A 53,781-nucleotide genomic window follows, 5' to 3' on the forward strand; every position below is an offset into this window, starting at 1 on the left:
CCCTTGCCCCGGGGGCGGATGACAGCCAGCGCAATACTCTGCGTAGAGCTTGCCTCCATCCTGGGCCAAAGCCATCCCTAACAACGCTAACGTCAAGATCATCCACTTGTGCCTCATCCTCTTTCCGCAAGGGGGCGCTTGCCCTTCAGGTCCAACCACGCCGGCGGCACATAGGCGCAGCGGGGGTCAGCAGCCAGGTAGTCCCCCGTTTCCGCCCAGGCCCGAGCCCGGCTCCCTCCACAGACGTAGCGGTACTCGCAAACTCCGCACTTCCCCTTAAGGAGGTTTTTGTCACGGAGTTCGCGGAAAAGCAGGCTTTCTCGGTAAATCTCCAGAAGAGACTTTTCTCGCACGTTGCCTGCATACACCGGCAAAAAGCCCGAAGGGGCCACATGCCCAGTGGCCGACACGAAAACAAATCCGTTGCCGTCCGTGACTCCCAAGCGGGAGTGTTCCATGCCGTCTTGAAAATATTCCCGGTGCAGGCTTTCACCAGCCGCCAAAGCTCGGTCCTTTCCCCCTTCCGCCTGCCGCCTTTGTAAAACCACCCGACGGAAGTGGTGGGCCTCGGTGGTCTTGACGTGGAAGGGATAAGCCTTGGAAACCTCGTAAAGCCAGTGGAGGATCTCCTCAAACTCCTTAGCGGAAAGCTGCTTGAGAAACGTTCCCCGTCCCACGGGGACCAGAAAGAAGAGGCTCCAAAGGATCACGCCTTTTTCCGCCAAGAGTTCGGGTATCGCCTTAAGTTCGGGCCAGTTATCCCGGGTTACCGTAGTGTTCACCTGTGTGGGAAGCCCCGCTTCCCGGGCCCAGTCCAAAGCCACCAAGGTCCGGGCGAAAGTACCCTTTTCCCCCCTGAAGGCATCGTGGCTCTCCGGGCTTGCCCCGTCCAGGGAAAGGGCAAGCCGAGTTACCCCAGCCTCCTTCAAACGGAATACCGTATCCCTGGTGAGTAAGGGAGTCGCAGCAGGGGTCAAGCCCACCTTCAAGCCCCGGTCTCGAGCATGCTCAACGAGATGAAAAAGGTCTCGCCGGGCCAAGGGATCCCCACCGGTGAGAAGGAGGAGGGGCTTAGGGGTGTAGGTGGCCACCTCCTCTATAAGGCGCAAGCCCTCGTCTGTGGAGAGCTCCCCCGGCAGGGGATGAGGCATGGCCGAGGCCCGGCAATGCCGGCACGCTAACATGCAGGCGTTCGTCACCTCCCAGGCAACTAGGTAGGGGTATTGGGCAAAGTCTGGGCGTTCCATGTTCCTAGCCTTTGGGAAAAGATCCTTAGCCTCCATGATCCGGGTCATGGGGGAGGAAACATTCCTCCCCCAACCCTGCTAGTAGATGTCGTAGGCGGTGTTGTATACGTTGAACTTGCCCGTAGGAGTGCGGACCCAGTCCCCGGTGATCCGGGCCTTCTCCCTCAGGGTCAAGGCATCGTAAATCACGATGAAGGTAGGTGTATCCTTCGCTCCCCAGGCAGAAACCCAGATCTCCGTTCCTCCCTTGTTGAACTCCGGATGCACCATACGGGCCCTACGCTCCTGAGCCCCAGGCACCTCCCAGCACTTCGCGACCTCCAGCTTACGCTTGTCTATCGCGCACAGGCTTGCCGCTGCTTGAGGGCTTGGGCTCATGGGGAAGTCCACGATCACCCAAGGGCTATTGGGATGGGTCTTGATGAAGAGGGTACCCGTGTAAGGAAGCTGGATCCGCTTCACCACCTTCCAGGCGTGCTGGGGGTGCTTTTCCGGATCTACCCCCACCACCGTCACCTCAGGGCTGCCGATGTTGCCCGTGGCCCACACGGGTCCGAAGGTAGGGTGGGTCCAGTTGGAACCCCGGCCCGGGTGGGGCCTTACCCCCGCTTCCACCTCGGCCACAAACGCCCGGGTCTTGGTGTCGATGACGATGAGTTTATTCACCGCATTGGCCGCTACGATAAAGTACCGCTTAAGGGCCCACCCGCCGTCGTGCAGGAAACGTTCGGTGTCGATCATGGTAATGGGGAGGGGGCGGCCTGGCTTGTTCAGCTGCGAGTAGTCCACCAGCCAAGTTTGACCGGACTCCTTAAGGTTTACGATCCACTCAGGGTTGTACTGGCTGGCCACGATGGCCGCCACCCGGGCCTCCTGAACGAACTCCCCTGCTCCCTTGGCATAGGACATGGTGGAAACCATCTTCAGAGGCTCCAGGGTCAGCCCATCCAATATCACCATAGTGGGCGGCCAGTAGCACCCCACCACAGCGTACTCGTCCTCATAGCCTTTAAACTTGCTGGACTCAATGGAGCGGGCGTCTACGCAGGGCTTGGATTCGGCCACCACCTGGGGCGGGTTCATGAAAAGGTCAATCAGGCTGGCCTTGCCATCGCGACCAATGGCTAGGAAGTACCGCCCGGTGGCGGAGGAACGTAGGATGTGGGTTGCGAACCCCGTGGGCACGATGGTCACCAGTTCCTTTTTGTCCCCATCAACGATGGCCACCTGGCCCGTATCCCTAAGTACCTGGCCGAAGAAGTTCTGCCAGTTCCGTCCATGCTGCGGCCGGTTTGGACGCTTGTCTACCGGAACGTAGACCTTCCAGGTCTTCCTGATCTCCTCAAAGCTCGGGATAGGAGGGGCTGGGGGCTCCTCCAGGAGAAACCGGGCCATGAGCTCGGTGTCCACGTCGCTTAAAATTCCCTGGCGCCCCCAATCGGGCATCCCCCCAGGAAGCCCCCCAAAGATCACCGCCTTCAGGTACTCTATCCCCCGCTCGGCCATCTTCTTGGGCTCCAGGGAAGGCCCCGTGGCCCCCTTGCGCAATACCCCGTGGCAACCAGCACAGCGGTCAAAGTAGATTTGGGAAGCCCGCTCCCGCTCCGCCGGACCCAAGGCTCCTGGGGCCTGACCTAGGGCCAAAGCCGCTACCAATACCGCACCCCAAAAACCTAGTGCCCTTTTCATGTTGGACACCTCCGCAAATTAGGATAGCAATATCCGAGTAGTACGGATGTCCTAAGCCAAATGTCCCTATCCCTATCCTCACCCCTCGCCATTCGGTTGGGGCAAGTCCGGCAGCAAGGAAAGGTCCCCGGAGCCATCCCCCGGGGACCTTACCCGAGCCCTAGTGCGTGTGAGAGTGGGCTATTTGCTCGGTAGGTGCATACACCCGGATCACGCCCTTCATGTAGGGGTGGATGCTGCAGATGTAGGTGTACTCCCCGGGCTGGGTAAAGGTGATGCGGTACCGCTCCCCGTGACCCAGCTTAGGGGTCACAAAGGGCTCTGGCCCTTGGACGTTGATGACCACGGCGTCGTGCCGTCCCGTGCGTTCCCCTTCCAAGAGGTCAAAAACGTCCTCGTTGATGAACTCCACCGTGGTCCCCACAGGGATTTCTAAGATCTTGGGATAGAAGGAGTTGCCCACCATCTGCACCCGCACGGGCAAGGGCTCCAGGGTCTTGGCTCCCACAGCCACGGGCTGGGCCAAAGCGGGGTCCAGGGGTACGCGGACCGTGTGCTCGTGGTCAGGGGTTCCCAGGCCATAGGGATCCAGCACCCGCTTAGCGTCCGCAGGGATGGCGGTGAGAGCCCTGGGCCCTTCCGCCCGCACCTCCCCTATCCGAGGGGCGTCTTTCTTGGCCCGAAGTATCCCTAAGGCTCCCTTGATGGCGGTATTGAACACGTGGGTTACCAGGGCGTAGTCCCCCTCCACCGGGGGCACCCGCCACTCAATTACCCAGGAATCCGAAGGGCCTGCCAACACGGTCTGGCTGCCCTTCATAACGTTATCTGGATTGCCTTGGTAGTAGATGTACTCCCAAATGCCCCCCACCACGTGGAAGGTGCTGGTGAGGCTGGGACCGGCGTTAAGGAAATAGATGCGCACGTAGTCGCCCGGCCGCACGGGAATGGGCTCATTAACGTAGCGGAAGTTGTACCCGTTAAAAACCACGTAGGTGGCTTTACCATCAAAGAAATCCCTTCCCGAAGCGTACCACTCGCTTTGAACGATGTAGAGTTTGAGGTCGGGTGGGCGCTTGAGTTCAGCCTCGAGGCGGTACTTCTTCTTCGGCTCTACCACGATCATGCCGTGCTGTCCCCCCATGGTATGGGCCATAATCCCGTGCCCCCCGGGGGCGCAGTGGTACATGAAGACGCCCGGAAAATCGGCGGTGAAACGGAAGACACGCTCCTCCCCAGGCTGGACGTTGCCCAGGAACTTGGACGTCTGGGTATTGGCCGCGTGGATGGAAAGACCGTGGGTTACGCTATCTCCGTTCCTAAGAACGATCTCTACCGTGTCACCTTCCTCCACCACCAGCATGGGGCCCGGGCTCATGCCGTCAAAGGAGAACCCCTTTACGTAAACCCCCTCATCTACAGGAAACACGCTGCTTTGCGCCGTGAGCTCAAAACGCTTGACCGCCGCCAGGGCCGGCACCCCCAGGGCCACCGCCGCCATCAGTAGGAACCTTGCGCCTCTCATCGCTCACCTCCGGCAGGTCCTAACTCGGACCTATCCATCCATGTTTTAGCGCTTACCCCCAAGGACAGGTGTCCTTGTGACAAATGTACCAAGCCACGCCACAGCCCTGGGATAGGGCAACGCCTTGATGCAACCCAAGTCAAAACCCAGGGGCTAGGCTGGACGCTTTTTCCAGGTGCGGGAGGTGCTGGAGCGACTTTCCCGTTAGGGACCCATCGGAAAGAGGGTTCGGCAGCGGCATGCCTCTCGTGCACAGACCCTTACACAAATCCTTCACACGACAAGGGCTCCCCGGATGATTCCGGGAAGCCCTTGTGCCGAAGCTCAATGGGTGTACTCCCGTTCGTGGAAGGTGGTCACCACCCACCACATCCCTTGAGGCACGAACAGGTAGACCAGGGAACTAAAGGCGATGAGGTACTTCCAAAAAGGATCCAGGTGGGGCGGGACAATCATGCCCAAGGCACCCATGGCTTGCAACCCGGCAAAAATGTAGGAAAAGGCCACCAGCGAGGGCCTTCCCAGCATCCGCCCCAGGGCGTAGAACATGGCGTAGAACCCTGCAGCCGACACCATGAGCATCCCGGAGAGCATGAGGTCCCGTACCGCCTCGCTAGTCATGGGCCCCCACCTCCTTAGCTTGGGTATCCCGTCCCTTTCCAATGGTGGCGAGGTCCCAAAGGAGGACCAGGTAGCTCACCAAGAAGAAAACCCCGAAAACAAAGCGCCAAACCATGCCGTTTTGGAACCAGGGATGGGTCTGGGCTTCAATGTAGGCTTGCCAAGTGCTCCCACCAATAGCCCGTTCCACCATGGTCTGGGTGAACCCCGCCACGGTCATGGCTGCGGACATGCCAAAGATGCCCACCACCATTAGCACAAAAGCCCACTTCCAAAGCTTGGAGTCAAAACGAGGCCAGTCGGCTTGGCGCACCTGGTGGAGAGCCATGTAGATCACGGTCAAGATGGCTGTCACATAGGCGCCGAAGAAGGCCAGGTGGCCGTGGGCCGGGGCCAGCTGGGTGCCATGGGAGTAGAGATTGATCTGGGGAAGCGTCTGCATGAAACCCCAGACCCCCGCCCCGATAAAGTTTCCGAAGGCTTGAGCGATGGCCCAGAAGAGGGCGGGCTGGTTTACTGTTTGCATGCGGTGCATCCCGGCATCGTAAACGGCGTGGACCACCATAGCCACCAAAGGTATGGGCTCGAGGGCGCTGAAGAAGCCCCCTAGGCCCAACCAGTACTCGGGCGTGCCGATCCAAAAGTAGTGGTGGCCGAGGCCGAGGATACCAGTGCCGAAGACAAGGGCCACCTCCAGATAGAGCCAGGTTTCCACAATGCGCCGGGGTGTCCCCAAGAGATGCATCAGGGCCATGGCCATGATAGAGCCCACCAAGACCTCCCAGGTAGCCTCCACCCAAAGGTGCACCACCCACCACCAGAAGTACTGGTCCATGGAAATGTTTGGGGTATAGTGCATGCCGGCCGTGTAAAGCCCCGCCAAGGCCACTAGGTCAAACATCAGGACCGCCACTACACCCGTGATCCGCTTCGCTTTCAGCGCCGTGGCCACCACGTTGTAGAGGAAGATGACCATCACCGCCACGATGCCAAGGTCGGCCCAGCGCGGGGCTTCTATGTATTCCCGCCCCTCGGTGATGAACCACAGGGTAAAGGCATTGCCCGGCCCGTACTGCACCAGGAGGTAGACCAGGACCACCACGCCCACCGCGGCCACGAGGGTAAAGAAGGCAAAGCGGGCCAGCCGGATACCTACCACTTCCCGGCCCAGCTCCAGGGGCAAGAACCAATAGACCCCGCCCATAAAGCCTAGAAGAAGCCAGACAATCATGGCGTTGATGTGGAGCATCCGGTTGGTCATGAAGTTGAGTTTCCCGTAAAGGAAACCGGGGTCTAAATACTGCCACGCAGCCAAAAGGCCAAAAAGGATCTGGGCTCCGAAAAGGGCCAGGGCTACCCAGAAGTACAAGAGGGCCAGCTTTTGCGACTCGTAAAGCTTACCCTTGGGCATAACCTCCGTCATCGCCCTCCTCCTCCCTTACTGCACCCCCGCGAAACGGTCGGGGAAGCCATTGGTGTCTATCGCCGACATCCACTTCAGGAAGGCCACCAAAGCCCGCGTCTCCTCTTCACTGAGGTGGAGGTTAGGCATCCGCCGAGCAAAGGTGGGGTAGCGGTCCGGATGCTGCAACCACTCGGCCATGGCCTCCTCCTTGGTAGCCTTACCGGTCATGGACATAACCATGGTCTCCCATTTGGGATCAAGCCACGCTCGGGTCAAGTCCGGAGCGAAGTAGGCCCCATTGCCGAGAAGGGTATGGCAGTCCATGCAGTTGCGGCTCTGCAGGGTCAGCTTGCCCCTGTTCACCAGGACGTAGGCCTCCTCCTCGCTCCACGTCCTTCCAAAAAACCCCACCCCCTCGCCGATCACTGGGATGTCCCGGTGCTTTTCGTAGTCCCGCTTGAGCCCGATCGCCTTGTTTATCACCGTATAAGCGGGGACTCTGGCTGAGCCCTCCCGGATCTGGTTTAGGGAATCCATCGTGAGGTAAACGAGAATCCCCGTCATAACTAAGGAGCTGACCCAGGCCGCATTCCGCCAGAAACGTGGCTCCAGCCATCCCGAACCCCGGGAAAGCCAAAGAGTGAGGATCACTGTGGCGAAGAGGGCCCCGATAGTGGTCTCTACCCAGCCGATCTCCATACCCTAACCCTCCTTTCACCTCCGACCCCTAAACTCGGACTTGAGAGGCTGGCTTTCCATGACTTAGGTCAAGGGCAAAAGTCCCGGAAAAACGCCGCATTCCAGGACCCGCACTTACTTTGGACCCCTTAAGGGAACCCCTTCTCATCAGGGTTAAGCTGGTGCGGCGTACCATACGTGCATGTCCGTGCGCAGCCTTCTTCGGCGGGAAGAGTCCTATGCCCTCCACGCTCTTCTCCTTGTAGCGGAGGAGCCGGGCCTCTCCGCATTGAAAATCGCCCATAAACTCAAAGCCCCACCTGCCTTTATGGCCAAGGTGCTTTCCAAGCTGGCCAAGGCGGGACTAGTGGAAAGCCGGATGGGACGAGCAGGAGGGGTATGGCTCAAGGGCACCCCTGAAGAAATCAGCCTCCTTAAAGTCATGGAAACCCTGTCCGGCCCAGTAGCCTTGGACCTCTGCACCACCCTAAAACGCTGTCCCACGGAGGAACGGCGGGGGGTCTGCTACCTCAAGCCCAACCTGGTGCGCATAAACCTGGAGATCCGGAAAGCCCTAGGGAGCCTCACCCTTAAAGATCTCCTTCCGGAAAAGGCTTGACCCAGGTCATGGCCTCTCCCCCCTTAGCCCCCCAGGCTAAAGGCATGGAAGGGATCGCCCTCATGACCCCGGTCAACGAGATCTTGCGGCGTTACCCAGAAGCCGTGCGGCTTCTGAACGGGCTCGGTCTGGACACCTGCTGCGGCGGGGCTGAGCCCTTGGAAGAAGCGGCTAAGCAAGCCGGACGGGACCCTAAAGAGGTCCTGCAAGCCCTGGAAGCCTTCCTGGAAGAGGTCCAGCGGTGAACCTCTTGGAAAGGGCGCGTTACGGAGCGGTGCGGGGTGTGGAACTCTTGGTTGACCATCCCGAAGTGCGGCTCGTGCTCTTCAGCTTGAAGGCTGGCCAGGAGGTAAAGGGGATGGGGGAGCCCCGGGTCCACCTCCTCTGTTTGGAAGGCGAAGGGATCCTGTGGGCTGGGGAAGAAGAGGTTCATGCCACTCCAGGGGTCCTTCTTGCCGCAGCCCCCGGTGAGCCCCATGGGGCGCGGGCTGGCCAGGGGCAGTTTTTGGTACTCGGCATCATCACCCCAAGGCCATGATCCTAGCGAGCCGACTGGCCCTTACGAGTGCCCTCTTGTGGCTTGTGGCCGGCACCTGGGTGGGGCTTTGGTTGGGGCTTGGCCTCTTGCCCTACACTTGGCGGCCCGCCCACGCCCACATGCAGCTTTTGGGCTTTGTGGGGCTCATGATCTACGGCGTAGCCTACCACGCTCTGCCCCGGTTCCGGGGAGTGGTTTTCCGGCGGCCTGGGCTCGCCCTCCTCCAGGTGGGCCTTGCCAATCTTGGGCTCGGGGGCATGACCCTTTCCTGGGGGTTCGCCTGGGGCATAGGGATCTGGGGCTTCTTCGCCGGGATTGCCGCCTTGGCCGGGCTCCTTTTCGCCCTGTTGATGCTGGAGGTGCTTTGGGGCTAAGGGACCTTTGCCCCTCCGCCCTTCCCCTACCCTGGAGGCAAGGATGCGCGCCACGAACCTTCCCCTAAAGTCGGTAGCCCTGCCTGCGGAGCACGGGGGCTGGGGCTTCACCCTGGAACCGGTTCTCCTGGGCCTCCTCCTCTCCCCGGGGGCCCACACCCTGGGGCTTCTCCTCCTAGGCCTTTTCGGCTTTTTGGCCCGGCACCCCTTCAAGCTCGCCTATCAGGACCTGCGGAAAGGCAAGCGCTACCCCCGCACGGAGCTGGCCCTAAGGGTGGGGAGCGCCTACCTCCTCCTGGCCCTTGCGGGCCTCCTCCTCACCGCCCTCACCGCCCAGGGGCCTTTCCTCCTTCCCCTCCTCCTCGCCCTTCCCCTGGGGGCCTTTATGGCCTGGGCCGATGCGCAAAATCGCACCCGGGAGCTCTTCCCGGAGATCAGCGCAGCCCTCTTCATGGCCACCCTTGCCCCGGCGGGGGCGCTGGCGGGAGGCCTTGGGGCCCAGGTGGCCTGGGGAAGCTTTCTGGCCCTGGCCTTACGAGACGTGGCCTCCCTCTACTACGCCCGCACCCAGGTGCTCCGGGCTCGAGGCCTCGCTCCCAAGCGTTACCCCGCCTTCCTAGTTCTCTTCCTCACCCCAGGGCTGGCTCTTTTCCTAGGGAAGGTAGGCCTTCTCCCCATGGCTGTCTTCCTGGGCCTTTTCGCCCTCGCCCTCTACGGCGGCATCTCCCTCCTCCTGCCCCCTGTGCCCGCCCGGGTCATCGGCTGGACGCAGATGGGCTTTGGCCTCCTCCTGGTCCTCCTCGCTGCCTGGGGATACACCCAGATGGAGCTTCCCACCGCCCTTCTCTGGGTGCCGAGCCTCCACCGCCTCCTGGGATGGGCCCTGGTGGGGTTCGCCTTTGCCCTTGGCCTTTGGCTTCTTCTCCGCAAGGAGATACCCCGGGCGGCCCGCCTCGCCCTGGGCCTTTACGACCTCAACGCCCTTTTGGGCCTCCTGTACCTGGCCCTGGGGGGCCGGCTTTCCCCGCACCCTTTCCTGGCCCTCCTCGGGGTGGCCCTGGCCCACGCCCTGCTCCGCCGGCCCCACCCTTGGCCAGGGGTGGGGTTCCTACTCCTTGGTCTCGTTCTACTCTGGCACTAAGGTGGCCCCAAGCACCTTCTTCCCCCAGGGCTCACGGAAAATAAGGCCATGCGGAAAGCCTGGGGTCTGCTCCTTCTCGTACCCCTTCTCCTAGCCCTCCTCAACCTCTCCTTTGGCCTTCTCAAGCCCCCCAGGAACTGGGCTGAGCCCATCCAGGCGCCCGCCGAAGCCCTCCAGGCCGTCTACCGGGAGGCCCATCCCGCCGCCCTCCGCATAGAAGGCCCCGAGGGAAGCCGGGGCACGGGCTTCTTCTACGCCCCGGGCCTCGTCCTCACCGCCTACCACGTGGTGGCGGAAGGGGGGCCTTACACCCTGGTCCTGGCCGATGGCCGGCGGGCGGCGGCGCGGCTTTTAGGCTTCGCCGAGCCCATGGACCTGGCGGTGCTGGCCACGGAGGAAACCCCTCCCAAAACCCTCCCCCTGGAAACGGAAAGGCGGCCCCGGGTGGGGGAGGCCGTGGTCCACATCGGCAACGGCCGCAACCAGTTCATCGCCCCCCGGTACGGACGGGTAACCCGCCTCGAGGTGAGCCCCTCGGCCTTCCTGCCCCAGGGCCTGGTGGAAACCTCCTTGCCCCTCGCCCCGGGGGACTCGGGGGGGCCGGTCCTGGACGCAAGCGGCAAGGTCCTGGGGGTGGCGGTGGCCATCGGCCAGACGGAGGAGGGGTTCCGGAGCTTCTTCACACCCCTTTTGGGCCGGAGGGAGGCCGTGGCCGGCCTGGAGGCGGGGATGAGGAGCTACTGGCCCTACCTGGGCCTCCGGGGCCCCCGGGCCTTGACCCTCGAGCTCGCCCGGGAGCTCGGGCTTCCCCCAGGCGGGGTGCTGGTGGGGGAGGTGGTGCCGGGCGGAGCGGCCCACCGGGCAGGGCTTAGGGGGTTGGAGTCGGGCGGCGTTCCCGACGTGATCCTAGAGGTGGACGGAACCCCAGTGAACACCTTTGAGGAACTCCTGCGGGAGGTGCGCAAACGCCAGGTGGGCGACCGGGTGCGCCTTACCGTGCGAAGGGGAAGCGAGGTCTTCCAGGTGGAGGCGGCCCTCGCCCCCTTCCCGGGGCGCTAGCCCACAAACTCCCGATAAGCCAGCACGCCCGGCATCCCCTCCGCCAGGAGGACCGCCCGGGCGATGGCCCGGGCCAGGGCGTCGGCGGCGTAGGCCCCCAGGCGCAAAAGGGCCATGGGCCCCACCCCCTTCCCGTCCCCCAAGGCCAGGGCGAAGACCAGGTCCCCGTCCAGGGGGGTGTGGGCGGGGCGGAGGGCCCGGGAAAGCCCGTCCTGGGCCATGATGGCTAACCGCCTGGCCTCCGCCTTGGTGAGGGGGGCGTCCGTGGCCACCACGCCCAAGGTGGTGTTCTGGCCCAGGAGAAGGGGGTAGCGGTAGTCCTCCGGCGCCCCCCGGTAGCGGGAGAGGTCCGGCAAAAGCGCCCGCTCCTCCTCGGCGAGAAGCCCCTCGGCGTAAAGCCTGCCCGTAAGGGGATCGAAGGGGCGGCCGAGGCTATTCACCACCGCCAGGGCCACTACCCTAAACCCTTCCTCCAGGCGGTACCCGGCAAGGCCAAAGCCCCCCTTGACCCCCCCGGCCACCGCCCCGGTGCCCGCCCCCACGCTCCCCTCCGCCACCCCCAGGGAGGCAGCTAAGGAGGCCCTATACCCCGCCTCCCTCCCCGGGGGCCTAAAAACCTCCCCCCGCCCCAGGTCGAAGATCACGGCGGCGGGCACGATGGGCACCACCCCCGCCGGGGTGGGGAAGCCTTTTCCCTTCTCCCGCAGGTAGTCCATGACCCCATCCGCCGCCCCCAGGCCAAAGGCGCTTCCCCCGGTGAGGCAAACGGCCTGCACCCGCTCCACGGTGTTTTCCGGGAGGAGGAGGTCCGTCTCCCGGGTGCCGGGGGCCGCCCCCCGCACGTCCACCGCCGCCACCGCCCCCTCCTCCACCAGGACCACGGTGCACCCGGTGCGGGCCTCCCGGTCGGTGAAATGCCCCACCCGAAACCCAGGGAGAAGCGCCGCCTCACCCCACAAGGCTTCCGCCATGGGCCCAGTATGGGGTAGGCTTAGGGGCAAGACAAGGAGGCGGTATGTGGGAGTACCTCATCCACGGCGAGCCCACGCCCAGGTTGCAGGCCTTTTTGCAAGGGGTTGGCCAAGCCTTGGAAGCCCAGGGTTTCCGCCATAACCCAGAAGCGGAAGCCCCCAACCTGGTTCTAAACGCCATCACCCCGGAAAACCCCCGGCCCTACCGCCGCAAGGCCCAGGCCACCTTCGTAGCCTCGGTGCTGGAGCTTCCCGATTACCCCCAAGACCCCCTAAAGGAGCTCTACCCCTACCTGGTGCGGGCCCTTTCCAACGTCCTTTTGGCCTACGTGCCGGGCAAGGGGGTGGAGTTCCTCACCCTGGAGCTCGGCCATTACCAGGAAGCTGAGGGGGGGCGCTTTTTTGAGCGGGTGGCGGAGCGCCTGCGGCCCATCGCCTGCAGCCGCCTGGTCATCCAGAACATCTTCGAGCCCGACCTGGAACCGGAGCTCTGGCAGGGAGACGAGCTTACGGAGAGCATGTACCGGGCAGGGAAAAAGCTCAAGGAGTGGGACCTCCTCCCCGCCCCCTTCCCCATTGAGGAAATCCTGCCCCCTGAGGACCTCCGCCACGTGAAGCGGCTTTACGGCATCGGGGGGCTTTCCTACGGCAACCTCTCCGTGCGCAAGGACGAACGGCGCTTCTGGATGTCCGCAAGCGGGGTGGACAAGGCGAACCTCAAGGAGATCGGCCGGGACATCCTCATGGTGAAGGACTACGACCCCGAGCGGAACGCCATCCTCCTCTCCGTCCCCCCCCAGGTGGAGCCCAGGCGGGTGAGCGTGGACGCCATTGAGCACTGGATGATCTACCGGGAACACCCCGAGGTGGGGGCCATCCTCCACGTGCACGCCTGGATGGAGGGGGTGCCCGCCACCCCCTTCAACTACCCCTGCGGCACGTACGAGCTCGCCCAAGCGGTGGCGGAGAAGGTGCGCCAGGCCCCGGACCCCGCCCGGGCGGTGGTGGGGCTCAAGAACCACGGCCTCACCATCACGGGAAAAAGCCTGGACGAGATCCTGGAGCGCATTGAGGGCAAGCTCATCCGCACCGTGCCCATGTCATGAAGGCCCTCCTCTACACCCCCTCCCTCCCCCGCTTCCTCGCGGCCCGGCTTCTAGGGAAGCGCTTCCCCAAGGGGCTCCTCCCCCTCACCCTAAGCGAGGTGCCCTTGCCGGAACGGGAAGGCTTCGTGCGGGTGAGGGTGAGGCTAAGCGGGGTCTGCGGCTCAGACCTCGCCCTCCTCTACGGCAAAAGCCCCCCCTCCATAAGCCCCTTCTTCTCCTTCCCCGCCGTCCTCGGCCACGAGATCCTTGGGGAATACGAGGGAAGCCTGGTGGCGGTCAACCCCCTCCTCGCCTGCGCCGACCGAGGGCTTCCCCCCTGCCCCAAGTGCCAAAAGGGGGAGGAGGGGCTCTGCCAGAACGTGGCGGAAGGCGCTTTCGCCCCGGGAATGCTGGGCTACAACCGGGACCTCCCGGGAGGCTGGGGGGAGTGGGTCTTGGCCCGGCCCGAGCGGCTTTACCCCATTCCGGACGGGGTCCCGGAGGAGCGGGCGGTGCTGGCCGAGCCCTTGGCCGTGGTGCTAAGGGGCCTCGAGAAGCTCAGGCCCTGGCCTGAGGAGATCCTGGTGCTCGGCATGGGCACCCTGGGCCTCCTCGCCGTGCGCCTCTTCAGGGCCCTGGGCTATGAGGGGAAGGTCCTCGCTGTGGCCAAGTACCCCCACCAGGCAGAGAAGGCGAAAGCCTTCGGGGCGGACGAGGTCTACGGAAGCGCCAAGGAAGCCCTCGCCGCGCGGGCCCGGCGCTACCGCTACCTCCTCTTCGAGGGTCACCGGGGTGGGTACCCAGGGGTGGTGGAGGCCTCAGGGAGCGGAAAGGGCTTCCGGGAGGCCCTCACCCTGGCGGAGGAGGGGGGAAGGGTCCTCCTCTTGGGCGCCCCGGGGCTTGAGCTCGTGGACCTTTCCCCCTTCTGGTTCAAGGAGGTGGGCCTCCTGGGGAGCTACACCTACACCCGAAAGGACTTCGCCCAGGCGGTAGCGCTTTTGCCGGAGCTAAAGGGCTTAGAAGGCCTGGTGGGAGGCGTCTTCCCCCTGGAGCGCTGGAAGGAGGCCCTCTCCGCCCGGGGCAAGGCCCTCTTCCGGCCGAATGTGCCTTAGGCGGGGTTCTCCCTTAGGCCTTCCGGGCTATACTGGCCGGCAAAGCGGAAGGGGGCGGCATGGCCTGGGAAGAAGAGCCCTTTTCAGAAGCGGGGGAGAAGCTCAGGCGGCTTCTCAAGGAGGTCAAGCGGGTCATCGTGGGCCAGGACCACCTCCTAGAGAGGATGCTGGTGGCCCTCCTGGCCCGGGGCCACCTCCTCATCGAGGGCGTGCCCGGGCTGGCCAAGACCTTGGCGGTGAAGACCCTGGCGGAGGCGGTGGGGGGAAGCTTTCGGCGCATCCAGTTCACCCCGGACCTGGTGCCGGCGGACCTTCTGGGCACCCGCATGTATAACCCCAAGGAGGGGGAGTTCCGCACCGAGCTCGGGCCCATCTTCGCCCACCTCCTCCTGGCGGACGAGATCAACCGGGCCCCGGCCAAGGTGCAGTCGGCCCTCCTCGAGGCCATGCAGGAGCGCCAGGTGACCCTGGGCAAGGAAACCTACCCCTTGCCCAAGCCCTTCCTGGTCCTCGCCACCCAGAACCCCATCGAGAGCGAGGGCACCTACCCCCTGCCCGAGGCTCAGCTGGACCGCTTCCTCCTCAAGGTGGTGGTGGACTACCCCGCCTTCCACGAGGAGCTGGAGATCGTGCGCCGTATGACCACGGGGGAGGAGATCCGGGTGGAAAAGGTCCTCTCCCTGGAGGAGCTCCTGGCCCTTTCCCGCCTGGCCGACCGGGTCTACGTCCACCCCAAGGTGGCGGAGCACGCCGTGGCCCTGGTCCAGGCCACCCGGGACCTGGAGGGGGCGGGCCTTAAGGAGTTCAGGCCCTACGTGGCCTTCGGGGCCAGCCCCCGGGCCTCCTTGGCCCTGGTGCAGGGGGCCAAGGCCCTGGCCTTGGTGCGGGGCCGGGCCCATGCCCTGCCCGAGGACGTGCGGGACCTTTACCTGGACGCCCTCCGCCACCGCCTGGTCCTCTCCTACCAGGCCCTGGCGGAGGGGATCACGGCGGAGGCGGTGCTCAACGCCATCCTCGCCCGCTTCCCCGCCCCCTTCGTGCCCCTCCACGACCCTTATGGAGACGCCCGAAGCCCTCTTGGCCCGCCTGGAGCTTAAGGTGGTGCGTCCCCTGGACGGGCTCCTCTTCGGGGACTACCGGGGGGTGTTCTACGGCAAGAGCCTGGAGCTGGCCGAGATCTCCCCCTATAGCCCCGGGGACGAGGCGGAGCGCATCGACTGGCCCGCCACCGCCCGCACGGGGGAGCTCCATGTGCGCCGCTTCCGCGAGGAGCGGGAGCTCACCCTCTGGCTCCTCCTGGACGGAAGCCCCTCCATGCGCTTCGGCTCCAGGCGGCGGGAGAAGTACACCCTGGCCTTGGAGCTCGCCCTGAGCGTGGCCTACATCGCACTACGCCATGGGAACCGGGTGGGGGCCCTCCTCCCCGGGGGCCTCCTCCCCCCGCGGGGCGGGAAGGCCCAGGCCCTCCTCCTGGCCCGGGAGGCGCAAAAGCCGGGGCCTCCCCGGCCCCTGGCCGAAGGGCTTGACCTCCTGGGGAAGGTGGCGCGGCGGCGAAGCTTGGTCTTCGTCTTCAGCGACTTCCTGGACCCCTTCGCCGAGGCCCTGGCCCGCCTGGCCCCACGGCACGACCTGGTGGCGGTCCTGGTGGAAGACCCTCTGGAACGGGCCCTGCCCGAGGCCGGGGTCCTGGCCTTCTCCGACCCGGAAACGGGCCTCTGCGTGGAGGTGAACGCCCTGGACCCCCGGGTGCGGGAGGCCTACCGGAGGCGGGCCGAGGCCCACAGGCTCGCCCGCATGCGAGCCATTGGGAAGGCGGGGGCCGAACTCCTTTTGACCTCCACGGAGATGGACCTCCTCCCCCTTCTTTTGGGCTTTGTGGAAAGGAGGCGCAGGTGGCCTTCAAGAGCCCGGAAACCCTCCTCCTAGGGGCCTTCCTCCTGGGGGTAGCCGCCCTCGTGGCCCACCTCCTCAAGGAGGCGGGAAGGAGGCGGCTCCTTCAGGCCCTGGACCCCGCCTTCGCCCCCAGGCCAAAGCCCCTTCCCCTCCCCTACCTCCTCGCCCTCCCTTTGCTCCTCTTGGCGGCGGGCCAGCCCGAGGCCCCCTTGCCCTGGCGGGAAAACCTCACCCAGGCGGTGGTGGTGCTGGACACCAGCCACTCCATGGGCGCAGACGACGAGACCCCAAGCCGCCTGGAGAAGGCCAAGGCCCTGGTCCACGCCTTCCTGAGGGGCCTGGACCCCTCGGTGAAGGTGGGCCTCGTGAGCTTCGGCCCCCAGGCGGTTTTGGTCCTGGCGCCTTCTACCGACCGCAAGACCCTCCTGGAGGCCCTTTCTGGCCTGAGGCCGGGAGGGGTGAGCCCCTTGGGCCAGGGGCTTCTTCAGGCCCGGCGGGTCCTCCGCCCCGAAGGGCCCGAGCGGGACCTCCCCGAGGCCAAGCCCCCTGCCGCCGTCCTCCTCCTCTCCGACGGGGCGGCCAACGCCGGGAAAGACCCCTTGGAGGCGGGGGCGGAGCTGGCCCGGGCCCAGCTTCCCGTCTTCGTCCGCCCCCTGGGTGACCCTCGAGGGGCGGTGAGCCGCATCGGGGAGGGACTTTACTTCGTGCCCAGCGACCCGGGGACCCTCCTGCGCCTGGCCCAGGCCACAGGGGGCGGCGTGCTCCAGGAGGACTTCCGCCCCCTCTACCAGGCCCTAAGGCCCCACTACGTCTGGCGCACCCGGCCCCAGGAACTGGCCCAGGCCCTGGCGGTGGCGGGGTTTTTGCTCCTAAGCTTCGGGGCCTACACGGGCCTAGCCCGGGAAGGGAGGTGGCCGTGAGCCTCCTCGCCCCGGAGGCCCTAAGCCTCCTCTTTCTCCTCGCCTTCCTCCTTTTGGGCCTCTGGAGGGCAAGGCCCAAGGCCGCCCTCCCCCACCCCCTGGCGGCCCTCCTCCAAGAGGCGGCCAAGGAAGCTAGGGGGCCTTTGCCTTGGCTTCCCACGGCGCTTTTTGCCCTGGGGCTTTTCCTCTTGGTCTTGGCGGCAAGCCGCCCCCTCCTGCCCCTTCCGGGCCAAGCCAGCGAAAACGCCGTGGTCCTGGTGGTGGACGTGAGCCGGAGCATGATGGCCACCGACCTCAAGCCGAACCGCCTCGAGGCCGCCAAGGAAGCGGCCCGCACCTTCCTAAAAGAGGCCCCCAAAGGGCTCCGCGTGGGCCTGGTGGCCTTCAGCGGCTACGCCCAGACCATCCACCCCCCCACCACGGACCGCAAGCGCCTCTTGGAGAGCCTAGATAGCCTGGAGTTCGGCCGCTCCACCGCTATCGGGGAAGGAATCCTGGAGGCCCTGCGCAACCTTAGGGAAGCGGGGGGGGAGGGGGAGATCCTCCTCCTCACCGACGGGCGGAACCGCACGGGCATAGACCCCCTGGAAGCGGCGAGCGAGGCGGCCAAGATGGGGGTGAAGGTCCACGCCGTGGGGGTGGGCGTGCCCGGCTGGACCCCGGGCCCCGAGGACCCGGCCCTGGGCTTTGGCTTCTTCCCCGGGGCTTACGAGGTGGACGAGGAGCTCCTTTGGGCCATGGCCGAGATGACGGGAGGGGAGCACCACCTGATCCGCTCGGAACGGGAGCTTTCCGCCCTCTACCAAAGGCTCGCCCAAGGGGTGCGCCTGGAGGTGAAAAAGGCGGAGGCCACGGGCCTTTTCGCCCTCCTGGGCGGGGTCTTTGCCCTTTTGGGGGTGGGCCTTAGGCACTACCTCTCCCCCGCCTAGGAGCCGCCGAAGGGGTTGGGCACGGGCTCCACCGGGAAAAGCTCCTGGGGTTCCCCGCCGGGCACGGGCAGCATGCGGAAAAACTGCCCGTTCAGGAAGAGGTAGACCTGGGGCTCGCACGCCTCCCCTTGCGGCGGGGCGGGAAGGGTAAGCTGCGCCGGCACCGCCTCGGGCCGCGCCAAGAAGCCCACCCCTGCGCCCAGAAGCCCCCCCAGGGCCAGACCCAAGAGGAAGGGTTTCATAACCCAAGCCTAGCAGCCCTGGCCCCCCAGGAAAAGGGGAAAGCCCTCTTTCCCCTGCAGCCTAGCCCACCTTCCTGCCTCGAGGCCTCCCCTACGCTAGGGGCATGCGCACCTTAGGCCTTCTCCTCTTCTTGGGTTTCCTCCGGGCCCAGGCCCTGGCCCCGGGAGACCCAGCGCCCCTCCTAGAAGCCCAGGACAGCTACGGCCGCCCCGTGGACTTCAGGGGGAGCTACGTGGTCCTTTGGTTCTACCCCAAGGCCAAAAGCCCAGGCTGCACCGCCCAGGCCAAGCGCTATAGCGAGCTTTACGAGGCCTTCCAAAGCCTAGGGGTGCGGGTCTATGGAGTAAGCCACGACCCCGCCAAGGAGCAGTGCGACTTCGTGGAACACCTTTCCTTAAAGGGGGGCATGATTCCCGACCCCCAAGGCCGGCTAGCCCGGGCCTACGGGGTGCGAAGCCTCCTGGGCTTCTACAGCCGGGACACCCTCCTCCTCAACCCCGAGGGCCGGGTGGAACGGATCTGGCGCAGGATGAACCCCTTTACCGATGCAGACACCGTCTTGGCCTACCTGAGGGAGCGCCTGCGCTAAAGCTCATCTCATCCGCACACCCCAAACCCTGCATAAGATGTAGGGCGTGTACGCCATCCGCCAGGGCCTGCGGCAGATCCTGCGCCACCCCACGGCCAGCCTCGCCACCTTCTTCACCGCCTTGGTCTCTTTCGCCCTCCTCTACTTCCTGGGCCTTCTCCTTTGGAACCTGGAACGGGTGGTCCAAACCCTGGAGAAGGAGCTGGAGGTAGCGGCCTTCCTGCGGCCAGGGGCCAACGTGGAAGCCGTCTTGAGCGAGATCCAGTCCTGGCCCGAGGTGGCGGCGGCCCGGCTCGTCACCAAGGAGGAGGCCTTGGCCGAGCTGGTCCTGGACTACCCTTACCTGGCGGAGGCCAAGGACCTGGTGGAAAACCCCCTCCCCGACACCCTGCGCCTCCGGCTCAAAGACCCCGAGGCGGTGCGCCAGGTGGCGGCGCGCCTGCGCGGCCTCCCCGGAATCGAAGGGGTGGAGTACGGGGGAGAGCTCACGGAGCGCCTGGTGCAGGTCCTGGGGGGAAGCCGACTGGCCATGGGAATCCTGGTGGGGCTTCTCCTCCTCAACACCTTCTTTAGCGTCATGGGCTCCATCCGCCTCTCCATGGAAAGCCGCAAGGAAGCCCTTTCCATCATGCTCCTGGTGGGGGCCACCCGGCGCTTCATCCAGGGCCCTTTCGTGGTGGAGGGGCTTTTCCTCACCCTGGGGGCGGGGGCCTTGGCCGTGGCCTTCGGAGGGCTCCTCTACCGGGCCTTGGCCCAGGCGGTGCAGGGGCTTTTGCCCTTTTTGCCGGTGCTGGGGCCGGAGGACCTCCTGCGCACGGGGCTTTTGGTCCTGGCCCTGGCGGGGGTCTTGGGGGCCGGGGGGGCCTTCATGGCCAGCCGGGCCTACCTGAAGGAGGTCTAGGGTGCGGCTTTGGCTCCTTCTTCTCCTGAGCCTGTCCCTCCTGGGCCTGTCCCAGGACCTCAAGGCCCAGGAGGAGGCGGTGCGCCGCCTCGAGGCCCAGGCGGCCCGGGCCAGGAGCCTGGACCAGGAAACTGCGCGGCGCATCCAGGCCTTAAACCGGGAGCTCGCCCGCCTTTCCGCCCGGGTGGAGGGCCTTCTTGGGGAAAAGGCCCGCCTGGAAAAGGAGATCGCCCGCCTGGAAGGCGAGCGCGTCCGCCTGCGCCAAGAGATCGCCCGGCTTCAGGAGGCCGTACGCCAGACGGAAGGCCGCATCGCCAAGCTGGAGCGGGACCTGGAAAGCCTCAAGGCCCGGCTCCAAGCCCTCATGCGAAGCCTCTACCGGGAGCGGGCCGGGCGCTACCTGCCCCTCCTCAGGGCCCAGTCCTTCACCGATTTGGCGGTGCGGGCCCGCTGGGTGGGCTACCTCTCCGCCCAGGACACCGCCTTGGTGCGCACCTTCCAGGCCACCCTAAAGGCCCTACGGGAAGAGCGGGAGCGGCTTAGCCTTCTCCTGGCCGACCTTTCCCAGAAGGAGGCCTCCTTGGCGGAAACCCAGGCGGCCTTGGAGCGGGAAAAGCGGGGCCTCGAGGCCACCTTGGCCGCTTTGCAAAGGGAGGAGCAGGGCAAGCGGGCCCTCCTGCGGGACGCCCTTCAGGAGCGGCAGCGGCTGCAGGCGGAGCTCGCCGCCCTCCAGGCCCGGGTCCTGGCGGAAAGGCAGCGCCTTTTGGAGCTAAGGCGGCAGGAGGAGGAGCGCAGGCGGCAGGAAGAAGCGCAAAAGGCGGAGGCCGCCCGCCGCCAGGCCGCCTTGCGCCCCCAGGTGGTGGTGCCGCCCCCACCCCTGCCCGCTCAGGTGGGCCGCCTGGCCTTCCCCGTGCCCGGGGGGCGGGTCCTGGTGCCCTACGGGCAGGAAGGCCCCTTCCAGGTGATCCAAGGCCCCGCCCCGGGAAGCCCGGTGCAGGCCGCCGCTGAGGGGTATGTGGCGGGCATCCTGTACCTGCCCAACCTGGGCTACACGGTGATGCTGGTGCACACGGAAACCCTCTCCACCGTCTACACCAACCTGCAAGAACCCCTGGTGCAGGAGGGCGAGAGGGTTTCCCAAGGCCAGCTTCTCGGGTACACGGGAGGCGGCCTCCTCATCCGCCCCGAGGAGCTGGAGTTCCGCGTGGCGGTGCGGTTGGGCGCGGAAACCCGCTTCGTGGACCCCGCCGCCTACTACTAGGCGGGCTCGATGAGGCCGTAGTTCCCGTCCTTGCGGCGGTAGATGACGCTGATCTCCTCGGTGTCGGCGTTGCGGAAGACGAAGAAGTCGTGCCCCAAGGCCTCCATTTGGAAGGCGGCCTCCTCGGGGCTCATGGGCTTCATCTCAAAGCGCTTCACCCGCACGATCTTAGGGCCTTCCTCCTCCTCGGGCTTGCGCAGGGCCTCGAGGTCCCGCACCTCCGGGGGCGGGGGGCCCTGGTAGGAGTGGCGCTTGCCCACGAAGCGCCGCTCCTTAAAGCGCTTGAGCTGGGTTTCCAAGCGGTCCACCATCCGGTCAATGGCGGCGTAGAGGTCGGTGTCCTCCTCCTCCACCCGCACCAGCCCCCCGGGGAGGTCCACCTGCACCTCGGCCTTGGCCTTCCGCTCCACGTGGGGGCTCCCCGCCAGGGAAAGGACCACCTTGGCCATGAGCTCCCCGTTTTGGTACCGGTCCAGGCGGGAAAGCTTCTTCTCCACGTAGTCCCGGATGGCGTCGGTGATCTCCAGGTTACGGCCGATGAGCTTGTAGACGTTCATATGCCCTCCTTTCCGCCCCGGTCAGGGCTTTCCCTTACCCTTATGCTACCACCTTCCCCGGGACGCTCGTCCCGCACCACCTGCCCCGCCTTGAGGACCACCACCCGGGCGGGGTAGGCCTCCAGGAGCTCGCGGCTATGGGTGGCCACCAGCACCGTGGCCCCGCGGCTGTGGGCGGCTTTGAGGATCTCCAGGACCTGGAGGGCGTTTTCCAGGTCCAGGTTGCCCGTAGGCTCGTCCGCCAGGATCACGGGGGGATCCAGGAGGAGGGCCCGGGCGATGGCCACCCGCTGGGCCTCGCCCACGGAAAGCTCCTCGGGGAAGGCGCGCTTTTTGTGGGCGAGGCCCACCCGGCGAAGCGCCGTGGCCATGCGCTCCGGCCACTCCTTCCGGGGTACGCCTTGCACCTCCAGCACGAAGGCCAGGTTCTCCTCCACGGTGAGGTCCCTTAGGAGGCGGTGGTCCTGGAAGACCATGCCGATGCGGCGGCGGTGGAGGGCCACCTGGTCGCCCCGGAGGTTTTTCAGGTTCTGACCAGCGAAGTAGACCGCTCCCTGGGTGGGAAGAAGCCTCCTAAGGATGAGGGAAAGGAGGGTGGACTTCCCCGCCCCCGAGTGCCCCACCACGTAGACGAACTCCCCCTTCTTCACCTCGAGGCTCACGTTGTAAAGCGCCTTGGTCCCCGTGCGGGGGTACTCCAGGCCCACCCGGTGGAAGGCGATCATGCCCCCACTATACGCAAGGCGGACCACGGTTGCTTCTCATGGGCGGGCGCTATAGTGGAGGCTAGGTGAGGGAGAAGATGAAACGACGCGCGTGGTTCATCGCCGGGATCGGGGTTCTCCTTGCCCTGGTGTACGCCCAGCTTCCTAGGCCCCAAGCGGAAAACCTCCTGCAAAACCCCAACGGCCAGGCCCTCCTGGAGGTCTACCAAAGGATCCAGCAGGACTATCTGGAAACCTTGCCCAAGGAGAAGCTCAACGCCCTTCTGGAAGGGGCCATCGGCGGCATGGTGGCCGCCCTCAAGGACCCCTTCACCAGCTACTCCCCGCCCCAGCGGGCAAGCCTCCGCCAGGAGGACCTTCGGGGCGAGTTCTTCGGCATCGGGGCCACCCTCTCCCCCGCCAACCCCGACGGCACCGGGGCCAAGATCGAGGGGGTCATGAAGGGGCTTCCCGCCCAGCGGGCGGGGATGCGGGCGGGGGATGTGATCCTCGAGGTGGACGGGGAGGACGTAACCGCCCTGCCCTTGCAGGAGGTGGTGGCCCGCATCCGCGGCCGGGAGGGGACCAAGGTCACCATCAAGGTGCGCCGGGAAGGGGTGCCGGCCCCTCTGGTCTTCGAGCTCGTACGGGAAAAAGTGGAAATCATCTCCGTTTCCACCGGCAAGGTGGGGGACGTGGGCTACATCGCCCTGGAAACCTTTGCCAACTTCAAGGTGGAGGATCAGCTCAAGAAGGCCATAGAGGACCTCAAGGCCCAAGGGGCCAAGAAGCTCATCTTTGACCTCCGGGATAACGGGGGCGGCCTCCTGGACCAAGGGTGCGCCGTGGCCAGCGCCTTCTTGAAGGAAGGCCCCATCGTCTACACCCGCACCAAGAACCTCACCCGGGTCTGGTGCGAGGCCTCGGGAAGACCCCTTTGGGATGGCCCCATGGTGGTCCTGGTAAACGGCAACTCCGCCTCGGCCAGCGAGATCGTGGCCGGGGCCCTCCAGGACTACGGCCGGGCCAAGGTCATCGGGGAAAAGACCTTCGGCAAGGGCGTGGGCCAGACCCCCTACACCCTGGCCAACGGCGGCGAGCTCACCCTGGTCACCTTTGAGTGGCTCACCCCCAAGCGCCGGGCCATCAACAAGGAGGGCCTGAAGCCCGACATCGAGGTCAAGGACACCCGCTTCCCCACCCCCTTCTCCGTGCAAGGGGCGGGGGCCCCCCCGGGGGCGGAGGTGAGCGTGACCCTAAACGGCAAGACCGTGAAGGTGAAGGCGGACGCCGAGGGGAAGTTCAGCTACGCCGAGCCGCAGCGGCAGCGGCCCCTTCCCGAGGAGCGGGGCCAGGCGGTCTTGGACCCGGAAAACGACGCCATCCTCAAGCGAGCCCTGGAGGAGCTAGGCCGCTAGGAAGGGAAACGGGGGCCGGGGAAGTTCCCCGGCCCCTTACCGCACCACCGCCCCCGGGGGGATATCCCCGTCCACCGTCACCAAGGCCAGCTTCTCCCCCTCCTGGGCCGCCAGGATCATGCCCTCGCTCTCCACGCCCCTTAGCTTTGCCGGCTTCAGGTTGGCCACCAAGACCACCTTCTTGCCCACCAGCTCCTCGGGCCGGTACCACTGGGCGATGCCGGACACCACCGTGCGCTCCTCCTTCCCCAGGGAAAGCCGGAGGACCAGGAGCTTGTCGGCGTTGGGGTGCTTCTCGGCCGCCACCACCTCCGCCACCCGGAGTTCCACCTTGGCAAAGTCGTCCAAACCGATTCGTTCCATCTTCTCCTCGCTTTCCTTGGTCGGCTTGGCCTCCTTGGGGAAGAGGACCGGGGCTTCCCCCGGGAGGGGAAGGGGCTCCGCCAAGCCCCACCTTTCCGCCTCCTCCAGGCGCGCCGCCTCCTTTAGGCCCAAGGCCCGCCTTAGCTCCGCCATCTTCTCGGGCATGGCGGGGGTGAGGAGGATGGAGGCGATGCGGAGGCCCTCCACCACCCGGTAGAGCACCGCCTGCGCCGCCTCCTTGTCCTCCTTGTAAAGCTCCCAGGGTTTCTTCTCGTTGATGTAGCGGTTCAGGGCCTTCACGTAGGCCATGGCCTCCTCGAGGGCCACGTGGAACTTCAAGTCCCGCACCAGGCCCCTAAGCTTCCCGGCAAGCTCCGTGCCGTAGGCGAGCTCCTCCCCCGCCACGGGCTTGGGGATCCGCCCCTCGGCGAAGCGGAAGAGCATGGCCCGGGTGCGTTGCACCAGGTTGCCCAGATCGTCCGCCAGGTCCGCCTCGTACCGGGTCCTAAGGGCCGCCTCGCTCACCGGGGTGTCCTGGCCGTAAGGAATCTCCCGGAGGAGGTAGTAGCGCACGGCGTCCCGCCCGTACCGCTCCGCCAAGGAGAAGGGGTCCACCACGTTCCCCAGGGTCTTGCTCATCTTCCGCCCGTCGGGCCCCAGCAAAAACCCCCCCACGTTCAGGTGGCGGTACATGGGGATGCCCGCCGCCTTGAGCATGGTGGGCCAGAAGACCGCATGGGGCTTCAGGATGTCCTTGCCGATGAGGTGCCAGGCGTGGGGCCAAAAGGTTTTGAAGCGCTCCCCCTCGGGGTAGCCCAGGGCGGAAACGTAGTTCAAGAGGGCGTCAAACCAGACGTAGGTCACATGGTCCTCGTCCCACGGCAGGGGGATGCCCCAGGGGACCCGGGCCTTGGGCCGGGAGATGGAAAGGTCGCCGATGGGCTCCGCCAGCATGGCCAGGACCTCGTTCCGGTAGCCCTCGGGGCGGATGAGGTTGGGGTGGTCCCTCAGGTAGTCCAGAAGCCACTCCCGGTACTTCTCCATGCGGAAGAAGTAGTTTCCCTCCTTCCTCCGCTCCACGGGGCGGCCGTGGATGGGGCAAAGCCCCTCGGAAAGCTCCTTTTCCGTGTAGAAGCGCTCGCAGGACACGCAGTAAAGCCCCTCGTACTCCCCGTAGTAGATGTCCCCGGCCTCGTACACCTTCTGCAAGACGTACTGCACCACCTTCTTGTGGCGCTCTTCCGTGGTGCGGATGAAATCGTCGTAGGCGATGCCGAGAAGGGCCCAGGCCCGGCGGAAGCGCTCGGAAACCCGGTCAACGAAGGCCTTGGGGTCCTCCCCCGCCCGCTCCGCCGCCCGAAAGACCGTCTCCCCGTGCTCGTCGGTGCCGGTGAGGAAATAGGTCTGGTAGCCGTCCAAGCGGTGCCAGCGGGCCAGGAAGTCCGCCACCACCGTGGTGTAGGCGTGGCCCAGGTGGGGCTCGGCGTTCACGTAGTAGATGGGGGTGGTGATGTAAAAGACCTTCTCCATGCCTCCTCCTCAAAAAAAACCGGGGCATGCGCCCCGGGCAGGAGGGAAAACCTCCCGCCCTAGAACCGGGGCATGCCCTTCATAGAAGGGAGTTTACCCCTAAGGCAAAAGCTCTTCAATCCCTAAAGGCCCCGCCACCAGGGCCCGGGTGGCGAGGCCCAGGAATAGCCCCGTTTCCACCACCCCGGGGATCTCCAGAAGGGCCCGGTGGAGGCCCCAGGGGTCCCCGATGGGGCCGAAGCGGACATCGGCGATGAGGTGCCCCCCGTCGGTGAAGTAGACCTCGTCCCCGTCCATGCGGAGCTCAGGCTCCCCCCCCAATGCGGCGATGGCCTTTAGCGTGGCCCGAAAGCCGAAGGGGACGATCTCCACGGGCACCGGCCCCCGGCCCAGCACCGGCACCTTCTTGGTGTGGTCGGCGATGACGAGGAACTCCTTGGCCGTCTGCTCCACGATCTTCTCCCGCAAAAGGGCCCCGCCCATGCCCTTGATGAGCAAAAGCCCCGGGGCGATCTCGTCCGCCCCGTCGATGGCCAGGTCCACCCCATCCGGGGGAAGGTCTATGAGGGGGATCCCCTCCTTGCGGGCGAGCTCCTCCGTGGCCCTCGAGGTGGGCACCCCCACCACCCCTCTAAGCTCCCCTTCCCGCAGGCGGCGGGCTAGCTCCAAGACGGCGTAGCGGGCGGTGGAACCGGTGCCCAAGCCCACCACCATCCCGTCCTGCACGTAAGCCACGGCGGCGTGAGCCGCCTCCTTTTTGTAGCTCTCCAAAGGGCGCTCCATCACGCCCCCTTTAGGGCCTGAAGGGCCTCCGCCACCTCAAGGGCGTGCCCCTCGGGGGAAACCTTGCGCCACACCTTGGCGATCCTCCCCTCGGGGTCGATGAGGAAGGTCTGGCGCAAGACCCCTTCCACCTCCTTGCCGTAAAGCTTCTTCTTCCCCCAGGCCCCGTAGAGGGAGATGGCCTTCCGCTCGGGGTCGGCCAGGAGGGGGAAGTTTAGCCCGTACTTCTCGGCGAAGCGCTTGTGGCTTTCCACATCGTCGGCGGAAACGCCCAGGACCACCGCCCCCAGGGCCTGAAGGCTTCCCATGTGGTCGCGGAAGCCGCAGGCCTCCTTGGTGCACCCCGGGGTGTCGTCCTTGGGGTAGAAGTAGAGGACCACCCACTGGCCGCGGTAGTCGGAAAGGCGGTGGATGCGGCCCTCCTGGTCGGGGAGGGCGAAATCGGGCGCCAAGGTGCCTTCCATGCCGGGCATTATAGCTTGTAGCCGAAGCGGCGAAGGAGGTCCTTGCGCCAGGCCACCTCGGCCTCGTCCTCCACCCCGAGGGGCTTAAACCCGTCCATGACCCCCAAAATGGCCCGCTGCTCCCCCTCCTCCGCCACCACCACCTTTAGGGGGTTGGCGGTGGCGGCGAAGATCCGCACCACCTCGGGGCAGGCCTTCACCGCATGGAGGACGTTGATGGGGTAAAACCCCTCGCCCAAGACGATGAGGAAGGTGTGCCCCGCCGCCAGGTTGAGGAGGTTCTTCACCGCAAGCTCCACCAGGGCCTCGTCCGTGCCCGAGCGGCGGATGAGCCGCTTGCCGCTGGCCTCAGAGAAGGCGAGGCCGAACCGGATGCCGGGCACGGCGGTCACCAAGGCCTCGTGCAGGTCCTCCACCGTCTTGATGAAGTGGGCCTGGCCCAGGATGACGTTCAGGTTCTCCGGCTTCTCAATGGGGATGAGCTTTAGCTCCATGGGACCATTGTACCCGTGGCCGAGCCCCCACCCAAACCGGGAAGGAGGGTGTAGCATGGGGGGCATGGACGTCCTGGAGAAGGCCGTGGCCGGGAAGAGGCTTTCGGAAAAGGAGGTCCTGGCCCTCTTTGACCTCCCCCTTCCCGAGCTCGCCGCCGCCGCCCACGAGGTGCGGCTTAAGAAGACGGACCCCCAGGTGGTCACCTTTCTCATCGACCGCAACATCAACTACACCAACGTCTGCACCGTGGCCTGCGCCTTCTGCGCCTTCTACCGCACCAAGCGGCAGAAGGACGCCTACACCCTGAGCTATGAGGCCATCGCCCGGAAGGTGGAAGAGCTCTACCAGGTGGGGGGAAAGCGCATCCTCATGCAGGGGGGGGTGAACCCCGAGCTTCCCCTGGACTGGTACCTGGACCTCCTGCGCTACCTCAAGGAGCGCTTCCCCGACCTGCGCATCGACGCCTTCAGCCCCGAGGAGATCCTGGGCCTGGAGCGCCTCACGGGCCTTCGGGCTGAAGAAATCCTGGAAAGGCTCAAAGCGGCAGGCCTGGACGGGATGCCGGGGGCGGGGGCGGAGATCCTGGTGGACGAGGTGCGGCAAAAAGCGGCCCCCGCCCGCATCAAGACGGCGGACTGGTACCGCATCGTGGACGCCGCCCAGGCCCTGGGCCTCTATACCCTCGCAACCATGGTCATCGGCTTCGGGGAAGGCCCCAAGGAGCGCGCCGCCCACCTCCTGGGCCTCCGCGCCCAGCAGGACAAGGCCTTGGAGCGCTACGAAAACGGCTTCGCCGCCTTCGCCCTTTGGACCTTGCAGGTGGAGCACACCCGCCTCAAGGGCAAGGCCCCGGGGGCCACGGCCCACGAGTACCTAAAGACCCTGAGCATCGCCCGGCTTGCCCTGGACAACTTCGCCCACTTCCAGGCCTCCTGGCCCACCCTGGGCTTCAAGGTAGCCCAAGCCGCCCTCTACTACGGGGCCGACGATTTCGGCAGCACCATGCTGGAGGAGAACGTGGTTTCGGCCGCCGGGGGGCACGGCCGCACCCACGCCACGGTGCGCCAAATCGTGCGCCACATCGTGGACGCAGGCTTCAGGCCGGCGGAGCGGGACCCCCTTTACCGCATCCTCCGCTACCCAGATGCGGAAGCCCTCCTCCAGGAGAACGAGCCCCTGGAGCTACCCCTGGCCTAGCCCGTGCGCTTGAGCTTGCCGGTGCGCTTGGCCCAGCGCTCCGCTAAACCGAACACCCAAAGGCCCAAGGGGATGAAGGCCACCCCCATGAGGAGGAGGACCCCCAGCTCCGGAAGCACCGCCCCCAAGGGCGCCCCCACCAGGTGGCCGGGGGTGGAGTCCGGGTGGTGGATGCCCAGGAGCTTGCGGCTGGCCTCGAGGGCGTAGGTGGCGGGGGAGAGGTAGGCCAAGGGCTGGAGCCAGGCAGGCAGGACGGAAACCGGGTAGTAGATGCCGGACACCAAGAGCAAGACCCCTTGGAGGATGTTGGTGGCCTGGGCCCCGTTTTCCGGGCTCATCACCGGCAGGATGGCGGCCATGAGCCCCAGGCCCATGAAGGCCAGGCTCCCCACCAACAGCACCACCAACACCCCCCACAGGTTGGCCCCAGCCAGGTCTAGGTCCACAAAAAGCGCCAGGCCCAGCAGGATCACCGCAGTGCGCACCACGCTGTAGAAGGTGGCGAAGAGGCTCACCCCCAACAGGTGGACGAGGCGGGACACCGGGGCCATAAAGGTGTACTCCAGGGTGCCTTCCCAACGCTCATAGGCGATGGAGTTGGCGATCTCCTGGTACATGGCGGAAAGGTAGCTCCAAAGGAGCGCTCCCAGGACCAGGGTGAGGGTGAGGCGGAAATCCCCCTGGGCCACCCCGATGAGGGCGATGGTGGCGGCGTTGACGATGGCGTAAAAGGTGAACACCACCACCCAGGAAAAGTACCGCCGCGTCAGGTGGAAGTCGCGGAAGACAAAGGCCCACATGGGCAAGAGATACTTACGAAGCATCGGTTTCCTCCTCGAGGCCCTCACCCGTCATTCGCAAGAAGGCCTCCTCCAGGTTCTCAGCCCCGGCCAAGGCCTTGAGCTCCTCCACCGTCCCCTCCGCCACCAGCCTTCCCCGCACCAGGAAGCCCACCCGGTGGGCCAGGCGCTCCGCCTCGGCCATGTCGTGGGTGGTGAGGAGAAGGGTGGTGCCCTCCTCCCGCCTGAGCTCTTCCAAAAACCCCTGCACGTCCCGGCGGCTCCGCGGGTCTAGGCCGGTGGTGGGCTCGTCCAGGAGGAGGAGGGGTGGGCGGATGAGGAGGGCGCGGGCGATGGCCACCTTCTGTTGCATGCCCCGGCTCATCTCCTCCAAGGGGTCGTCAAAGCGCCGGGTTTCCAAGCCAAGCCGCTCCAAGATAGCCATGGCCCGCCGCTCCGCCTCCTTAGGGGAGATGCCGTAAAGCTGGGCGGCGAAGAGGAGGTTTTCCCGGGGGGAGAGCTTTTTGTAAAAGGCGGCGTCCACGCTTACCCGGCCAATCCTCTCCCGCACCCGCCGCTCCCCCTCGGGCAAGGGGTGGCCCAGGATGCGCACCCGCCCGGCATCGGGCACGAGCAGGGTGGAGAGGATGCGGATCAAGGTGGACTTGCCGGAGCCGTTGGGCCCCAAGAGGGCGTAGGTCTCCCCCTCCGCCACCCGGAAGGAAACCCCCTTTAGGGCCCATTCCTCCTGCTTGCGGCCGAAGGTGGTCTTGCGGAATACCTTGGAAAGATTTTGTACTTCAATGGCCCACACGCACGCCTCCTTCAGGCATACCCCTGGGAACTAGCGCACCAACGGAGGCTAGCGGGAAACCCGGGTACCCTCCAACGTACCAGGGCAGGCCCTCGGGCGCAAGCCCTAGACCGGCTCTTTCGGGTAAAGCCCTTCCCGAATTTCGGCCAAGAGAGGGCTTAGGGGCTCACCCCTTTCCAAGGCCCGGATCAGGGCGCTACCCACCACCACCCCGTCCGCCACCGCCGCCTGGGCGGCGGTGGCCTTACCGGAAACCCCGAAGCCCACGGCCACGGGCAAGGAGGTCTTGGCCTTGATGCGGCGCACCAGGTCCCGCACCTCCTCGGGCAGGCGCTCCCGCTCCCCCGTGACCCCGGTGACGGACACGGCGTAGACGAAGCCCGTGGCGTAGCGGACCACGGTTTCCATGCGGCGGTCCGTGGAGGTGGGGGCCAGGAGGAAGACCGTTTCCAGGCCGATCTCCTGGGCCAGGCGCACCAGGGCGGGGTCCTCGTCGGGGGGGAGGTCGGGGAGGATGAGCCCCGTGGCCCCCGCCTGGCGGAAGAGGCTAAAGAAGCGCTCCGGCCCCCAGGCCAGGATGGGGTTTAGGTAGGTCATGAGGAACAAGGGTTTTTCCGTGAGGGCCCGCACCTCCCGCACCAGCTCCAAGACCCCTTGCACGCTCATCCCCTTCCTTAAGGCCACCTCGCTGGCCCGCTGGATCACGGGGCCATCCCCCAAAGGGTCGGAGTAGGGCAGGCCAATCTCCAACAGGTCGGCGAAGGGGAGAACCTCCTTCACCGCCTCCAAAAAGCCTTCCCGGCTGGGGAAGCCTGCGGTGAGGTAGGGGATGAGGGCGGCCCGCCCTTCCCCCTTGGCCTTGGCAAAGGCTTCCTGGGTGGTCATAGCTCCCCCCCCAAAAGGCGCATGGCCTCGGTCACGTCCTTATCCCCGCGGCCGGAGAGGTTGATGACCACGATCTGGTCCTTGGACATCTCCGGCACCACCTTGGCGGCGTGGGCGATGGCGTGGGCGGACTCCAGGGCGGGGAGGATGCCCTCGAGGCGGGCCAGAAGCTTAAAGCCCTCCAGGGCCTCCTCGTCGGTAACGCTGGCGTACTCGGCGATGCCCGTATCGGCGTAGTAGCTGTGTTCCGGCCCCACCCCCGGGTAGTCCAGGCCGGCGGAAACGGAGTGGGCCGGGGTAATCTGCCCGTCGTGGTCGTAGAGGAGGTACATGTAGCTCCCGTGCAGGACCCCCCGCTTCCCCGCTCCGATGCTGGCGGCGTGCCTACCGCTGGCAAGGCCTTCCCCTGCGGCCTCCACGCCGATGAGCCTAGGCCTTTCCCCTGCGGGAAGGTAAGCGAAGGGGGCGAAAAGCCCGATGGCGTTGGACCCCCCGCCCACGGCGGCGATGAGGGCATCGGGGTAGCGGCCAAACCGCTCCAGGCTCTGCTCCTTCACCTCCTCGCCGATGACGCTTTGGAAGTCCCGGACCATCATGGGGTAAGGGTGGGGGCCCACCACCGAGCCCAGGATGTAAAAGGTGGTGCGCACGTGGGTGATCCAGTCGCGGATGGCCTCGTTGGTGGCGTCCTTGAGGGTGCGGCTCCCCGCGGCCACCGGGCGCACCTCGGCCCCCAGGAGCTTCATGCGGAACACGTTCAGGGCCTGGCGCCTCACGTCCTCCTCCCCCATGTACACCACGCACTCCATGCCGAAGAGGGCCGCAACCGTGGCCACGGAAACCCCGTGCTGCCCCGCCCCGGTTTCGGCGATGACCCGCTTTTTCCCCATGCGCCGGGCGAGGAGGGCCTGGCCTAGGGTGTTGTTGATCTTGTGGGCCCCGGTGTGGAGGAGGTCTTCCCGTTTCAGGTAGACCTGGGCCCCACCCCAGTACGCCGAAAGCCGCTTGGCGTGGAAAAGGGGGGTGGGCCGACCGGCGAAGGTCCTCAGGTAGTGCGCTAGCTCTTCCAGAAAGGCGGGGTCCTTTTTGGCCTCGAGGTAGGCGGCCTCCACCTCCTCCAAGGCGGGGATCAGGGTTTCGGGAACGTACCGCCCCCCGTAGGGGCCAAACCGCCCCCGTTCGTTGGGCAAGGGAAAATCCGGCAAGCGTAGCATCTTCACTCCCCAAAAAAGGCGCAAAGCGCCCAAAGCCTATCTATCCTATCGCCCCAAGCCAAAAGGGAAAAGGCCAGGGCCTCGGTAGCGCCCGTGCCTCCGCTTGAAGGCAAAGGGGGTTCGCACCCGCATAGGCTAAGGGTAGACCGGGGAAGCCCAAGTGGCAAGTAGACTCTAGGGCATGGAGCCCACGCACGCCATTCCGGTCCTGGACAGGGGCTTCGTGCGCCTGGTGGACGTCATGGGAAACGATGGCGCCATCGTCCAGGCGGCCCGGGTTTCCTACGGGGCGGGGACCAAGACGGTGCGGGAGGACGCCGCCCTCATCGACTACCTCATGCGCCACCGCCACACGAGCCCCTTTGAGATGGTGGAGTTCAAGTTCCACGTGAAGGCTCCCCTCTTCGTGGTGCGCCAGTGGTTCCGGCACCGCACCGCCAGCGTGAACGAGGTTTCGGGCCGCTACTCCGTCCTAAAGGACGAGTTCTACGAGCCCCAGGCCTTCCGCCGCCAGGCCAAACACAACAAGCAAGGCTCGGAAGGAGTCCTAGAGGACGAGGAAGCCCTGGCCCTCCTCAAGGAGGCGGAAGAACACGCCTACCGGGTCTACGGGAAGCTTTTGGAAAAGGGGGTAGCCCGGGAGATGGCGCGCATGGTCCTTCCCCTCAACCTCTACACCGAGTTCTACTGGAAGCAGGACCTGCACAACCTCTTCCACTTCCTCAAGCTCCGCTTGGCCCCCGAGGCCCAGTGGGAAATCCGGCAGTACGCCCAGGCCATCGCCGAGCTGGTGAAGGCCCACGTGCCCTTGGCCTGGACGAGCTTCGAGGAGCACGTCCTCTATGGGGCTACCCTTTCCCGCACCGAGCTTACTGCCCTACGGGGGCTCCTCACCCCGGAGCTTTACGAGAAGGCCCTCCTCGCCCTAGGGCTTTCCGGCTCAAGGCTCAAGGAGGCCTTGGAAAAGCTCTTCGGCCCGGGCTAGGCCAAAAGGGCCTCCGGCGCCTTCCCGGTCCTTTCGGCCAGGAGGCGCCAAAGCTCCTCCTCAGTAAGGGTGGGCACGCCCAAGGAGCGGGCTTTTTCGAGCTTGCTCCCCGGGTTTTCCCCCACCACCACGTAGCTGGTCTTGCGGCTCACCGAGTCGGTGACCTTGGCCCCCAGACGCCGCAAAAGCGCCTTCACCTCCTCCCGCGGGCGGGAAAGCTCCCCGGTGAGGACGAAGGTGAGGCCCTTCAGGGCCTCCCCGCCCCGCTCCTTGGCCTCCATCTCCACCCCCGCCTCCTTCAGGCGGCGCACCAGGTGGCGGAAAGCGGGGTCCTTAAGGGTTTCCCAAATCCCCCGGGCGGTGAGCTCCCCCACTTCCTCCACCTGCAAGAGGTCTTCCAAGGTGGCCTCGAGGAGGCGGTCCATGGTGCCGAAATGGGCGGCCAGGTTGCGGGCCAACACCTCCCCGACCCCAGGAAGGCCCAGGGCGTACAGGAGGCGCTCCAGGCCCCGGTGCTTGCTTTCCTCAATCTGGTGGAGGAGGTTTTGCGCGCTCTTCTCCCCCATCCTCTCCAGGCCCACGAGGTCCTCTTTCCGGAGGCGGTAGAGGTCGGCCACGTCCCTCACCAACCCCTTTTCCAAGAGCTTTTCGATGAGCTTCTCCCCCAGGCCCTGGATGTCCATGGCCTTGCGGGAGGCGTAGTGGCGGATGGCCTCAAAGCGCTTGGCGGGGCACAAGGGGTTGGGGCAGCGGTGGACCTTGCCCTCCTTCACCAAGCGGTGGCCGCACTCCGGGCAATGCTCCGGCCAGACGATGGGCCGCTCCGCCCCGGTGCGCCGCTCCTTGAGCACCCGCAACACCTCGGGGATCACCCCCCCCGCCTTGTGGACCAAAACCCAGTCCCCGATGCGGATGTCCAGCTCCTCGATGTAGCTCTCGTTGTGCAGGGTGACCCGGGAAACCTCGCTCCCCTCTATAAACACCGGCTCCAGGATCCCCACCGGGGTCACCCGCCCCGTGCGCCCCACCTGGAAGACCACGTCCAAAAGCCGGGTTTCCTTTTCCTCCGCCGGGAACTTGTAGGCGATGGCGAAGCGAGGGGCACGGGCGGTGTAGCCCAGCTCCCGCCAAAGGGCGAGCTCGTCCAGCTTCACCACTACCCCGTCCGCCTCAAAGGGGAGCCTGCGCCGCTCCTGGAGCCAAGCCTGGTAGACCCTTTCCACCCCTTCCGCCCCCGTGGCCCGGGTAAAGCCGTGCTCCACGGGAAAACCCTTCTCCTTGAGCCACAGGAGGAGCTCGTACTGGGTCTTCAGGCCCGTCTCCTCCAGGCCGAGGCCCAGGGCGTAGAAGGTGGCGCGAAGGCCCCGCTTGGCGGTGATCCTGGGGTCTTTTTGCCTGAGGGAGCCGGCGGCGGCGTTTCTCGGGTTCTTAAAGACCTTCTCCCCCGCCTCCTCCAGCTCCTCGTTGAGGCGCAGGAAGGCCTCCACGGGCATGTACACCTCCCCCCGGACCTCGAGGCGCTCCGGCACCCCGTGGAGCCTCCTGGGGATGGTGGGGATGGTGAGGAGGTTTTGCGTCACCTCCTCCCCCACCTCCCCATCCCCCCGGGTGGCCCCCCAGACCAAGACCCCCTCCTCGTAGTAGAGGTTGACGGAAAGCCCGTCCACCTTGTGCTCCACGGTGTAGGGAAAAGGCCCCTCTCGCCCCAAGGCCCGCTCCACCCGCTCCTCAAAGGCCTTGAGCTCCGCAAAGGTGAAGGCGTTGTCCAGGGAGTACATCCGCGTGGGGTGGCGGATGGGGCGGAAGGTGGCTTCCAGGGGCCTTGCCCCCACCTGCTCCGTGGGGGAGTCCGGGCTTTTGAGTTCGGGGAAGCGTTCCTCCAACTCCTTCAGCTCCCTGAGAAGCCGGTCGTACTCGGCATCGGAGATCTCGGGGTCCGCCAGGACGTAGTAGCGGTAGTTGTGGTAGCGGATGAGGTCCCGGAGCTCGTTGATCCGCCTCCTCACTTCCTCCAGGGTCATGCCTTGAGTTTACCGCCGCCCGGTATAATAGCCCCTGGCGAATAGCCGCAGGAGGTGAGCATGAAACGTGTACTGGCGCTTCTTGGGGTTCTGGCCCTGGGCCTAAGCCTGGCCCAGGTGCGGGTGGGCATCGCCTTTGACGCCGGCGGCAAGTTTGACCGCTCCTTCAACCAGTCCGCTTGGGAAGGGGCGCAAAAAGCGGCCAAGGACTTCGGGGTAAGGCTCTTCGACTTTGAGCCCGCCGACCCCTCCCAGGTGGGGCAGGGCATCCGCACCTTCGCCGAGGAGGGCTTTGACCTGGTGATCGGCGTGGGCTTCGCCAACGAACCCGCCATCACCGCCACGGCCAAGGAGTTTCCCAACGTCAAGTTCGCCGTGATCGACGCCGTTCCGGGTGAGGGGAAGCTCGCCAACGCCGTGGGGCTCGTGTTCCGCGAGCAAGAGGGCAGCTTCCTGGTGGGCTACATCGCCGGCAAGATGACCCGCACCGGGGTGGTGGGCTTCATCGGCGGCATGGACATCCCCCTGATCCACAAGTTTGAGGCAGGCTTCCGCGCCGGGGCGGAGTACGCCTTCAAGGAGGACAAGATCCAGGGCAAGGTCCTGGTGGGTTACGTGGGCAACACCCCCGCCGCCTGGAACGACCCCGCCAAGGCCAAAGAGATCGCCGCCGCCCAGGTGCGCCAGGGGGCCGACATCATCTACGCCGCCGCCGGTGGGTCGGGCCTTGGGCTCATAGACTACGTGAAGCAGACCAAGTGCCTCAAGGAAGGGGGCAACATCCGCTTCGTGCGCAAGGCGGACCCCTACGCCAAGGTGGCCAAGTACGCCGAGTACACCCGCGCTTGCGGCACCGACGGCACCAAGGCCACGCCCCTCTTCTTCATCGGCGTGGACGCCAACCAAAACTACCTGGGCGACACCGACAACAACCCCGCCACCCTCAACCACGGCCTCACCTCCATGATGAAGCGGGTGGACGTGGCCACCTACGAGGTGATCAAGAGCGTGGTGCAGAAGACCTTCAAGGGCGGGGTGCGGGAGTTCGGCCTGAGCAACAACGGGGTGGGCTACGCCCTGGACCAGTACAACAAGGCCCTGATCCCAGCGGGCTTGGTGAGCAAGCTGGAACTCCTCAAGCAGCAGATCATCAAGGGCCAGATCAAGGTGCCCGAGTCCCGCTAAAGGGCATCCCCGAAGAGGGGCCGGAGCGCTTCCGGCCCCTCTTGTATACTTGCGGGCGTGGAGAAGGCCCTGGTCCTGAAGGACATCACCAAGCGCTTCCCCCTGGTCCTCGCCAACGACCACATCTCCTTGGACCTGAACTGGGGCGAGGTCTTGGCCTTGGTGGGGGAAAACGGCGCCGGAAAGTCCACCCTCATGAAGATCGTCTACGGCCTCCAGCCCCCCGATAAGGGGGAGATGTGGGTGGACGGCAAACCCTACCGCCCCAAAAGCCCCCTGGACGCCATTGCCGCTGGCATCGGCATGGTACACCAGCACTTCATGCTGGTGGAGCCTTTCACGGTGCTGGAAAACCTGGTCTTGGGCTTGGAGCCGGGAAGCGCCTTGTACCTGGACCTCGAGGCCGCCCGGAAGCGGGCCCAAGGCCTCATGGAAGAGCTGGGCTTCCAGGTGCCCCTGGACGAGCGCATCGAGAACCTCCCCGTGGGCCTGCAACAGCGGGTGGAGATCCTCAAGGCCCTGTACCGAAAGGCCAGGATCCTCATCTTGGACGAGCCCACCGCCGTCCTCACCCCCCAGGAAGCGGAGGAGCTTTTCCGCTTCCTCCGCGCCTACGTGGCCCAGGGCAACGCCGCCATCTTCATCAGCCACAAGCTCAAGGAGGTGCTTTCCGTTTCCGACCGGGTCACGGTGATCCGGGATGGAAAGGTGGTGGGCACGGTGCGCACGGTGGAAACCTCCTTGGAGGCGCTCGCCCGGATGATGGTGGGCCGGGAGGTGGTCCTACGGGTGCAAAAGGGCCCGGCCAAGCCCGGCGAGGTGGTCTTGGCCCTAGAGGACTTCGCCGCCCCGCCCCGGCTTAAAGGCGTGAGCTTTGCGGTGCGGGCTGGGGAGATCGTGGGCATCGCCGGGGTGGAGGGGAACGGGCAAACCGAGCTGGTGGAGGCCCTCACCGGCCTGCGCCGCCACAAGGGCGTGGCCCGGTACCTGGGCCAGCCCCTTCCCCCCCTGGCCCGGGCGGTGCGGGAGCTTGGCATAAGCCACGTCCCCGAGGACCGGCACGCCCGGGGCCTCGTCCTGGACTTCTCCGTGCGGGAAAACGCCATCCTGGGCGACCAGCACAGGCCCCCCTTCCGGGGCTTCCTGGGTTTTCTGGACGGCGAGGCAGTGGAGGGCCACGCCCGGGCCCTGGTGGAGGCCTTTGACGTGCGCCCCCGGTCCACGGAGCTTTCCGCCCGGCGCTTTTCTGGGGGCAACCAGCAGAAGATCGTGGTGGGCCGGGAGCTCCTAAGGAAACCCCGCCTCCTCATCGCCGCCCAGCCCACCCGGGGGGTGGACGTGGGCGCCATCGAGTTCATCCACCAGCGGCTGGTGGAGGCCCGGGACCAGGGGATGGCGGTGCTCCTGGTCTCCGCCGACCTCAGCGAGGTCCTAAGCCTCGCCGACCGCATCCTGGTGATGTACGAGGGGAGGATCGTGGGGGAGCTCACCCCGGAGGAGGCCACGGAGGAGCGGCTCGGCCTCCTGATGGCGGGGGTTTCCGCTTAGGGCTCCTTAAACTCCCCCACCACCCGCCCGAGGAGAACCGCCTCGCCCGTTTCCAGGGCGTAGCGCACCCGTTCTCCCCGCACGAAGCCCTTCTCGTCCCGGCTTTCCACGTGGCCGAAGAGGTAGGCGAAGCCCTCCTTCTCCCGCACCAGGGCCCTGTCCGCCCTGGTGGTGCGCCCGCCTTGGGTGAGCTCCACCCGCAAAAGCCAAAGCGCCTCCTCGTCCAGAAGGTAGCGGAGGCCCTCCGCCTTGCCCAAAAGGGGCTTTTCCCCTTCCCGCCTCACCTCCAAGGGGCCTTCCAAGAGGGCCTCCCCGGTTTCGTTGCGGTAGCGAAGCTGCCTTCCCTTCACCCGGGTTGCCCCCTGTTCCACCACCACCTCCCCCGGGGCCTGGCGCACCTCGAGGCGCCCCTCCCCCTCCAGGTAGCGGGCTTCCCCCCCAGAGAGGAACAGCACCTCCTCGCTTCCCCGCTCCACCACCGCCAAGGGCCCCGTGGCCCGCACCTCCGTTCCCAGGCGCACCTCCACCCCCTTGGGGTCGAAGAGGACGAGGCGCAGGTACCTTTCCGCCTTCCCTTCCCCCGCCCGGCGCAGGCGCAGGAGGTGGGGAAGGCCCTCCTGGGTGAGGTCGGGGTTATAGGCAGCCTCCACCCTATCCCCCACCCCAAGCCCCTCGTCCACGGCGCTTGTCCCGTCGCGGAAGAAGGCCCTTCCCTCCACCACCGCCCGGGTTTCGCTCAGCGCCTCCAGCCTGCCCACCAGGAGGTCGCCGTAGTCGGCGTAGAAGAGGCTATCCTCCTCCCCGCTCACCCAGGCCACCACCTTCTTGTCCTTGCGGACCAGCTCCACCTCGGGGCGGAAGACCTCCTGGGCCAAGGCGCAAAGGAGCGCAAGGCCAAGGCCCAGGAGGAGAGGGCGCATCACTTCTCCCCGAGCTTTTTAAACTCCTCCACAGGCAGGCGGAAGGCGCGGCCGTAGACCCGCACCTGGTGGCGGTTCACGTTGTGGAGAAGGGTGCTCCCGGAAAGCTTAAAGCCTTCCTTCTTGTTCTCGCTCACCGCCGGCTTCCCCAGGACAATGGCCTCCCCGGTGGTGTCGTCGTAGTAGAGGCTTTCCCCCACGGTGACCAAATCTCCGTCCACGAGGCGCACCCCCTCGGTGGCGATGAGGCGCTTGGGGCCGGTGAGGCTTCGCACCTCCTTGGCCCGGATGACGAGGTCCCCGTCCTTACGCTTGCGGGTAAGGACCACCTCCTTGGGATCGCTGAAGACGGCAAGACCGCGCTCCTCCTCGTAGTAGACAAAGTCCGCCCGCCCCTCCTGGTTGCCGCTCCTGAGGAGGGCGTTTTCGCTGGTGGAGGTGTCGGTGTCCACCTGGAAGGTCATGCGGCTCGCCTCCACCTCCACGGGATCCTCCCCGGGCTTGGGCTCCTGGCGCATGCGGGCCGGGCCCAAGAGCTCCCCTTCCCCCGTCTTTTCCCGGTAAACCAGGACGGGCCCCCGGGCCTCCACCCGGCCCCGGCGCACCACCACGCCCCCCTCAAAGCGGGCCTCCCGTTCCCCTTCCGCCTCCTGCATGGTCTTGCCCTTGGGGGCGGTGAGGGTGGCCTTGGGGGCCTGGATGGTGAGGTCCTTGACCCGGCCCCTCACCTCCCCCTCAAAGGTCCAGGGGCCGTAGCGCAGGTCCCCGGAGAGCCTGCCCCCCTCCACCTGGATCACCCGCACGCCCGAAGCCGCCAAGGCCAGTCCAAGGAACGAAAACAGCACGATTCTCTTCACGAGCTCCCTCCTTCCACGGTGCACGGGCCGAAGCTTCCCCCTGCGGGGAAGGAAAAGCGGGGGTTTTGCGCCTCGAGGCGCTCCAAGGCGAAATCCGAGCGGAAGGCCTCCGCCTCACCCCTAAGGTTCGGCGCCTCTATCCGCACCCAAGGGGCGAAAAAGCCCTCTTTCTGCCGGATGAGGACCTCCCCCTTGCCGGGGGCGGAAAGGGCCAGGCGGTAGCACCCTTTGAGGATCTCCACCTCGGCGTAAGGGGCCCGCAGGTTGTCCCCGGGCTCCACCACCACCTCCGGCGCCTTAAGCCGCAGGTCCAGGCGCCCCTCCACGTAGCGCTCCCCGGCAAGCCCCCCCCGGATGCGGAACACCCCCCCTTCCTCCACCATCTCCTCCGCGGCAAAGCGCCACTCCACCCCTTCCTCCTCGGGGAAAAGCCAAAACTCCACCCCCAAAAGGCGCACCCCCGGGGCCGGGGATGGGGCTCGAGAAGGCCCCGGGCGCAGCCAAAGGAAGAGGAGAAGCAGGAGGGCGAGGGGGAGGAGAAACCGCACCACGCCCCTCACCTTACGGGAAAGCCCTTGAGAAAGATGACAAGCCCCTTTACCCCAGCACATCCCGTGGGCTTCCCCGCACCTTTAGGTTCACCCAGGTCTTGCGCAGGCGGATCAGGGCCTTCAAGGGGCGGTAGAGGGGGGAAAGGGGCAGGGCGTAAGCGGGAAACTGCACCCGTTTTCCGCCAAACCCCTCCTTGAAGCGCCAGATCCCCTCGGCGTGGCTCCCCTCGGGGGTGCGGGGAACCCCCCAGAGGTCGTAGACCTTGTAGCCCCGGGCCATGCCGTGGCGGATGGCCATGAGGTGCATCCCCATGGGGGCCTTGGCCTCGGGGTGTTTGCGGCTGCTTCCCCCGTAGAAGTAGTCCACCTTCCCGGCAAAGGCCACGAAAAGCCCCGCCGCCAAGGGCTCCCCGTCCTTGGCGGCCAAGGCGAGGAAGGCTTCGCCCAGGGGCTGGTTCATCTCCCGAAGGACCGCCCGGTAGTACGCCTCTGCGTGCTGGAGGAGCTTGGCCCGGCGGTTCGTTTCCTCAAAGAGGCGGAAGAACTCCGTGAAGGCCTCCTCCCCCGCCACCAGGAGCTCCGTGCGCTTTTGCGCCAGGCGGGCGTTGCGGCGGTGCATCTCCTTCATCCCCTTCAGAAGCGCCTCTTCCCCTTGGGTGAGGTCCAGCCACAAGGAGTAGCCGGGCTGGATGGGCTCCTCCGGCAAGAGGCCGGGGAAGGCAGGGGGCGCTTCCTCCGCCGGAAGGCCCGCCTCCGGCTCCAACACCAGGTGGGAGCCCCTTATCCCCTGGGCCAGGGCCCGGGCCACCTGGGGGAGGTCCTCTAAGCGGAAAAGGGCCGGGCCTCGAGGAGCGTAGGCCAGGCGAAGCCCCCCGGGCAAACGCTTCAAGAGCACCTGGGCCGCTCCCAAAAGCCTATCCCCCTGGTACACGGCCAGGCGCTTGGGCTCCCAACCGGAAAGCCGCTTCACCTCCCCCCAGCCGAAGGACTGCAGGGCGCTGGTGATGGGGAAGCCGGAAACCAGGCGGTTCCAGGCCTCGGGTTCGTGAACCTCCAAAAGCTCGGCCATCCTCTAAGCGTATAGGGTTTCCGCCAGCTCCTCCAAGAGGCCGTCCCCTTCCAGGGGCAGCCGCTTGGCCTTCAGGTACTCCTGGAGGAGGGAAGCAAACCGGGCGTCCTCGGCCCGGGCCGCCCGCTCCTTCAGGGAAAGGAGGGGCCAGCCGTAGGCCAGGTGGCCGAGGATATCGTACAGGTCGTACTCCCCCGGGAGCAGGCGGCGCAGGAGCGCCTCGGTCCAGCCCTTGGCCACCAGGTTGGCGAGCAGGGCGCGGCGGCTTTGCGTTTTTCGCCAGAGGAGGCGGAAGCGCTCCTCCTCCGGCAGGGCCTGCCGGAGCCTTCCCCCCACCTCCGCCAAGGTGCCCACCCGCTCGCCCCCTGGGAGGAGGTACCCCTCCCGGGTAAGGAGGCTTTCCACCGCCTGCTTGAGCCGGCGCCCGCTGATGGGCTTTTCCAAGAAGAGATCCGCCCCCAAAGCCCGGCTTGGGCCCTCCAGCTCCTGCCCCCCGCCGGTGAACATGATGACGGGTACCCGGCTTAGGCGGCGCACCGCCCGGATGCGGCCCAAGAGGGTGAGGCCGTCCATGTCCGGCATCATGATGTCCAAAAGGATGAGATCCGGCGTTTCCCTCCGCAGAAACTCCAAGGCGTCTTTGGCGGAAGCCGCCAAGACCACCTCGTGGCCGGAGCCGGAAAGGACCACCTCGAGGAGGTGGCGGATGCGGGGGTCATCGTCCACCACAAGGAGCCGCGCCACGAAGGCCATGCTACGCCAGGCCTTTTTCCCCTGTCCAGGGTGCTTGTACCATGGAGGGCATGAGGATCGCTTTCCAGGGCACCGAAGGGGCGTACAGCGAGGAGGCTCTCCTCAAGACCTTCCCCGGCGCCACCCCCGTGGGCTTCCCCACCTTCCACCAGGTTTTTGAGGCGGTGGAAACGGGGGAGGCGGAGCTTGGGGTGGTGCCCGTGGAGAACACCACCGCAGGCAGCATCAACCAGACCTACGACCTCCTCCTGGAAAGCGACCTGCACGTGGTAGGGGAGGTCGTCCACCGGGTAGAACACTGCCTCTTGGCACCCCAAGGCGTGGAGCTCAAGGAGCTTAAGGCGGTGAAAAGCCACCCCCAGGCCCTGGCCCAGTGCGACGGCTTCCTGGCCCGGCTTCGCCTCACCCCCATCCCCGTCTACGACACCGCCGGGGCCGCCCGGGCCCTGGCGGAACACCCCGAGCCCGGGGTGGGGGCCATCGCCTCGAGGCGGGCGGCAGAGCTCTATGGCCTTGCGGTCCTGGCGGAAAACATCGAGGACTACCCCCACAACTACACCCGCTTCTTCGTCATCGGTCGCGAGGAGGCGAAGAAGGGGGAAGGCCCCCACAAGACCAGCATCGTCTTCGCCGTGCGCCACCGCCCCGGGGGGCTTTTGGAGGCCTTGCAGGTCTTCGCCGAGGCCGGGGTGAACCTCACCAAGCTGGAGTCCCGGCCTAGGCGGGACAAACCCTTTAGCTACCTCTTTTACCTAGATTTGGAAGGCCACCTGGAAGAACCCGGACCCGCCCAGGCCCTTTTGGGCCTCCTGCGCCGGGCGGCCTTCTTGAAGGTCCTGGGCTCCTACCCCGCTTACCGGAACGGGGCCTAGCCGGGGCGGACATCCACCACCCGCTCCCCGGCGGCCTCCAGGCGCTTGGGCACCCCTTCCACGTCCTCCCCCACCACCCGCATCACCAGGCGCTGGTAGCCCTCGAGGTGGGCGGCGGTGGCGATGGAAACGATGTTGGCCGGGGGCACCCCCTGGGCCATCTGGGCCAGAGCCCCCGGGACGTCGGGAATGTCCACGGTGATGCGAAGGCCCCCAAGCTTAAGACCCAAGACCTCAATGAAGGCCCGAAGCACGTCGGTCACGGTGATGATGCCCACGAGCCGATCCCCCTCCATCACCGGCAGGCCGCCGATCTTCCGTTCCTCCATGAGGAGGGCGGCCTTTTCCAAGGGCTCCTCCACCCCCACGGTGACCACGGGCTTAGCCATGACCTCCTCCACGGTGAGCTTGGAAAGGAGGTAGTTCATCTCCCACACGGAAAGGGTGGTGGCCTTGGAGGGCATGGCGTCCTTGAGGTCCTTGTCCGTCACCAGGCCCACGAGCTTGCCGCCCTTGACCACGGGCAGGCGCCGGAAGCCCTTGTGCTTCAACAGGTTGATGGCCTCCAATACCGGGGTGTCGGGGCTCACGGTGAGGGGGTCCTTGGTCATCCAGTCGCGAACCAGCATCTTTAGCCTCCTCTCACCGCTAGCTTATCCCAAGGTGAAGGGTAAAAATGTCCCCGCCCTTCGGGCGGGGAACACCGTACTCCTTTCTTATCGCAAGTTTGCCCCAAGCACCACTCGACTGGAAGAGCCCCCACCCCCGAAGGGGTAGAAGTACTCCCCGTCCAGGAAAACCCCCGTCCTGGGGTCCAAGAGCACCTCTACCCCCAAGGAGAGGTGAAGGCCGAGGTCGCCACTTTGAGCGAACCGCCCAGCAAGCCCCCCACCGAAATAGGGTCTAATCCCCCGAAGGTCCCGGTCCAACTGGCCCAAGTCCGGCTTGAAGAGGAGCTCTCCCCCCACCAGGAAGCTTGGACCCCCAGGAAAGAGGTCAGCGAAGCCCCGGAAAGCCAGGCTTTGCTCCAAGGAAGCCTCCAGGCCCAAACCAAGCCCCGCAGGGGGCAAGGAGAGCCGGAAGGAAACCGCCCGCTGGGCCAAGGCTAGGGAACCCAAGGCCAAAAGCGCCAACAACCAAAGCGTCTTGCGCATACCCTTCACCTCCAAGGAGCATCCTACCCCCCCTCGCTTCAAGGGGAAAGGGAGCTTTCTCTCACCCTGGCCTAACCCGAAGCGGATAGGCTTAGGCCCATGAAACGGCTTCCCCTAGCTGCCCTCTTCCTGGCCCTCGGCGCCCTCCTCACCCCCATGCTGGCCCAGAACAAGAACGTGGCCAGCCGCATTGGCTTCGTGGACGCCGACGCCCTTATCCAGGCCCACCCCGACTACAAGAAGGTCCAGGAGGTGCAGGCTCAGGCCAAGAAGGAGCTTTCCCCCCTGGAGGAGAAGCTCAAGCCCCTAGACCAAAAGGTGCGGGCCGGCCAAGCCTCGGCCAAGGAGCGTCAGGACTACGACGCCCTTCTCAAGACCTACCAGGACACGCTCAAGAAGTGGCAGGACCGGCAAAATCAGGTCCTCAAGCCCGTCCTCGAGGACGTGGATGCGGCCATCGCCAAGGTGGCCAAGGCCCAGGGCTTCGCCGTGGTCATGAGCCGCCAGGTGGCGGCCCAGTCCGGCCTGGTGGTCTACGCCGACGAGGACACCGACCTCACCCAGGCGGTGGTCCGCGAGCTCAAGCGCTAAGCCCCACCCCTCCCCTGCCTGGGCCTACTCCCAGGCGGGGTAAGCTTCCTTGGGTAAGCTCCAACGCACCTCCTCCAAGGCCCCGTCAAAGCGGAGGATGGCGGCGAGGCGCTTCCTAGAGTAGACCCGGTGAGGCTCCTTGGGGATGAAGGCGGTGACGATGTCCACGTGCCGCGGCTTGGCGTACTCCAACACCACGTGCAGGGGAAGCTTCAGCCGAGGGGGAAAGACCATATAGCCCAGCACCAGCATTCGCTGGTCCTCGGGGTAAATGCAAAGCTCCCTACCCCATTCCAAGGCCCGCAGGATGTCTAGCTCGCTGAAGCCCTCCTGGAGCATGTGCTTGGCCACGTGGGGACCCAAGCGGTAGCGCCCTTCCCTGAGGTGGGGGAGGAGGTCCTCTAGGCGGCGAAGCTTCCTCACGTCCACCCCCTTTCCCTCCAGTCTAGGAGGTAAGGTTATTTAGGAATGTGGTCCCTAGCGGTAAGGCCCGAGGGCGGCGGGGTCCCGCACGGCGAGGAAGGCCCCGTACACCCTTTCTGCCCCCGCTTGGAGCAGGGCCTCTCGAGCCCTCAGGAAGGTGGCCCCGCTGGTCAAGACGTCGTCCAGCAAAAGCCAAGCTCCCCCCACCCGGGCCCTGGGGGCGAAAAGCCCCGGGGGAAGCCGGGTCCTCCCCCGGCCCCGGAGAGGCTGGCTTGGGGCGTAGCGCACCCGGGCCAGGACCCGGCGGTAGGGGAGGCGAAGGAGGCGGGCCACCTCCTGGGCCAAAAGCTCCGGGGGGTTATAGCCCCGTCGCAAAAGGCGGGGTAGAAGGGTGGGCACCGCCGTCACCCCGGAAAGGGTCCAGCCCTGGTCTAGAACCCCTTCCGCCAAGGGACGGGCCAGGAGAGGGGCGAGGCCAAAGCGCCTCCCGTACTTCAAGGCCCGCACCAGCCCCCCCACCCTGGGGTAGAGGCCCAAGTAAACCATCTCCCCCGCCCCCTGGGCCTTAAGACCCCGGCGGCAGGCAGCGCAAAGGAGGGGCTCGTCCAGGGCGCCGCCGCACCCGGGGCAGGCGTGGCCCAAAAGCGCTTCAAGAAAGGCCCAAGGCATCCCTTAGCGCCTCGTCAAAGGGCGGGTAGAGCACCCCTTTTTCCGTGATGATCCCCGTGAGGTAGCGGTGGGGGGTCAGGTCGAAGGCGGGGTGGTAGGCGGGGAAGCCCTCGGGGGCTAGGCGCACCCCTTGGAGGGTGAGGACTTCCTCCGGGGAACGCTCCTCTATGGGGATGCCCTCCCCGCTTGGAAGCCTGGGGTCCACGGAGGAAAGGGGCAAGGCGGCGTAGAAGGGAACCCCATGGTGGTGGGCCAACACCGCCAGGGCGTAGGTGCCGATCTTGTTGGCGAAGTCGCCGTTTAGGGCCATGCGGTCCACCCCCACCACCACCGCGTCCACCTGGCCCCGTTGCATGAGGAAGCCCGCCATGTTGTCGGCGATGAGGGTGGCGGGAACCCCCGCCTTCTTGAGCTCAAAGGCGGTGAGGCGGGCCCCTTGCAGGTAGGGCCTGGTTTCGTCCACCCAGACGTGGCTCACCCGCCCCTGGCGGTGGGCCTCGAGGATGGCCCCGAGCGCCGTCCCGTACCCCCCGGTGGCGAGGGGCCCCGTGTTGCAGTGAGTGAGGACCCGGCCCCGGAGCACCCTGGCCCCGTGGCGGCTTATCGCCTTTTCCGTCTCCTCCACCTCCCGCCAAAGGGCTTGGGCTTCCTTTAGGCTTGCCCCCAGGTCCCCCCAGTGGGGGCGCATGCGGTCCAGGGCGTAAAAGAGGTTTACCGCCGTGGGTCGGCTTTGGCGGAGGAGGCGGTCCGCCTCCTCCGGACTCTCGCCCCGGAGGTGGGCGAGGACCATGCCAAAGGCCGCCGACACCCCAATGGCAGGCGCCCCCCGCACCACCATGGCCCGGATGGCCTCCGCCATCTCCTTGGCCGTGCGCACCGGCACCCAGACCTCCTCCAGGGGAAGCCGCCTTTGATCCAAAAGCCAGAAGACCCCCTCACCCTCGTCAAAGCGGAAGGGCAGCACGCGCTCCACGCCCTAAGCCTAAAGGAGGCGGAGGACCTTGTCGTCCCCCGGGCGGACTTGCCCTCGGCCATCCCGGTTGGAGGTGGTGACGTAAAGGGCCCCATCAGGCCCCACCTGCACCTCCCTTAGGCGCCCGAAGCCCCTAAGGGCCTCCTCCACCTGCACCACGCGCCAGTTCCCCTTGCCCCCCGCAAGGACCAGGCGCAAAAGGGCCTCCCCCCGAAGCCCCGCCAGGTAAAGCGCCCCGCGGAAGAAGGCCAGGTTCCCCGGGGGGAAGCCCTGGGGGAAGAAGTAAAGGGGGTCTTGGTAGCGGGCATCCCCCAGGCGGCCCACCCCCCTGGGCCAGCCGTAGTTCCCCCCCGGAACGATGAGGTTCACCTCGTCGTGCCCGAAGCCTTGCTCCCCGCTCGGCCCGTGCTCGCTGGCGAAAAGCTCCCCCGTTTCCGGGTGCCAGGCGAGGCCCTGGGGGTTGCGGTGGCCCAGGCTGTAGATCTCGGGCCGGGCCCCCCGCCTTCCCAGAAAGGGGTTCCCCGGGGCGGGCTCGCCCTCAGGGGTGATCCGCAGGATCTTGCCCCCCAAGGAGGAAAGGTCCTGGGCCATCTCCCGCTCGTACACCTCCCCCGTGGTGACGTAGAGCATCCCATCGGGGCCGAAGGCGATCCGCCCCCCGGAGTGGAGACCGTGGGGGCGGGCGGGGATGCCGTCTAGGACCACCCGGTCCCAAACCCCCCGTTCCCCCTCGTGCCTTAGGCGCACCACCTGGTTCCGCAAACCCCCCTCCGCCACCGTGCGGTAGGCGTAGACGTAGGGCTCCTGGGGAAAGCGGGGGTGGAGGGCCAGGCCCAAAAGCCCCGACTCCCCACGGTGGTAGACGGGAAGCTCGGCGTAGGTGGCCACCCTCCCGCCCCGCACCAGCCGGATGCGCCCCGGCCGCTCGGACAGCAAAAACCCCCCGCCGGGCAAAAAGGCGAGGGCCCAGGGGACCTCCAAGCCCTCCGCCACCCTCTCCACCTTCAAGCCTTGCCCCCGGGCCAGGGCGAGGGCGGAAAGGGCGGCCAAGAAGCGCCTTCTCGTCATCCTCTACCCCCTTTCGGGGTAGAGGCTACCCCAGGGGAGCTTACGCCTTAGGGTCCAGGATCACCTTCACCGCCTGGCCCGAGGCCAGGAGCCCGAAGGCTTCCCGGTAGCGGCTTAGGGGCAGGCGGTGGGTGATGAGGGGGGTGAGGTCCACCCGGCCCGAGTAGACCAAGGCGGTGCCCTGCATCCAGGTTTGCCAAAGCCGCCGGCCGGCGATGCCGTAGGCGGTGATCCCCCGCATGACCAACTCCCCCGCCAGGTCGAAGCGGATGGGGTCTGAAGGGATGCCGAGAATCCGGGCCTCGCCCCCCGGGATCAGGGCCATGAGGCCCTGGTGGATGGCACTTTCGTTCCCGGAAAACTCTAGCAGCACCTCTACCCCACTCCCCGTGACCTCCCGCACCACCTGGAGGAGGTCCTCCTCCAGGGGGTTCACCAGACGGTCCGCATAGGGCTTGGCGAAGGCCAGGCGGTAGGGGTTGGGGTCGGAGACGAGAATGGGCCCCGCCCCGCTCGCCCGGGCCACCATGGCCGCCATGAGGCCGATGGGCCCCGCTCCCGTGATGAGAACGCTCTTGCCCGAAACCCCGCTTCCGGCGTAGACCGTGTGCACGGCGTTGCCGAAGGGCTCCAGGATGGCAGCCACCTCAAAGGGCAGGTCCTTGGGGTTGACCCAGGCGTTCTCCGCCGGCACCACCACGTACTCAGCGAACCCTCCGTCCCGGTCCACCCCCAGGATCTCCGTGTTCAGGCAGACGTGGTAGTTGCCCGTGCGGCAAGCGGGGCAGGCGTGGCAGACGATGTGGCTTTCCAGGCTCACGTGGTCCCCCACCTGGGGGCGCTTGACCCCAGGGCCCACGGCCTCCACCACGCCGCTGAACTCGTGCCCGGTGATGAGGGGAGGACGGACCCTCCCCCTGGCCCAGGCGTCCCACTTCCAGATGTGGAGGTCGGTGCCGCAGATGCTCGCCGCCTCCACCCGCACCAAAACCTCCCCCGGGCCCGGCTCGGGGCGGGGACGTTCCACCAGGGTTAGGCCTTCTTCCGGGGCCAGCTTGGCCAAAGCGCGCATACCGGGCCATGCTACCACCGATAAAGGGCGCCCACGCTAAAGCGCACGCTCTCGCCACTTTCCACGCCTATGGAAAGACCCAGGGTAGGTGTAAGCTCGTATCCAAGCTGAAAAGCGACCGTCTGGTAAGCACCTTCCCCCACCGGGAACCGGGAACTCAAGGAAAGGGTCAGTCTATCCTGGCGGTACTGGGCAAACACGCTTTGTGCTCCTCGCAGGTCTACCTCGTACCCCAAAAACAAATTTGGTGTTACGTATTTGCCCACCGAAAAGCGGGTATCCTCCAACTGCCCACCCTGGAACAGCGGCGCGCGTATCTGGAATTGATCGAGTCCCAAGACCCGTCCAAGCTCCTGCTCCAGTTGACCCACAAGTAGGCTCTCCAACGCCGCACTCAAAACGGTTTGGGGTAAAGCATCCAAAACCTGATTTAGATCCGGGGTACCCAGGATCAAAAGGGAATAGGCTTCCAGTTCGCTTAGCTCGGGCTCTGTGGTCAGCTTGGGATCCAAGCGAAGCTTTACCCGGCCATTTTCACGGAAAAAGCCCCCTTCTGCCTGAAGGTGCAAGACGTAGCCCCGTGCCTGGCCAGTGGCCCGAAGGGTGAACTCAGGCAGGATACCCAGGCTGGGACTAAAGCGTATGGCACTTCCTTCAGGCACAACGTTGAAAAGCACGTCCCACAAGCGGAAAGTGCCCCGAAGAGGACGGGCCTCTCCTGAAAGGTAGGGATCCTGGTAGGGCCCACCCAAGTACACCTCCCCACCTACCTCACCTTGAACCAAACTCTCCTGGACAAGAACGCCTCTTTCCGCATACAAACGAACGTTCTCAAACACCAAGGGAAGCGGCTGCGAAGGACCAGCCTCCTTCGGCCCCCTAGCCTCGTTTTCCCGAGCCGAAGAGAAGACGAGACGGGCACGCAATACCTCGGCATTAGCGGTCAGGTGGTAATTACCTCCTTCTTGGTACAAGAAGAAACCTTTCACGTCCAAGAGGCCCTCCTGCAAGTAAAGGCTAGGATAGGTCAGGGTCAATCGGCCATAACCAGCAAGACGTAACGGAAAAAGGGTTCCCTGGGCTTCTAACCCTCCCAGACGAACCTCCAAGAGACCTGTGGGGTAGCGGAAGACCACCTCCGCCGGGGTGGCCTCCTTGAGCCCGGGAAGGGACACCTCCCCCTTGGCGCTCACCCGGAAGTCTTCCAAGCGGCCCTCGAGGCCCAGCCTGGCCTGCCCCGGGAAGGGGGCCGTGAGGGTGAGCTCCCCTTCCGCCTTGGCCCCTCCATCCAGGGACAGGAGCCCCTCGGGCACGTACCCGGCCACCGGGCCTAGCCGGAAGCGGAAGTCCTTGAAGCCCACCTGGAAGCTTTCTCCTTTCAGGCGCAGGCTCAGGCTCCCCGAGCCCTCGGGACGGTAGGGCTTGAGGGCCGGCACCACCTGGAGCACGGGGGTGAAGACCGTGTCCTTCAGGTTCAGGTAAAGGTCGCTTCCCTGGGGGCTCCAGTACCCCCCGCCCTCCCACACGCCCCGGCCCGCCAAGCGCAAGGCCTCCACCCACACCTTTCCCCCCTCGAGGCGGAAGGCCGCCCGTCCCCTAAGCTCATCCTCCCCACCCCGGAAGACCAGGCTCTCCCCCACCAAAACCCCTTCCCCCCGCCAAGGGTCAGCCAGGGGCACCCGGAGGCGCACCGCCCCCGTCCAGTAGGCCTCCCCCTCCAAGGGCCCCGCCACCGCGGCCAGGAGAAGGTGGAGGGGGAAGCCTCGAGGGCTTGCCGTAAGGTCCAGCCTTTCCCCTTCCAGGGCCACCCGGAAGGGGGTTTCCCCCAGGCGCCCTTCCCCAGAGAGGCCCCCCGGCCCCAGGCGCCCCTTGAAGCTCAAGGAAAGGCGCGTGCCCGCCACCTCCACCGCCCCCGAGACCGCCCCCTCCGCCCCGCCCCCCTTCAGGGCGAGGCTTCCGGAAACCCGCCCCTTGAGGTAGGGGGTGTAGCGGCCCAGGAAGTCCTCCAGGGCCGCCTCCTGGAGGGTGAGGTCCAGGGCCAAGGGGAGGAGGGTCCCCTGGGCTTCCACCCGGCCCACACCCCCCGCCAAGACCCCCTCCACCCGAAGCCCCTCTCCCAAGATCCGGCCCTGGAAGCGGCTTTCCAGGGGGGGAAGGGGTAGGTCCACCCTAAGCTCGCCCCCGGGCGGGTAGGCGAGGCGACCCTCCAGGTAGGGCCCCGTAGCGGTGAGCTCAGCGGAGAGGAGGCGCCCCTCTAGGCGCACCTCCTGCTCCCCCGCCCGGTAGTCCAGGCGGTAGGCCCCGTCCAGGCCCACCTCTCCTCCAAGGCGCCCCGCCCCCGCCGCCCACCAGGGGAAGGCGGGGTGCTCCCCCTCTATCCCCACCTTGGCCCCTTCCCCCTGGAGGCGAAGGGCCACGCCCCCCACCTCCAAGGCCAGGCCTCCCGAAACCTGGCCTTGGGCGTAGCGCAGGGCCCCGGTGCCCTCGGGGCTCGAGAGGGTGAGGGCGAGGCTTTCCAGGTCCAGCTCCCCCTCCAGGGGAAGCCCTACCCCCGGCACCCGGTAGGCCAGGAAAAGCCTCTTCCCCGCCCCCCGGGCGGCCACGCCCCCCGGGAGGAGGCCCCGGAGGAGGGTAGCCTCCCCCTGGGCCTCCCGCGCCACCAGGTCCAGGCCCAGACCCCCCAGGGTGAGCCGGGGCCAGGCCAAGGCCACCTCCTCCCCCAGCACCGTCCCCCGGAGCCGGGGAAGCCCTTCCCCCTCGAGGGCAACCCTCCCCTCGCGGAAGGCCACCTCCCCCCGCCAGGCCCCGTCCCAGGCCACCTCCCCCTCGAGGTCCCCCCGGAGGCCAAGGCGCAACCCCTCCTTCCCGTACACCCCCGCCACCTGCGCCTCCCGGCCGAGGGCGGCGAGGCGCAGGTTAAGCCCCACCTCCCGCCAAGAACCCCCCACCTCCCCCCAAAGGCGCAAGGGGCCGTAAGCGAAGCCGGAAAGGGCCAGCTCCAGCCCCTCGGGCCCCACCTCCCCCTTTACCCCTTCCCCCTGGAGGGCCACCCGGAAGCCCGGCAAGCCCTCCAGGGCCAAGGCCACCCCCCCATAGGCGTACCGCCCGGAAAGCCAAGGCCCGGGGTAGGTGCCCTCGGCCCAGAGCTCCCCAAGCCCCCGGGGCAAGGGGCCTTGGTAGCGGTAGGCCAGGCGGAAGGGGGCAAGCTCCAGCCGCCCCGTCAGGGGAAGCCCCTCCCCCACAAGGTCCAAGCCCTCCCCCCGGCCCACCAGCCGTACCCCGCCATAGGGGCTTTCCACCGCCCCCTCCCCCCACCACGCCCCCAGGTACCCGGCCTCGGCCCGGTAGCGGTACGCCCCCCGGAAGGAAACCTCCCGGTAGCCCAAGCCCAAGGCCACCTCGCCCTCCAGGCCCGCACAGGCCCCCAAGGGCCTAGGCAGGCAGAAGCGCCCTTCACCCCCGCCCCAAAGCGCCCCCTCCCCCCGAAGGGCAAACCGCCCCGACCCTAGGTCCACCTCGCCCCGCACCCCCCCTTCGGGAAGGGGGTAGGCCACCTGGAGCCGCCCGGAGAGGGCCTCCTGGTACCGCACCTCCCCCAGCACCCTGGGCCCGAGGAACGAGAGGGCAAGCCCCTCCGCCCCGTACGACCCCCGGAACGCCTCCCCATAGGCCTCCCCCTGGAACTCCGCCCGCAAGGGAGAAAGCCAGGCCCGCCCCGCCACCTCCCCTTCCGGCCTGAGGAGCCGGAAGGCCAAAGGACCCTGCCAAGGGCCCTCCCCTTCCGCCACCAGCCGGGCGGGCAGGCCAAAGGGCGTGAGGTCCAGGTCCGCCTCCAGGGAAAGCCGCTCCCCCGCAAGCCTAAGCCGTAAGCCCGAGGCCTCGGCGGAAAGCGCAAGCCCCCCCAGGGAAAACCCTTCCTGGGCGAAGCGGAAGGGAAGGCCCGCCCCCTCCCCCGCCAGAACCCCCTCCCCCGCAAGCCGGGGGGCGAGGAGGGTGCCCCCAAGCCGGGCCGCGGCGGCCAGGTGCGCCTTCCCCACCTCCAGGGCGTAGCGGGCGGCACCGGAAAGGGCAAGCCCCGAAACCTCCCCCTCCGCCGCCAGGCGCCCGGGAAGCCCCTCCCCCTGAAGGCGGAAGCGCAAGGGACCTTCCCCTTGGGCAAGGAGGGTAAGGCCCTTCCTCGAGGCCCGCAGCCACCCCACGTACCCCTCCTTCCCGTAGCCCAGGTCCGCCTCCAGGAGGAACCCCGCCACCTCCCCCCGCCCCCGGGCGAAGAGGCTTAGCCCCTCCCCATAGGCCACCCCCAGGGCCAGGGGGGCCTGCCACCGGACCTCCACCCTCCCTCCTTCCCCCGAAAGCCGCAAAGGACCCTCCTGGACCAAATACCGGAGGCTCCGCAGCGAGCCCTCCCCCCAGTACCTCGTCCCTTCCCAGGAAAGGGCGAGCTCTCCCTCGGCGTAGGAGGAGGCGTGGCGCACCCTCCCTTCCCCCTTAAGCCCGAAGAGGTCCAGGGTGGCCTCGAGGCCCGTCTCCCCCAGGGCCTCCTCCCGGTAAAGCCCCCGCACCCTAAGGGCGCTTAAGGGGCCCTGGAGGCTCAGATCCAGGCCCCGGTAGCGGAAGGCGGCCTCCACCCCCTCCCGGTCCAACCGCCCTCCGCCCACCAACGCCCCAAGGCCCCGAAGCGCCCCCACCCCGGCCTCCCAGGCGAGGCCCACCCCCCGCTTGGGCAGCCACAGGCTAAGCTCCCCATCCTGGTAGGCCAGGGCCAAGGGCTCCTTCCCATAGGCGAGGCGCGCCTCCGCCCTCCCCCTGCCGTCCAGGCCCACCTCCCCCTCCACCCGCCCCGTCAGGGCCAAACCGAAGGCTTCTGCCCAGGGGGCCACCTCCTCCAGGGCAAGGCGCACCCGCCCCTTCTCCAGGGCCACCTCCCCCCCGGGGTAGCGCAGGGCGAGGGCGAGGCCCTCCCCGTACCGCCCCTCCCAGGCGAAGGGAACCCCGGCGAAGCGCCCCTCCCCCTCCAGACGCAGGCGAAGCCCCTCCCCCTGGAAGACCCCCCTCACCTCCCCCTCC

General features: G+C 66.7%; 54 protein-coding genes (1 of these 54 only partly in view). 22 read left to right on the forward strand and 32 right to left on the reverse strand.

What is annotated here, in order from left to right; translation table 11 throughout:
* Nucleotides 1-113: 113 nt before the first annotated feature.
* From ABXG85_RS02270 to ABXG85_RS02295, 6 genes are all read right to left on the reverse strand, one after another.
* Nucleotides 114-1,247 (reverse strand): TIGR04053 family radical SAM/SPASM domain-containing protein, encoded by a 1,134-nt coding sequence (locus ABXG85_RS02270; protein ID WP_353512118.1) that lies wholly within the window; start codon nt 1,245-1,247, stop codon nt 114-116.
* A 78-nt stretch (nt 1,248-1,325) separates the two neighbouring features.
* Nucleotides 1,326-2,936 carry a cytochrome D1 domain-containing protein gene (locus tag ABXG85_RS02275; RefSeq protein ID WP_353512119.1) on the reverse strand — a complete coding sequence of 537 codons (1,611 nt, stop codon included), beginning with the start codon at nt 2,934-2,936 and terminating at the stop codon, nt 1,326-1,328.
* Nucleotides 2,937-3,096: 160 nt separating this feature from the next.
* Complete coding sequence (locus ABXG85_RS02280; protein ID WP_353512120.1) at nt 3,097-4,461, reverse strand: multicopper oxidase domain-containing protein; 1,365 nt, start codon at nt 4,459-4,461, stop codon at nt 3,097-3,099.
* Nucleotides 4,462-4,785: 324 nt separating this feature from the next.
* Nucleotides 4,786-5,082 (reverse strand): hypothetical protein, encoded by a 297-nt coding sequence (locus ABXG85_RS02285; RefSeq protein WP_353512121.1) that lies wholly within the window; start codon nt 5,080-5,082, stop codon nt 4,786-4,788.
* A complete protein-coding gene (locus tag ABXG85_RS02290; RefSeq protein ID WP_353512122.1) occupies nt 5,075-6,505 on the reverse strand; it encodes a cbb3-type cytochrome c oxidase subunit I in 1,431 nt (476 codons plus the stop codon). The genes ABXG85_RS02285 and ABXG85_RS02290 overlap by 8 nt, the downstream gene beginning before the upstream one ends.
* Before the next feature lie 15 nt (nt 6,506-6,520).
* Entirely contained in the window at nt 6,521-7,186 is a 666-nt protein-coding gene (locus tag ABXG85_RS02295) for a c-type cytochrome (RefSeq protein ID WP_353512123.1), read from the reverse strand.
* A gap of 181 nt (nt 7,187-7,367) precedes the next feature.
* Here ABXG85_RS02295 and ABXG85_RS02300 point away from each other — a divergent pair, with 181 nt between their 5' ends.
* The 6 genes from ABXG85_RS02300 (at nt 7,368) to ABXG85_RS02325 (ending at nt 10,896) form a co-directional block, all read left to right on the forward strand.
* Complete coding sequence (locus tag ABXG85_RS02300) at nt 7,368-7,784, forward strand: RrF2 family transcriptional regulator (RefSeq protein ID WP_353512124.1); 417 nt, start codon at nt 7,368-7,370, stop codon at nt 7,782-7,784.
* A gap of 44 nt (nt 7,785-7,828) precedes the next feature.
* A complete protein-coding gene (locus ABXG85_RS02305) occupies nt 7,829-8,029 on the forward strand; it encodes a DUF542 domain-containing protein (protein ID WP_353512125.1) in 201 nt (66 codons plus the stop codon).
* Nucleotides 8,030-8,142: 113 nt separating this feature from the next.
* Nucleotides 8,143-8,322, forward strand: coding sequence for an AraC family ligand binding domain-containing protein (locus tag ABXG85_RS02310; protein ID WP_353512393.1), 180 nt, complete (start codon nt 8,143-8,145; stop codon nt 8,320-8,322).
* The gene (locus tag ABXG85_RS02315) at nt 8,319-8,696 is read left to right on the forward strand and encodes a hypothetical protein (RefSeq protein ID WP_353512126.1); all 378 of its coding nucleotides are present in this window, start codon (nt 8,319-8,321) and stop codon (nt 8,694-8,696) included. The genes ABXG85_RS02310 and ABXG85_RS02315 overlap by 4 nt, the downstream gene beginning before the upstream one ends.
* Nucleotides 8,697-8,739: 43 nt before the next feature.
* Nucleotides 8,740-9,837, forward strand: a complete 1,098-nt coding sequence (locus tag ABXG85_RS02320; protein WP_353512127.1) for a YwiC-like family protein — start codon at nt 8,740-8,742, stop codon at nt 9,835-9,837.
* Between the two features lie 48 nt (nt 9,838-9,885).
* The gene (locus tag ABXG85_RS02325; protein WP_353512128.1) at nt 9,886-10,896 is read left to right on the forward strand and encodes a S1C family serine protease; all 1,011 of its coding nucleotides are present in this window, start codon (nt 9,886-9,888) and stop codon (nt 10,894-10,896) included.
* Here the strand turns inward: ABXG85_RS02325 and ABXG85_RS02330 are convergent.
* Nucleotides 10,893-11,867 carry a P1 family peptidase gene (locus tag ABXG85_RS02330; RefSeq protein ID WP_353512129.1) on the reverse strand — a complete coding sequence of 325 codons (975 nt, stop codon included), beginning with the start codon at nt 11,865-11,867 and terminating at the stop codon, nt 10,893-10,895. The two genes, ABXG85_RS02325 and ABXG85_RS02330, sit on opposite strands and share 4 nt — an antisense overlap.
* A 44-nt stretch (nt 11,868-11,911) precedes the next feature.
* On the opposite strand from ABXG85_RS02330, the gene ABXG85_RS02335 reads away from it, so the two are divergent.
* From ABXG85_RS02335 to ABXG85_RS02360, 6 genes are read left to right on the forward strand one after another with little or no spacing between them, the layout of a single operon-like run.
* On the forward strand, nt 11,912-12,973 hold the full coding sequence (locus ABXG85_RS02335; protein WP_353512130.1) for a class II aldolase/adducin family protein: 1,062 nt from the start codon (nt 11,912-11,914) through the stop codon (nt 12,971-12,973).
* On the forward strand, nt 12,970-14,064 hold the full coding sequence (locus ABXG85_RS02340; RefSeq protein ID WP_353512131.1) for a zinc-dependent alcohol dehydrogenase: 1,095 nt from the start codon (nt 12,970-12,972) through the stop codon (nt 14,062-14,064). The genes ABXG85_RS02335 and ABXG85_RS02340 overlap by 4 nt, the downstream gene beginning before the upstream one ends.
* A gap of 59 nt (nt 14,065-14,123) precedes the next feature.
* Nucleotides 14,124-15,161: an AAA family ATPase gene (locus tag ABXG85_RS02345; RefSeq protein WP_353512132.1), complete on the forward strand. Its 1,038-nt coding sequence runs from the start codon at nt 14,124-14,126 to the stop codon at nt 15,159-15,161.
* The gene (locus ABXG85_RS02350; protein ID WP_353512133.1) at nt 15,121-15,990 is read left to right on the forward strand and encodes a DUF58 domain-containing protein; all 870 of its coding nucleotides are present in this window, start codon (nt 15,121-15,123) and stop codon (nt 15,988-15,990) included. Before ABXG85_RS02345 ends, ABXG85_RS02350 begins: the two co-directional genes overlap by 41 nt.
* The gene (locus tag ABXG85_RS02355; protein WP_353512134.1) at nt 15,957-16,877 is read left to right on the forward strand and encodes a vWA domain-containing protein; all 921 of its coding nucleotides are present in this window, start codon (nt 15,957-15,959) and stop codon (nt 16,875-16,877) included. The genes ABXG85_RS02350 and ABXG85_RS02355 overlap by 34 nt, the downstream gene beginning before the upstream one ends.
* The gene (locus tag ABXG85_RS02360) at nt 16,874-17,806 is read left to right on the forward strand and encodes a vWA domain-containing protein (RefSeq protein WP_353512135.1); all 933 of its coding nucleotides are present in this window, start codon (nt 16,874-16,876) and stop codon (nt 17,804-17,806) included. Before ABXG85_RS02355 ends, ABXG85_RS02360 begins: the two co-directional genes overlap by 4 nt.
* On the opposite strand, the gene ABXG85_RS02365 is transcribed toward ABXG85_RS02360, so the two are convergent.
* Nucleotides 17,803-18,048 (reverse strand): hypothetical protein, encoded by a 246-nt coding sequence (locus tag ABXG85_RS02365; protein WP_353512136.1) that lies wholly within the window; start codon nt 18,046-18,048, stop codon nt 17,803-17,805. The two genes, ABXG85_RS02360 and ABXG85_RS02365, sit on opposite strands and share 4 nt — an antisense overlap.
* Before the next feature lie 104 nt (nt 18,049-18,152).
* Between ABXG85_RS02365 and ABXG85_RS02370 the strand changes: the two genes are divergently transcribed.
* The 3 genes from ABXG85_RS02370 to ABXG85_RS02380 are packed head-to-tail and all read left to right on the forward strand — an operon-like array spanning nt 18,153 to nt 20,800.
* Nucleotides 18,153-18,638: a peroxiredoxin gene (locus ABXG85_RS02370; protein WP_353512137.1), complete on the forward strand. Its 486-nt coding sequence runs from the start codon at nt 18,153-18,155 to the stop codon at nt 18,636-18,638.
* A gap of 46 nt (nt 18,639-18,684) precedes the next feature.
* Nucleotides 18,685-19,539: a cell division protein FtsX gene (locus ABXG85_RS02375; RefSeq protein WP_353512138.1), complete on the forward strand. Its 855-nt coding sequence runs from the start codon at nt 18,685-18,687 to the stop codon at nt 19,537-19,539.
* 1 nt (nt 19,540) lies between these two features.
* Nucleotides 19,541-20,800: a murein hydrolase activator EnvC family protein gene (locus ABXG85_RS02380; protein WP_353512139.1), complete on the forward strand. Its 1,260-nt coding sequence runs from the start codon at nt 19,541-19,543 to the stop codon at nt 20,798-20,800.
* On the opposite strand, the gene hpf is transcribed toward ABXG85_RS02380, so the two are convergent.
* The gene (gene hpf / locus ABXG85_RS02385; RefSeq protein ID WP_353512140.1) at nt 20,797-21,357 is read right to left on the reverse strand and encodes a ribosome hibernation-promoting factor, HPF/YfiA family; all 561 of its coding nucleotides are present in this window, start codon (nt 21,355-21,357) and stop codon (nt 20,797-20,799) included. The genes ABXG85_RS02380 and hpf overlap by 4 nt on opposite strands.
* Nucleotides 21,354-22,082, reverse strand: a complete 729-nt coding sequence (gene ftsE, locus ABXG85_RS02390) for a cell division ATP-binding protein FtsE (RefSeq protein ID WP_353512141.1) — start codon at nt 22,080-22,082, stop codon at nt 21,354-21,356. The genes hpf and ftsE overlap by 4 nt, the downstream gene beginning before the upstream one ends.
* Nucleotides 22,083-22,159: 77 nt before the next feature.
* Between ftsE and ABXG85_RS02395 the strand changes: the two genes are divergently transcribed.
* Nucleotides 22,160-23,479, forward strand: coding sequence for a S41 family peptidase (locus ABXG85_RS02395; protein WP_353512142.1), 1,320 nt, complete (start codon nt 22,160-22,162; stop codon nt 23,477-23,479).
* A 36-nt stretch (nt 23,480-23,515) separates the two neighbouring features.
* Here ABXG85_RS02395 and metG read toward each other — a convergent pair whose 3' ends face one another.
* The 4 genes from metG to ABXG85_RS02415 all read right to left on the reverse strand — a co-directional run bounded on the left by metG (nt 23,516) and on the right by ABXG85_RS02415 (nt 27,113).
* Nucleotides 23,516-25,372 carry a methionine--tRNA ligase gene (metG, locus tag ABXG85_RS02400; RefSeq protein WP_353512143.1) on the reverse strand — a complete coding sequence of 619 codons (1,857 nt, stop codon included), beginning with the start codon at nt 25,370-25,372 and terminating at the stop codon, nt 23,516-23,518.
* A gap of 99 nt (nt 25,373-25,471) precedes the next feature.
* Entirely contained in the window at nt 25,472-26,155 is a 684-nt protein-coding gene (gene rpiA, locus ABXG85_RS02405) for a ribose-5-phosphate isomerase RpiA (RefSeq protein WP_353512144.1), read from the reverse strand.
* The gene (gene bcp, locus ABXG85_RS02410) at nt 26,155-26,628 is read right to left on the reverse strand and encodes a thioredoxin-dependent thiol peroxidase (RefSeq protein ID WP_353512145.1); all 474 of its coding nucleotides are present in this window, start codon (nt 26,626-26,628) and stop codon (nt 26,155-26,157) included. The genes rpiA and bcp overlap by 1 nt, the downstream gene beginning before the upstream one ends.
* Entirely contained in the window at nt 26,628-27,113 is a 486-nt protein-coding gene (locus ABXG85_RS02415) for an adenosine diphosphatase (RefSeq protein WP_353512146.1), read from the reverse strand. The genes bcp and ABXG85_RS02415 overlap by 1 nt, the downstream gene beginning before the upstream one ends.
* 55 nt (nt 27,114-27,168) lie before the next feature.
* Here ABXG85_RS02415 and mqnC point away from each other — a divergent pair, with 55 nt between their 5' ends.
* Nucleotides 27,169-28,311, forward strand: a complete 1,143-nt coding sequence (gene mqnC / locus ABXG85_RS02420; protein WP_353512147.1) for a cyclic dehypoxanthinyl futalosine synthase — start codon at nt 27,169-27,171, stop codon at nt 28,309-28,311.
* Here mqnC and ABXG85_RS02425 read toward each other — a convergent pair.
* The 4 genes from ABXG85_RS02425 to trpB form a co-directional block, all read right to left on the reverse strand.
* Entirely contained in the window at nt 28,308-29,135 is an 828-nt protein-coding gene (locus ABXG85_RS02425) for an ABC transporter permease (protein WP_353512148.1), read from the reverse strand. The genes mqnC and ABXG85_RS02425 overlap by 4 nt on opposite strands.
* On the reverse strand, nt 29,125-29,904 hold the full coding sequence (locus tag ABXG85_RS02430; RefSeq protein WP_353512149.1) for an ABC transporter ATP-binding protein: 780 nt from the start codon (nt 29,902-29,904) through the stop codon (nt 29,125-29,127). Before ABXG85_RS02430 ends, ABXG85_RS02425 begins: the two co-directional genes overlap by 11 nt.
* A 105-nt stretch (nt 29,905-30,009) precedes the next feature.
* Nucleotides 30,010-30,789, reverse strand: coding sequence for a tryptophan synthase subunit alpha (gene trpA / locus ABXG85_RS02435; protein ID WP_353512150.1), 780 nt, complete (start codon nt 30,787-30,789; stop codon nt 30,010-30,012).
* Nucleotides 30,786-32,003, reverse strand: a complete 1,218-nt coding sequence (gene trpB / locus ABXG85_RS02440; protein WP_353512151.1) for a tryptophan synthase subunit beta — start codon at nt 32,001-32,003, stop codon at nt 30,786-30,788. Before trpB ends, trpA begins: the two co-directional genes overlap by 4 nt.
* Nucleotides 32,004-32,184: 181 nt before the next feature.
* Between trpB and thyX the strand changes: the two genes are divergently transcribed.
* Entirely contained in the window at nt 32,185-32,988 is an 804-nt protein-coding gene (thyX, locus tag ABXG85_RS02445) for an FAD-dependent thymidylate synthase (RefSeq protein ID WP_353512152.1), read from the forward strand.
* Here thyX and ligA read toward each other — a convergent pair.
* Nucleotides 32,985-35,009: an NAD-dependent DNA ligase LigA gene (gene ligA / locus ABXG85_RS02450; protein WP_353512153.1), complete on the reverse strand. Its 2,025-nt coding sequence runs from the start codon at nt 35,007-35,009 to the stop codon at nt 32,985-32,987. The two genes, thyX and ligA, sit on opposite strands and share 4 nt — an antisense overlap.
* Before the next feature lie 60 nt (nt 35,010-35,069).
* Here ligA and ABXG85_RS02455 point away from each other — a divergent pair, with 60 nt between their 5' ends.
* Together ABXG85_RS02455 and ABXG85_RS02460 are read left to right on the forward strand one after the other, a co-directional pair.
* Nucleotides 35,070-36,194, forward strand: coding sequence for a BMP family lipoprotein (locus ABXG85_RS02455; protein ID WP_353512154.1), 1,125 nt, complete (start codon nt 35,070-35,072; stop codon nt 36,192-36,194).
* A 57-nt stretch (nt 36,195-36,251) separates the two neighbouring features.
* On the forward strand, nt 36,252-37,742 hold the full coding sequence (locus tag ABXG85_RS02460) for an ABC transporter ATP-binding protein (protein WP_353512155.1): 1,491 nt from the start codon (nt 36,252-36,254) through the stop codon (nt 37,740-37,742).
* Here ABXG85_RS02460 and ABXG85_RS02465 read toward each other — a convergent pair.
* Genes ABXG85_RS02465 through ABXG85_RS02485 form a run of 5 tightly spaced genes read right to left on the reverse strand, consistent with a single transcriptional unit; the run spans nt 37,739 to nt 41,892 of the window.
* Nucleotides 37,739-38,662 carry a hypothetical protein gene (locus tag ABXG85_RS02465; protein WP_353512156.1) on the reverse strand — a complete coding sequence of 308 codons (924 nt, stop codon included), beginning with the start codon at nt 38,660-38,662 and terminating at the stop codon, nt 37,739-37,741. The genes ABXG85_RS02460 and ABXG85_RS02465 overlap by 4 nt on opposite strands.
* Entirely contained in the window at nt 38,662-39,519 is an 858-nt protein-coding gene (locus ABXG85_RS02470; protein WP_353512157.1) for an LptA/OstA family protein, read from the reverse strand. Before ABXG85_RS02470 ends, ABXG85_RS02465 begins: the two co-directional genes overlap by 1 nt.
* Nucleotides 39,516-40,070, reverse strand: coding sequence for a hypothetical protein (locus ABXG85_RS02475; RefSeq protein WP_353512158.1), 555 nt, complete (start codon nt 40,068-40,070; stop codon nt 39,516-39,518). The genes ABXG85_RS02470 and ABXG85_RS02475 overlap by 4 nt, the downstream gene beginning before the upstream one ends.
* A 46-nt stretch (nt 40,071-40,116) precedes the next feature.
* Nucleotides 40,117-41,139 (reverse strand): lipid II:glycine glycyltransferase FemX, encoded by a 1,023-nt coding sequence (locus ABXG85_RS02480; protein WP_353512159.1) that lies wholly within the window; start codon nt 41,137-41,139, stop codon nt 40,117-40,119.
* A gap of 3 nt (nt 41,140-41,142) precedes the next feature.
* The gene (locus ABXG85_RS02485) at nt 41,143-41,892 is read right to left on the reverse strand and encodes a response regulator (RefSeq protein WP_353512160.1); all 750 of its coding nucleotides are present in this window, start codon (nt 41,890-41,892) and stop codon (nt 41,143-41,145) included.
* A 50-nt stretch (nt 41,893-41,942) separates the two neighbouring features.
* Here ABXG85_RS02485 and pheA point away from each other — a divergent pair, with 50 nt between their 5' ends.
* Nucleotides 41,943-42,764 (forward strand): prephenate dehydratase, encoded by an 822-nt coding sequence (gene pheA, locus ABXG85_RS02490; RefSeq protein WP_353512161.1) that lies wholly within the window; start codon nt 41,943-41,945, stop codon nt 42,762-42,764.
* Here the strand turns inward: pheA and ABXG85_RS02495 are convergent.
* On the reverse strand, nt 42,761-43,393 hold the full coding sequence (locus tag ABXG85_RS02495) for a CBS and ACT domain-containing protein (protein WP_353512162.1): 633 nt from the start codon (nt 43,391-43,393) through the stop codon (nt 42,761-42,763). The two genes, pheA and ABXG85_RS02495, sit on opposite strands and share 4 nt — an antisense overlap.
* Nucleotides 43,394-43,480: 87 nt before the next feature.
* Complete coding sequence (locus tag ABXG85_RS02500) at nt 43,481-43,918, reverse strand: hypothetical protein (RefSeq protein ID WP_353512163.1); 438 nt, start codon at nt 43,916-43,918, stop codon at nt 43,481-43,483.
* 99 nt (nt 43,919-44,017) lie between these two features.
* On the opposite strand from ABXG85_RS02500, the gene ABXG85_RS02505 reads away from it, so the two are divergent.
* Nucleotides 44,018-44,509, forward strand: coding sequence for an OmpH family outer membrane protein (locus ABXG85_RS02505; protein ID WP_353512164.1), 492 nt, complete (start codon nt 44,018-44,020; stop codon nt 44,507-44,509).
* Between the two features lie 24 nt (nt 44,510-44,533).
* Here the strand turns inward: ABXG85_RS02505 and ABXG85_RS02510 are convergent, their stop codons facing one another.
* The 6 genes in view from ABXG85_RS02510 to ABXG85_RS02535 are tightly spaced (at most 54 nt apart) and all read right to left on the reverse strand, a layout consistent with a single transcriptional unit that may run on beyond the window.
* Complete coding sequence (locus ABXG85_RS02510; protein WP_353512165.1) at nt 44,534-44,932, reverse strand: DUF4258 domain-containing protein; 399 nt, start codon at nt 44,930-44,932, stop codon at nt 44,534-44,536.
* A gap of 54 nt (nt 44,933-44,986) precedes the next feature.
* Nucleotides 44,987-45,601 (reverse strand): ComF family protein, encoded by a 615-nt coding sequence (locus ABXG85_RS02515; protein ID WP_353512166.1) that lies wholly within the window; start codon nt 45,599-45,601, stop codon nt 44,987-44,989.
* Nucleotides 45,582-46,574 (reverse strand): S-methyl-5-thioribose-1-phosphate isomerase, encoded by a 993-nt coding sequence (gene mtnA, locus ABXG85_RS02520; RefSeq protein ID WP_353512167.1) that lies wholly within the window; start codon nt 46,572-46,574, stop codon nt 45,582-45,584. The genes ABXG85_RS02515 and mtnA overlap by 20 nt, the downstream gene beginning before the upstream one ends.
* 9 nt (nt 46,575-46,583) lie before the next feature.
* The gene (locus tag ABXG85_RS02525; RefSeq protein WP_353512168.1) at nt 46,584-47,642 is read right to left on the reverse strand and encodes a PQQ-dependent sugar dehydrogenase; all 1,059 of its coding nucleotides are present in this window, start codon (nt 47,640-47,642) and stop codon (nt 46,584-46,586) included.
* 40 nt (nt 47,643-47,682) lie between these two features.
* The gene (gene tdh, locus ABXG85_RS02530) at nt 47,683-48,714 is read right to left on the reverse strand and encodes an L-threonine 3-dehydrogenase (RefSeq protein ID WP_353512169.1); all 1,032 of its coding nucleotides are present in this window, start codon (nt 48,712-48,714) and stop codon (nt 47,683-47,685) included.
* Nucleotides 48,715-48,725: 11 nt separating this feature from the next.
* Nucleotides 48,726-53,781: the 3' portion of a translocation/assembly module TamB domain-containing protein gene (locus tag ABXG85_RS02535; RefSeq protein ID WP_486401638.1), read on the reverse strand. It continues 2,969 nt past the right edge of the window; the window shows 5,056 of its 8,025 coding nt (coding positions 2,970-8,025); its start codon lies off the right edge, out of view — the gene reads right to left on this strand; its stop codon occupies nt 48,726-48,728.

Origin of the sequence: Thermus sp. LT1-2-5 (genome assembly GCF_040363165.1) — a bacterium.
Lineage (GTDB): Bacteria > Deinococcota > Deinococci > Deinococcales > Thermaceae > Thermus.

Excerpts from the sequence above, each read along its gene's own strand:
- ABXG85_RS02270 (WP_353512118.1), bottom strand. The coding sequence starts at position 1,247 with ATGGAACGCCCAGACTTTGCCCAATACCCCTACCTAGTTGCCTGGGAG.
- ABXG85_RS02275 (WP_353512119.1), bottom strand. The coding sequence starts at position 2,936 with ATGAAAAGGGCACTAGGTTTTTGGGGTGCGGTATTGGTAGCGGCTTTG.
- ABXG85_RS02280 (WP_353512120.1), bottom strand. The coding sequence starts at position 4,461 with ATGAGAGGCGCAAGGTTCCTACTGATGGCGGCGGTGGCCCTGGGGGTG.
- ABXG85_RS02285 (WP_353512121.1), bottom strand. The coding sequence starts at position 5,082 with ATGACTAGCGAGGCGGTACGGGACCTCATGCTCTCCGGGATGCTCATG.
- ABXG85_RS02290 (WP_353512122.1), bottom strand. The coding sequence starts at position 6,505 with ATGACGGAGGTTATGCCCAAGGGTAAGCTTTACGAGTCGCAAAAGCTG.
- ABXG85_RS02295 (WP_353512123.1), bottom strand. The coding sequence starts at position 7,186 with ATGGAGATCGGCTGGGTAGAGACCACTATCGGGGCCCTCTTCGCCACA.
- ABXG85_RS02300 (WP_353512124.1), top strand. The coding sequence starts at position 7,368 with ATGTCCGTGCGCAGCCTTCTTCGGCGGGAAGAGTCCTATGCCCTCCAC.
- ABXG85_RS02305 (WP_353512125.1), top strand. The coding sequence starts at position 7,829 with ATGGAAGGGATCGCCCTCATGACCCCGGTCAACGAGATCTTGCGGCGT.
- ABXG85_RS02310 (WP_353512393.1), top strand. The coding sequence starts at position 8,143 with ATGGGGGAGCCCCGGGTCCACCTCCTCTGTTTGGAAGGCGAAGGGATC.
- ABXG85_RS02315 (WP_353512126.1), top strand. The coding sequence starts at position 8,319 with ATGATCCTAGCGAGCCGACTGGCCCTTACGAGTGCCCTCTTGTGGCTT.
- ABXG85_RS02320 (WP_353512127.1), top strand. The coding sequence starts at position 8,740 with ATGCGCGCCACGAACCTTCCCCTAAAGTCGGTAGCCCTGCCTGCGGAG.
- ABXG85_RS02325 (WP_353512128.1), top strand. The coding sequence starts at position 9,886 with ATGCGGAAAGCCTGGGGTCTGCTCCTTCTCGTACCCCTTCTCCTAGCC.
- ABXG85_RS02330 (WP_353512129.1), bottom strand. The coding sequence starts at position 11,867 with ATGGCGGAAGCCTTGTGGGGTGAGGCGGCGCTTCTCCCTGGGTTTCGG.
- ABXG85_RS02335 (WP_353512130.1), top strand. The coding sequence starts at position 11,912 with ATGTGGGAGTACCTCATCCACGGCGAGCCCACGCCCAGGTTGCAGGCC.
- ABXG85_RS02340 (WP_353512131.1), top strand. The coding sequence starts at position 12,970 with ATGAAGGCCCTCCTCTACACCCCCTCCCTCCCCCGCTTCCTCGCGGCC.
- ABXG85_RS02345 (WP_353512132.1), top strand. The coding sequence starts at position 14,124 with ATGGCCTGGGAAGAAGAGCCCTTTTCAGAAGCGGGGGAGAAGCTCAGG.
- ABXG85_RS02350 (WP_353512133.1), top strand. The coding sequence starts at position 15,121 with ATGGAGACGCCCGAAGCCCTCTTGGCCCGCCTGGAGCTTAAGGTGGTG.
- ABXG85_RS02365 (WP_353512136.1), bottom strand. The coding sequence starts at position 18,048 with ATGAAACCCTTCCTCTTGGGTCTGGCCCTGGGGGGGCTTCTGGGCGCA.
- ABXG85_RS02370 (WP_353512137.1), top strand. The coding sequence starts at position 18,153 with ATGCGCACCTTAGGCCTTCTCCTCTTCTTGGGTTTCCTCCGGGCCCAG.
- hpf (WP_353512140.1), bottom strand. The coding sequence starts at position 21,357 with ATGAACGTCTACAAGCTCATCGGCCGTAACCTGGAGATCACCGACGCC.
- ftsE (WP_353512141.1), bottom strand. The coding sequence starts at position 22,082 with ATGATCGCCTTCCACCGGGTGGGCCTGGAGTACCCCCGCACGGGGACC.
- ABXG85_RS02395 (WP_353512142.1), top strand. The coding sequence starts at position 22,160 with ATGAAACGACGCGCGTGGTTCATCGCCGGGATCGGGGTTCTCCTTGCC.
- metG (WP_353512143.1), bottom strand. The coding sequence starts at position 25,372 with ATGGAGAAGGTCTTTTACATCACCACCCCCATCTACTACGTGAACGCC.
- rpiA (WP_353512144.1), bottom strand. The coding sequence starts at position 26,155 with ATGGAGCGCCCTTTGGAGAGCTACAAAAAGGAGGCGGCTCACGCCGCC.
- bcp (WP_353512145.1), bottom strand. The coding sequence starts at position 26,628 with ATGCCCGGCATGGAAGGCACCTTGGCGCCCGATTTCGCCCTCCCCGAC.
- ABXG85_RS02415 (WP_353512146.1), bottom strand. The coding sequence starts at position 27,113 with ATGGAGCTAAAGCTCATCCCCATTGAGAAGCCGGAGAACCTGAACGTC.
- mqnC (WP_353512147.1), top strand. The coding sequence starts at position 27,169 with ATGGGGGGCATGGACGTCCTGGAGAAGGCCGTGGCCGGGAAGAGGCTT.
- ABXG85_RS02425 (WP_353512148.1), bottom strand. The coding sequence starts at position 29,135 with ATGCTTCGTAAGTATCTCTTGCCCATGTGGGCCTTTGTCTTCCGCGAC.
- trpA (WP_353512150.1), bottom strand. The coding sequence starts at position 30,789 with ATGACCACCCAGGAAGCCTTTGCCAAGGCCAAGGGGGAAGGGCGGGCC.
- trpB (WP_353512151.1), bottom strand. The coding sequence starts at position 32,003 with ATGCTACGCTTGCCGGATTTTCCCTTGCCCAACGAACGGGGGCGGTTT.
- thyX (WP_353512152.1), top strand. The coding sequence starts at position 32,185 with ATGGAGCCCACGCACGCCATTCCGGTCCTGGACAGGGGCTTCGTGCGC.
- ligA (WP_353512153.1), bottom strand. The coding sequence starts at position 35,009 with ATGACCCTGGAGGAAGTGAGGAGGCGGATCAACGAGCTCCGGGACCTC.
- ABXG85_RS02455 (WP_353512154.1), top strand. The coding sequence starts at position 35,070 with ATGAAACGTGTACTGGCGCTTCTTGGGGTTCTGGCCCTGGGCCTAAGC.
- ABXG85_RS02465 (WP_353512156.1), bottom strand. The coding sequence starts at position 38,662 with ATGCGCCCTCTCCTCCTGGGCCTTGGCCTTGCGCTCCTTTGCGCCTTG.
- ABXG85_RS02480 (WP_353512159.1), bottom strand. The coding sequence starts at position 41,139 with ATGGCCGAGCTTTTGGAGGTTCACGAACCCGAGGCCTGGAACCGCCTG.
- ABXG85_RS02485 (WP_353512160.1), bottom strand. The coding sequence starts at position 41,892 with ATGGCCTTCGTGGCGCGGCTCCTTGTGGTGGACGATGACCCCCGCATC.
- pheA (WP_353512161.1), top strand. The coding sequence starts at position 41,943 with ATGAGGATCGCTTTCCAGGGCACCGAAGGGGCGTACAGCGAGGAGGCT.
- ABXG85_RS02495 (WP_353512162.1), bottom strand. The coding sequence starts at position 43,393 with ATGCTGGTTCGCGACTGGATGACCAAGGACCCCCTCACCGTGAGCCCC.
- ABXG85_RS02500 (WP_353512163.1), bottom strand. The coding sequence starts at position 43,918 with ATGCGCAAGACGCTTTGGTTGTTGGCGCTTTTGGCCTTGGGTTCCCTA.
- ABXG85_RS02505 (WP_353512164.1), top strand. The coding sequence starts at position 44,018 with ATGAAACGGCTTCCCCTAGCTGCCCTCTTCCTGGCCCTCGGCGCCCTC.
- ABXG85_RS02515 (WP_353512166.1), bottom strand. The coding sequence starts at position 45,601 with ATGCCTTGGGCCTTTCTTGAAGCGCTTTTGGGCCACGCCTGCCCCGGG.
- ABXG85_RS02525 (WP_353512168.1), bottom strand. The coding sequence starts at position 47,642 with ATGACGAGAAGGCGCTTCTTGGCCGCCCTTTCCGCCCTCGCCCTGGCC.
- tdh (WP_353512169.1), bottom strand. The coding sequence starts at position 48,714 with ATGCGCGCTTTGGCCAAGCTGGCCCCGGAAGAAGGCCTAACCCTGGTG.